Here is a 57,671-nt window from a genome sequence, read left to right on the forward strand (position 1 = left end):
AGGAAGGTTTTCACGCCGACGGAGAAAACCGCCCCATCCGATCGGACGGAGCAGACGGAGCGGACGGAGCAGACGGAGCAGACGGAGCAGACGGAGCAGACGGAGCGGACGGAGCGGACGGAGCAGACGGAGCAGACGGAGCGGTCGGAGCAGACGGGGCAGACGGAGCGGACGGAGCAGACGGAGCAGACGGAGCGGACGGAGCGGACGGAGCAGACGGAGCAGACGGAGCAGTCGGAGCGGACGGAGCAGACGGAGCAGACGGAGCAGACGGAGCGGACGGAGCGGACGGAGCGGTCGGAGCGGACGGAGCGGTCGGAGCGGACGGAGCAGACGGAGCAGACGGAGCAGACGGAGCAGACGGAGCGGACGGAGCGGACGGAGCAGACGGAGCGGACGGAGCGGACGGAGCAGACGGAGCAGACGGAGCAGACGGAGCAGACGGAGCGGACGGAGCGGACGGAGCAGACGGAGCGGACGGAGCGGACGGAGCAGACGGAGCAGACGGAGCAGACGGAGCGGACGGAGCGGACGGAGCAGACGGAGCAGACGGAGCAGACGGAGCGGACGGAGCGGACGGAGCAGACGGAGCAGACGGAGCGGACGGAGCGGTCGGAGCAGACGGAGCAGACGGAGCGGACGGAGCAGACGGAGCGGTCGGAGCGGACGGAGCAGACGGAGCAGACGGAGCAGACGGAGCAGACGGAGCGGTCGGAGCGGACGGAGCAGACGGAGCAGACGGAGCAGACGGAGCAGACGGAGCGGTCGAAGCGGACGGAGCAGACGGAGCAGACGGAGCGGTCGAAGCAGACGGAGCAGACGGAGCGGTCGGAGCGGACGGAGCAGACGGAGCAGACGGAGCAGACGGAGCAGACGGAGCAGACGGAGCAGACGGAGCGGATTCCGCCAAGTTCGGCCCGGAGGGCCGGACTATGCATAACCCCGGGTGAGGCGCCCGGAGGGCGCCGCAACCCGGGGTATGACAGCAACCTAGAATTGCGCCCGGAGGGCGCCACATTGGGGGACACCATCATGAGTTACACGCGACTGATGTACCACATTGTCTTTCGAACGAAAAGGAGCATCCCCGCCCTATCGGTTGAGCACGAAACATCATTTTACTCCTATGTGTGGGGAATAATCAAAAATAAGAAATCCGTCTTGTATCGCATTGGTGGTATGCCAGACCACGTGCATATTCTGATAGATTTGCATCCCTCACTGTCACTGTCAGATTTCATACGAGAGATGAAGACAGCAACCAATGGTTGGCTGAAAGATCACCACCAAGAATTCCCGCTTTTTATCGGGTGGGGAGACGGATACGCAGCTTTTTCCTACAGTTTGTCAGAAAAAGACGCAATAATTAACTACATCATCAACCAAAAAGAGCATCATAAGACCGTAAGTTTTGCTGAGGAATATCGACAATTCATTGTCGCAAATGGGTGTGAAGTCGACGAACGATTTTTTCTCAATGACTGATTCCCGCTTTTTTGCCGAATGTCTACTCCAATGTGGCGCCCTCCGGGCGCTAATTTGAGGGGGGGAGCCTCTACCCCGGGTTGCGGCGCCCTCCGGGCGCCTCACCCGGGGTTATGCATGGTCCGGCCCTCCGGGCCGAACTTGGCCGATCTGTCCGACCCGACCGATCAGTCCGCGAAAAAAGACAGTCGACCCGACCGAGCCACCTGAGAAAATGTGGCGCCCTCCGGGCGCTAATTTGAGGGGGGAGCCTCCACCCCGGGTTGCGGCGCCCTCCGGGCGCCTCACCCGGGGTTATGCATGGTCCGGCCCTCCGGGCCGAACTTGGCCGATCTGTCCGACCCGACCGATCAGTCCGCGAAAAAAGACAGTCGACCCGACCGAGCCACCTGAGAAAATGTGGCGCCCTCCGGGCGCTAATTTGAGGGGGGGAGCCTCTACCCCGGGTTGCGGCGCCCTCCGGGCGCCTCACCCGGGGTTATGCATGGTCCGGCCCTCCGGGCCGAACTTGGCCGATCTGTCCGACCCGACCGATCAGTCCGCGAAAAAAGACAGTCGGCCCGACCGAGCCACCTGAGAAAATGTGGCGCCCTCCGGGCGCTAATTTGAGGGGGGAGCCTCTACCCCGGGTTGCGGCGCCCTCCGGGCGCCTCACCCGGGGTTATGCATGGTCCGGCCCTCCGGGCCGAACTTGGCCGATCTGTCCGTTCTATCCAATCAGGCCGAATGGGCAGGGCGTCCGCAAGCGGCGCCCTACAGGCGCGCCCGTGCCCACCGTGGCAGTAATGAATGATCGGGACATTGCAATTTTCTTGATATGTTGTTATCCTATCTCTGTTCGTCTCCGCATTGTGTGGTGGGGCGTCACTCTTACAGAACGGTGTCAGTTATAGGAAAGGGCCACGACCATGAAATCCCGTCATCTCGCCGCGTTCACTCTCATTGAGTTGTTGGTGGTTATTGCGATCATCGCGATTTTGGCTGCGATGCTGCTGCCGGCATTGTCCAAGGCCCGTGAGAAGGCCCGGACGATTTCCTGCACCAGCAATCTAAAACAGCTTGGGATCGGCGTGGCCATGTACGCCGATGACAATGCCGAGGCGCTGGTGTACTCGCACTACTTCGTGCCTGGCGCCGACACGAGCAATTTCAGCGACTCGACGTCGTGGCGGGCGATGCTCGCCGACGTGATTACCGACCTCAAGATGTTCAACTGTCCCAGCACGACGCTCAATTACGCCAGCTACGCCAAGGCCGGCCAGCGCGTTGCGGGCGAAACCGGTGGCTGCAAAGGCGGCTATGGCGTCAACACCGTTCACTGGAGCAGCGGCAACCCGACACCCTTCGATGGCTGTCGCACCCGCGTGCAGATCACCAATCCGTCGACCTGCATACACCTCGGCGACAACGCCGGCACGGGCGGCGCGACGCAGATCAGCATCAGCTCCAATGACCCGCTCTATACCCGCGCGCAGGCCGGCTCCGGCAACTACGACCGCCATGGCAGTGGCGACAACTACCTGTTCGTCGATGGCCACGTGCAGCTCTTCAAAGCCGTGAACATACCATGCACCACTAACGACTGCTGGTGGTCTATCACCGGCAAGCATTAAGCGGCGTAAAAAACGGGCGTTGGGCACGGCAGACCGTGCCCAACGCCTTTGTCTTTTGCGGCTTAGAGCCGGCGGCATGGATTGCCGCCATCTTCTCTGCCTTTGTCTTCTTTGCGTCTTCGCGTCTTCGCGTGAGAGAAAAAAAGCCCGGCAAGTTATTCGATGATCGTGATGCCGGTGATGGCGCCGAATTCGCGGATGAGTGCCATGGCATCGCCGTAGGCGACGATGTAGTGCTGGCCGGCGACATGTTGCAGGAACTGGTCGCTGGGGTAGGGCAGGACCACTTCGAGGCTCGGCAGCTGCGGTGCGGGGGGTGCCCAGCCGGCTTCTTCCCACGCCTCGGGGGTTTTGGCTTCGGCGAGCGCGGCGTGAATGGCGAGCTTGCCGTCCTGGGCGAAGAGTCGGGCGATGGTGATCTGTCCGGTCTTGAGTTTCGAGACATTGAGCAGGCCTTCGCCGAATGACCCGAAGGCGTTGGGCATGACCGTGATCGGCCCGTCGACGATGCTTCCCGGCACATAATCCGGCACGCCCATGAGCGCCGACTGCTTGGTGAATTCGTAGAATTCGAGGTAGGCGGGATTCTGGCCGGTGAGGGCTTTGATGATCAGCTGCGTCACTGCGCCGTAGGAGTCATTTTCCGGCACGGTGGGAATGGCCATGAGCTCATGGAGGAGCGTCATCGCGCCCGCTGGAGCGAATCTGAGCAGCTTCTTGACGCCATCGACATCGCAGAAACTGAAGGCGTCGTAGGCGCGGTCGCTGATCTTCTGCTGGCATGCCAGCGCGAATTTGACGGAGTTCTCGATGGTGCCCGGCTGCGGTTCGCGCTGGAATTGCCAGGTCGTGCGCACGCGGTCGCTCTGCGCGGCGATGTCGGTGTCGGCGATGCCGGCGATGATCTCCTGCAGTTCCAGCAGATCGAAGTGCTCGATTTCGGCGCCGATGACGCCTTTGAGGAGATTGCCGTCATAGAGCGTGCCGTAGAGATTCATGTCGCGATAGCCGGCCATGCCGATTTTGGCTTTGCGCAGGGCGGCGGCGGCGCTGGCGGCGCGGAGGTACGCGGCGGCCTCGTCATAGCGCGGCGCGCTGTCTTTGAAATTGACCAGGTATTTGAGCTTGTAGCCCATGGCGGCCAGCGGCGCGCGCAGGGCAGTGCTGCCGGCCTGGTCGGCGGTGGTGACGAAGTGGTCTTTTTCGCGCCAGCCGGAGAGGCCCCAGAGCAGCACCGGCTTGTGTTTGAAGGGCTCGATGGCGCGCAGGACTGCCCAGCTGGGTATCCAGCCGGCGATGCACACGACCAGCGCGTCGAAGGGCTCTTTGGCGAGCGCGGCGGCGGCCTGGTCGGCCTGCAGGCCATCGGGGTCGTCGCTGACAATACCGCCGTCCACTAGCGTCACGCCACGGCGGCGCAGTTCATTGGCGGCGGTTTCGCAGCGCGTGGTGATGAATTCGCGGGGCGTGTTGACTTCACCGAAGCCGACGAAGCCGGCGCGGATGGTGCTGAGGTCCATCATGATTTTTCTCCATCTCCGAAGGTTGGCAGCAAGAGCTGGTTGAGGGCCTGGTATTTGTGGAAGATCGCCGGGTAGCGTTCGGCGTCGGGTCCGGGTTGGATGACCTGCGCGGTCCTGACCATCGCGGCAGCGGCTGCGGCGGGGCTGGCGACATCGCCAGCGGCGCCGGCAGCGAGCATGGCCGCGCCGAGTGACGTCGCTTCGGGGCATTGGGTGGTGGTAATGGGCAGATTGAGGACATCGGCCTTGATCTGCAGCCACAGCGGGCTGCGCGCGGCACCGCCGAGGACGCGGAGCTCGCGGATCGGGCAGCCGAGATCGGCCACGGCCAGCACGTTGTCTTTCAGCAGGAAGGCAATGGATTCCATGATGGCTCGCGACCAGTGGCCGCGACTATGCGCGAGAGTCACGCCGTAGGCCACGCCACGCGCGGCCGGATTGCATACGGGCGACACCGCGCCCGCGCAGTGCGGCAGAAGCACTAGGCCATCCGCGCCGGGGGCGATGGGCGCCGCTGCGCGATCGAAGTCGGCGTAGGACCAGTCCCGGCAGAATTCGTCCCGGAAGTGCTTGAGGATCATGCCGGCCGTGGGCGCCCATGGCAGCATCGCGTAGGACTGCGGCGTGAAGCCGTGGTAGGTGCTGATGCGCAGCGCGTCGTCGTAAAGCAGTGCCGGCGTGGGCACGCAGAGCGCCAGGGCGCAGCCCGTGGTGGCCGAGACCACGCCGGGTTCGCAGCAGCCGCTCCCGAGCGCGCCGCAGATGTGGTCCATGGGCGCGGCTGCTACGGGCGTGCCCGCCGGGATGCCCGGGAGCACCGCGCGACAGTGGCCGATGATCTCGCCGGGATCGCGCAGCGCCGGCAGTTGCCGGCGGCTGATGCCGATGGCCGCGAGCATGGCGTCGTCGTAATCGCCCGTACGGATGTCGTAATACAGCGTGGACGGCAGGAGCCCGCGACAGGTGGCGTACTCGCCGGTGAGGCGGTAGGCGATGAAGTCCTCGACCATCAGGTACTTGGCGCAGGCCGCGTAGGTCGTCGGGTCGTGCTTCTGCAGCCAGAGGATTTTTGGCGCCGGCCAGCACGGCAGCATCTCGGTTTGACCGGAGAGGCGGAAGAGATGATCGCTGCCGAAGGTCGCCGTGAGCTCGGCGGCTTCGGCCTTGGCGCGGTTGTCCAGCCAGACGATGGCCTTGCGCAGGGGCCGGCCGGCCTGATCAACGCAGATCAGCGTCTCGCATTGGCCGGTGATCGCCAGTGCGCGGATGGCGCAGCCGGCGGCATTGGCCAGCGCGCCTTGCAGGGCCGTCTGGGTCGCTTGCCAGTACAGCTCGGGATCGAGCTCGACGATATCCGGCGCCGGCGTTTCCAGGCGGTACTCGGCGATGCCGTCGCCGATGACGGCGCCGTCGGCGCTGAACAGTGCGGCTTTGATGGCGGTGGTGCCGATATCGATGCCGAGGTACGCGTTGGTCATGGTGCTCACGCGAAGAATGAGTTGATTTTCTGCACGGCGGTGTCGGCGAGCAGATAGCCGCCGTCGGAACCGACGATGCCGTTGACGATCAGGCCGCCGTAGCCGCCGAAGCGCTCGGCCTCCGGGCTGGGCAGGTAGCTGCCGCTGGCGCCGGAGAGCTGAACGATGAAGGTCTGCTTGGCGAGACTGCGGGCCTTGATGATCTGACCGAAGACCAGGTAGAGCTCAAAGGGCACGTTGACCATGGCGCAATCGCCGATGCGCAGCGTCTGCATGTCGTAGCTGAAGCGCGGCGTGGCGTCCTGGTTTTCGTAGCGCTTCACGACGGCCTTGGCGTTCTGGATGAGCACGAAATGATGCAGCTTGCTGTCGTAGGGACCTGGGCGGCCCGGAATGGCCTCGTTGTCATGCGTTTCTTTGCAAAAGGCCAGGAAGGCGGCGTGCTCGGGCATGATCGCCGTCAAGCGGGCAATGTCGGCCTTGGCCTTGACGTAGTCGCAGTAGCTGGCGCGGCGGATGGGCAGGTCCACCCGTGCGCAGCGGTGCTGGAACAGCGGGTCGGCTTGGATCGCCGAGGCCGGAATCTGCTTGAAGGCGGCCATGGTGGCCGTGAACAGGCGCTGGGCATGGACCGGGACGCCGTCGGCGTGCCAGAAGTCCGGCTCGCTGCGATAGCGGCGGACGAGGTCGCGTGGCGCCTGGCAGCCCGCGGCGCTGATCTGGCACAGGGTGTGGAAGTTGGCGCCGAATTCGCCCTTGAGCAATTCGCGGGTAGCGCCCATGTAGTCGCTGGAGATTTCATAGGTAGCTTCCATGACCTGCGACGGGCAGGCGACATTGATGATGGCGCCGGTGGGACGCCGCTGCGCGTCGTAGGTGAACAGCAGTTCCACGCCGGAGTCTTCGCCGGCTTCCATGCCGACGAAGTCGGCGCGGTTGGTGTCGCCGTACATCTCGGCGGTGCCATTGGCGTAGACGGCACGGCGGCAGTGGCCGATGCGGGCCTGGCCGAAAGCGTTGGCGATGGCGCCGGGCTGGCGCCCCGTCCAGGCCTGTTTGACGGCGTCAAGCACGCGTTTGAGCAGGAATTCGATGTAGTCGGCGGGCTTGAGGGCCTCGTCGTCCAGCGGCAGCCAGTCGCGGAAGAGCCCGGCCGGGCGCACGTAGGGCGCGTTGTGGGTGTGGATGGCGTTGAGGAAAATCGCCTGCAGCGGTATCTCCGGTATAGCCTGGTGGATGATTTCCCGTGCCTGGTTCTGGAGTTCTTCGGGGATCCCGACCACGTCGAGGGCGATCATCACCGCGAGGTCTTGCTCTTTCTGCATGACCAGGGCGACAGTCTTGAGGCGCGAATGGATGCCGCGCGCCACGCGCTGGTAGTACTGGCCGGCCAATTCGACTTTGGGGGCGTCGGGCGTGATGTCGGCTTCGCCCCAGCCAATCATGAAGTTGCTCATAGATTCACCCATGTGCCTTGTTTAGCGGATTGATAGACTTTGTCCATGAGATATTGGATGTACACGCCGCGTTCGAGGGTCGGGCCGCTGGCCTGGCCGCTGTGGACGGCGCTGAGGAAATTGTAGAGGCAGTGCATGTGCCCGCGCATCCAGCCGATAGAAGCCTTGGGCGTGGGGAAGCCGGCGGGTTTGGCGTAGCGCTGGCCACAGTCGACAGCCGTCCAGCCGCGGACGCCGCCGAGGGGCGCGCCGCTGGCGGCGCAGTCGTAGTAGTACAGCTTGTCCCAGTTCATGGGATCAAGGCGCAAAGCGCCCTTGCTGCCGTAGATTTCGAAGCTCACTTCGTCTTCCGTGCCGGTGGCGATTTTTGACGCCACGATGGAGCCGATGGCGCCATTGGGCAACTTAGCGGTGACGATCATGTTGTCTTCGGCGGTGACCGGCACGAGCTTCGTCGGGTCGTTCAGCGATGGCCGCTGCGGGTAGGCGATATGCGTCGCCGCCTGCAGAGCCGCAAAGTCGCCGACGAGGTAGCTGACGAGGTCGAGGATGTGGCTGCCCAGGTCGGCGACGGTGCCCGCCTCGAGTTTCCATTTCAACGGCGCCTTCGGGTCGGCGCTGCCGCTGTGCAGGTAGCGCCCGCGGAACTCCAGGATGTCGCCAATGCGCCCCTCTTCGATCAGCTGCTTGGCGCGCATGGTGGACGGGAAGAAGCGGTTCTGCAAGGTCATCTGCGACACGCCGCGATAGCCGGCGAGGGCCGCCTGCACCCGCTGCGCCTCGGCGTAGGACGCCACCAGCGGTTTGTCGCAGTAGATGTGCTTGTTCTTGGCGATGGCCGCCAATAGCGCCTCGCAATGGCAGTCGTTGGGCGAGCAGATGTCGACGATGTCGATGTCGGGATTGTCAGTGATGTCGCGGCTGTCGGTGCAGGCGTGAGTGGCGCCGATGGCGGCGGCGGCGCGGCGGGCGCTCTCCGGGCGCGACGTGCACACGTGGGTGATGCGCGTCGCGAAATCCTGCTGCTCATAGAACAGCGGGATATTCGCGTAGCCGTAAGCGTGGACTTTGCCGATGAAGCCGAAGCCGATGATGCCGACGTTGTAGGTCTTCATCCTAGGAGTTCCTTCTCGGTTTCGGCGATGGCTTCTTCGATGAAGTCCATGCCGCGCTGGGCGACTTCGTTGGGCATGACAATCGGCGGGCTCATGCGCAGGATGTGGCCGGCGGGGATCCACGCCAGGCCTTTGCGGAAGGCCTTCTGATAGACCAGCTTGCCAGCGGCGTCGAAGGGCTCTTTGGTCGCCTGGTCCTTGACCAGCTCGACGCCCATGAGGCAGCCTTTGACGCGGCAGTCGCCGACGATCTTGTACTTCTGGGTCCAGTCGGCCATGCGTTTGCGGAAGAGCTCTTCGAGTTCCTGCGCGTGTTCGAGCAGGCCTTCTTCCTCAATGACTTCGAAGCAGGCCAGGGCGGCGGCGCAGGCCATGGGATTGCCGCCGTAGCTGGTGGAGGCGCTGATCTTGTCCACCGCGTCCGCAAAGGGCTCGCGGACGGCCATGGCGGTGACGGGGAAGCCATTGCCGAAGCCCTTGCCGAGCGTAACGACGTCCGGCAGCACATTCCAATGCTCGCAGCAGAGGATTTTGCCGGTGCGGCCCATGCTGGTGAGTACTTCGTCCGCAAAGAACAGAATGTCGCGCTCTTCAAGGAATTTTTTGAGTTTGGGGAAGAAGTCGTCGGGGGGCATTATGCTGCCGGCCCAGCCCTGGATGGGCTCGGCGACGAAGGCGGCGATCTGGTTGGTGGTGGATTCGCGGATGAACTGGTCGTAGAACTCCAGGTACTTCTCGGTGTCGAGCGAGCCGTCGGGGCGGTTCCAGAGGGGCCGGTAGGTGTCGGGCCGCGGGACCAGGTAGAAGCCGGGCTCGCGGGTCGGGCCGCTGAATTTGGTCATGCGCGCCAAGCCGATGGAGTGGCCGCTCTTGCCATGGAAGTCCATGAAGCAGCTGATGAATTCGTGCTTGCCGGTGGCAGCCCGGCAGGTGCGCAGGCCGGCCTCGACGGCGGCCGTGCCGCAGTCGTAGAGCTGGAAGCACTTGAGATCGCCGGGCAGCGTCGCCGCCATCTTTTCCAGCAGGCGGGTCTTGATCTCGGTCGTGAAGTCATGCGCGTTCATCAGCTGATGGGCGTACTTGGCAATGCCCTCGGAAATCTTCGGGTGGCAGTGCCCTAGCGTGGTCACATAAATGCCGCTGGAGAAATCGATGAACTGATTGCCGTCAATGTCCTCAAGCATGCAGCCCTCCCCGCGCTCAAAAGCCACCGGGAAGAGCTTGACCTGGCCCGACAGGCCACGGTAGTGCTTCACCGCCCGCGCATGCATGGCGTTGCTCTTGGGCCCCGGGATGCTCTCGGTAATCAGATGCGGAATGCGATTCAGGTCGAGTTGATACGGCGCGGGATTGTACTTGCCCATGACGAAAGCTCCTTCTCATAGGGGGGAATATGACGGATAACAACGAATGGATCACGCAATGAAGTTAGTATAGGCGCTGGCAAGAACGCGACAAGACAATGCGGATGGAAATGAGGCGCATGGGGCGTATTTTGTGTGAAAAAATCACAGAAAGGCGCACGGAAATTGCCGCCCCAAACAGCGCCGCACTGGCAAAATGCACCGCCACGGTGTTAAATTGTAACAGGGATGGGACGTAGGGGACGTATAGGACGTATAGGACGTATGGGCAGGGGACGTATAGGACGAATAGGACGAATAGGACGTATGCTCTTAACATAACGATTTCCTTGGCGTCAGTTGTTTCAACCAAAACAGCCTTTTGTCTTCGCGGTATTTCATCGCCGCGAAGGGGCAGAAGCGCTGAAAGCGCGAAACATACCAGCCCAGGGCAAGCGCGCTGAAAGCGTGCGCCGCCCTGGGTAACACGCCATAGCCGCCTGTGTTCCTCGGCCCCTTCGCGGCCAGTCGGCGAAGCTGACTGGCCGCGAAGGGGCAATGGAACTCACCTTGATTGTTTGTGAAATCGTCATTTGCCCCTACTCAAAACCGAGGATTCCTGCAATGCACCAACGTCAGCAGCAGTTATTAGAGATGATGCGTCACGGCATGGTCGAGATCAAGCGCGCGGCGGCGTCCTTGGGCGTTGCAGAGATGACAGTCCGGCGCGATTTACAGGCGCTTGCCGAGCAGCGGCTGGTGATGATGGTGAAAGGCGGCGCGGTGGTCCATCCGTCGCGCTACGAGCCGGAGCATAGCGAGCGCAATCTCACCGCGGCCAAATACGCGTTGGCCGAGGCCTTGTACAAGCGCATCATGCCGGTGGACAGTCTTTATCTGAGCACGGGCTTTACGGTGCTGGCTTTTGCCAATGTGCTGGCGCGGCGCAGCATTCGGCCGCTGACTGTCATCACCAACTCGCTGTCTGCTGCCGCCGCGCTGTTTCGCACGCCCTGCAAAGTCATGCTCCTCGGGGGCGAATTGCGCGCGAACTCCCTGGACCTGGTCGGGCCCATGGCGGAAAAAGACATTGATCTTTTTCATGTGGACATGGTGGTGTCCGGCTGCGACGGCGTCTGCGGTCAACGCGGGTTTTACAGCTCGGACCTCAATCTGTCCCGCCTTGAACGCAAGACCATGGCTATCGCCGACAAGGTCGCCATCGTCACCGAAAGCAGCAAGTTCGGCAAGAAGAAACTCGCGAACTTCGCCCTGCCGCACGAGGTGGACCTACTGGTCACCGACGACGCCCTACCTGCCGCGGAAAAGGACGCCCTCGAACGCGCCGGCGTCGAGGTGACCACCGTGGCACTGTAGATTCTTTTTTTGCCTCACGCGAAGGCGCGAAGGCGCGAAGAATTACTTTTTTTATCCACAGATTCCGCAGATTAACACAGATTTTTTAAGAAGGCAAAGTGAATGGCGGCAAGCCGCCATTCACTTTGCCGGTGCCTTTGTCTTCTTCGCGGCTTCGCGGCTTCGCGTGAGCAAAAATTACCCGGCGGCGTGGATTGCCGCGCAGCGGCAAGACATGCCGCCAAAATCTGCGTTAATCAGCGTAATCTGCGGATAGAAAAAACTGTGGTCAGGGGTTTTGTTGTTACTTCTTCACAGCACTTGCGGGTGTTGGTGGTCATGCTGGTGGGTGCGGGCCTTGTCGGCGTCATGTCGTGGCCTATACTAAAGAGCGGGTTTTGCCGTCGCTGCCGGCGGCGGGGTGGAGCCGGGGTATAGCGGTCGGCTCACGGGGTTTATATGGCGCACGGGCGAGAACATGGCGTAGCATGGCGATCAGTTGGAAACGCAATTTGTATCTGGTGTGGATTTCGCAGCTTTTGGCCATGGCCGGTTTTAGTGCGATCACGCCGTTCATCCCGGTATTCATCCGCGATCATTTTGGCATATACGACGAAAAAGTGCGTGGTGCGTGGGTATCGGCGCTGACCTTTTTTGGCATGTTCAGCTTTTGCGTGTCGGCGCCCTTATGGGGCATGCTGGCGGATCGTTTTGGGCGCAAGATGATGCTGTTGCGCTCGTATTATGTCACAGCGCTGTTGTTTCCGCTGCTGTATTTTGCGCCGAACATGATCGTTTTGATCATGCTGCGTTTTTGCGTATCGGCCTTTTCGGGCACAGTCACCGCTGCGCAGACCCTGGTGGTGACGACGACGCCAGAGGAGAACCACGGCTTTGCGTTGGGCATGCTGAGCACGGCGGTATGGAGCGGCAACATGTTCGGCTTCATGGCCGGCGCGATGATCGTGAATTACTGCGGCTACTTCTGGGGCTTCGCCATCTGCGGCATCATGTATTTGCTGGGTGGCCTGCTGGTGCAGTTCTTTGTCAAGGAGGACTTTGTCCGCCAGCCCAAGCCGTTGATCACGGCTGGCCCGGTGAAGAAGCCGGGCTTGCGCGGGGTGATCCACGCGTATTCGCTGAGCGTGTGGCTGATGTTGCTGCTCTTTGTGCTGATGGGCCTGTCCCGGCGCTATGACGAGCCCTACCTGGCCATCCTGGTCGAGGCCATCCACGGCACGGTGGACACCTCGTACTACACCGGCATCATCAGCGCCGGCGCGGCGCTGGGCGGGGTGATCTCCGGCGTGGTCCTGGGTCGGCTCTGCGACCGCTACTCGCCGTTGAAGCTGGCCTATCCGCTCATTGGCCTGTCCTTTCTCTTCATGCTGTGGCAGGCCTTTTCGCAGAATCTACTGTCGCTGGGCGTGGCGCGCTTCGGCTGCTTCATGGCTGCCGGCGGCCTCGAACCGGCCTTCCAGGCGCTGTTGGCGCAGATGGCCCCGCCAGAGAAACGCGGCACGCTCTTCGGCATTGCGTCGAGCCTGCGCATGACGGGCATACTACTGGCGGCGCTCAGCGGCGGCTTCGTCATCTACTTCCTGGGCACCCGCGCCATCTTCGTGGCTGCGGCGTTGCTCATGTTGACCCTGCTGCCCTTGTTGTACTGGTCCACCAAATACCGCCGGCAAACGCCGGCGAAAGCCAGCTGAACCCAGAGGAGAGTGACCATGACGAACGTCCGTGATTTTGGCGCCGTCGGCGACGGCATCAGCAAAGACACCGCGGCCATCCAGCAGGCCATCGACGCCGGCGGCATCGTCTATTTTCCGCCCGGCACCTACCTGGCCGGCACCCTCTATCTGCGCAGCCACGGCGGGCTGGATCTCGCGCCCGGCGCGGTGCTCAAGGCCAGCCCCGACCCGGCCGACTACAACGCGGCGGAGTTCTGCCCGCAAAACCGTGCGTCGACCATGGAGCGCGCCAGCGGTGGCCATTTCATCGTCGCCGTGGAGCAGCACCACCTTGTCATCCGCGGTGGCGGCCGCATTGACGGCAATCGCGCCGCGTGGCTGCACGAGGCCGATCCGAAGAATCCCGTGTGGTATCAGTGGACTTGGCGGCCCTCGCAGATGCTGTTCTTCTGCGAATGTCAGGACCTGTGGATCAGCGATGTCGAGCTGGTCGACGCACCATACTGGACCTGCTTCCTTCACGGCTGCCAGCAGGCGACATTGCGCGGTCTGCATATCTACGGCGATCGCATGGTGCCCAACAACGACGGCATTGACATCGACTGCTGCCAGCAGGTCACCATCAGCGACTGCGTCATCAATTCCGCCGACGACTGCATCACTCTGCGCGGCAATCCCGACCCGCTGCAGACTGCCCGGCCTTGCGAGTACGTCGCCGTCAGCAACTGCGTTTTGGCCAGCGGCTACGCCAATGCCATCCGCATCGGCGTGGGCGACGGCGTCATCCGTCACTGCACCTTCAACAACATGATTATCCACGACACGCGCACCGCCATCTGCGTGGTCTGCAAGTACAACCCCAAACGCGGCGTCGGTACCGACATCAGCGATATCAGCTGCGCCAATTTCCAGCTCGACGTGCAACGGCCGTTCAATATCAAACTCGATAACGCCGCCGGCTTCGCCGAGCCGTCGCCACGCAGTATCCGCAGGATGTATTTCTCACAGATGCGCGGCCAGGCCGAACTCAGCAACTACATCCACGGTAATGGCGTCGGCTGCGTGGACGATATCCGCTTCCACGACCTCGCCTTCACCTACCGCGGCGAAGGGCCGCGACCCGACCGCGACAACAAGGGCAACTGGGGACGCAGCTCGACCCACGCTGTCTTCGATGTCGCCCACGCCAAGAACATCGCCTTCGAGCAGGTGCGCGTCGCCTGGGACGGCGAGCGACCTGGCTGGCGTTACGACCTCGAATGCAACCACGCCGATGGTATCACCCACAATGCCTGCGCCTTCAGCAAAGGCGTGCACCGGCAGTGATTGTTTTTTCGCGGGAAAATCCGACGGATCGGACCGATCAGACGGATCCGACCGATCAGTCTGATTGATCAGTCCGATCAGTCCGATCGGTCGGATCAGCGGACCGATTCGACGGATCGGACCGATCCGTCTGATTGATCAGTCCGATCAGTCCGATCAGTCGGGTCAGCGGACAGAGTGGCCAAGTTCGGCCCGAAGGGCCGCACCACGCATAGCCCCGGGTGAGGCGCCCGGAGGGCACCGCAACCCGGGGTAGGACAACAACATAGAATTGCGCCCGGAGGGCGCCACATTGAAAGGCCAGGAGTGTGTCCATGACCGTAGAACACCGCTTCAAAGTCGCCATGATCGCCCGCGAACGCCAGGACGTGCCCGAGTGGGTGCGTGAGCGCCTGGACGCCATCCCCGGCCTGGAGATAGCCTACGGCCATTGTCGCACGGAAGCCGAGTTGCTGGCCATTGCCGCCGCCGCCGATATGATTTGGACCATGGGCTCCAACGAGGTGCTAACGCCGGCCGTGCTGCCCAAGCTCGGGCGTTGCCGGGCGATCTTCCGTAGCGGCAGCGGCATGGACGGCTATCCCGTCGCCGAGGCCAGCGCGTTGGGCATCGCCATGTGCAACTCGCCGGAGTCAATCAGCGAAGCGGTGGCTGAACACGCGGTGTCACTGCTCTTCGCGCTGGTGCGGCAGATACCCTTCAGCGACCGGCGCATGCGCGGCGACCAAGGCTGCCGGGTGAGCCTGCGCTGGCACATCAGCGGCAGCACGCTCGGCCTGGTGGGCTTCGGGCGCATCGGCAGCCGCGTCTGCGAGATGATGGTCGGCTTCCGCATGACCTTGCTGGTGTACGACCCTTTCACGCCGCCGGAACAGGTCCGCCGCTATGGCGCCCTGCCCGTTGGCCTCGACGAGTTGCTGGCCCGCGCCGACTTCCTGTCACTGCATTGCCCCTTGACCGACCAGACCCGGCACCTCATCGGCGCCAAAGAACTCGCGGCCATGAAAAAAGGCGCGCTGCTGGTCAATACGTCCCGCGGCGCGGTCGTTGACGAAATAGCGCTGATCGACGCCCTGCGCAATGGCCAGCTCGGCGGCGCCGCACTGGATGTCACCGACCCCGAGCCGCCCAGCGCCGACAGCCCGCTCTTTGCACTGCCAAATGTCATTCTCACGCCCCACAACGCGGCGCTTTCCGGGCAATTCGAACGCAATTTCTGGGAAGCGTCCATACAGGTCGTCAACGAATGCCGACACGGCGACGTCGATACGCACTGCATGAACCGCCGCGAACGCGCCACGCGACCAACAACAACATAAATGCATCCACAGATTACGCAGATTACGCAGATTTTGGCGGCATGTCTTGCCGCTGCGCGGCAATCCACGCCGCCGGGTAATTTTTGCTCACGCGAAGCCGCGAAGCCGCGAAAAATTACTTTTTCTATCCACAGATTACGCAGATTACGCAGATTTTGGCGGCGTGCTGGCCGCTGGGCGGCAAGACACGCCGCCGGCTATTTTTGCTCACGCGAAGCCGCGAAGCCGCGAAGAAGACAAAGGCACCGGCAAAGTGAATGGCGGCAAGCCGCCATTCACTTTGCCTTCTTAATAATCTGCGTTAATCTGCGTAATCTGTGGATAAAAAAGAACCAAAACCCTTGAAAGGACCACCGCCATGCGTTTCCGAACACTCTGCCTGATGCTTTGCTCGTTGCCGGCCATGTTTTCCTGCCGGCACATCACCACCGCCGATGCGGCACCGGGGGTGATCTTCACGCCTGAGAAGACCGACCAGTTGCATCTCAACAACGCGGAGGTCAGCGTCGAGCAGCACCAGGGCGAAGCCCGCGCCGTGGTGAACGCCCTGGGCACGACCTCGCAATGGCCGGGTATGCGCTTGGAAGGCATGTGGACCTTCGGGAATGACGAAGAGCTGCTCGTGGACATCGAAAACCTCGAGGACACGCCGTTGTCCATCACCTGCCGCCTGGACCGCATGGTCGATGGCAAGAACAAAATGATTTTCTTCCACCAGCATTTCGCGCCCAAAGAGCGCCGGCAGTGGAAGATATACGCCAAGCCGTCCCTGAAACCCGACGTCCGCGCCAAGCTCTTCGGCATGCGCTATTTCCCGGGGAACATCCTGGAAGCCGAGGCCGACAGCATCGCCGACGGTCTTAAGGACATCGGCTTCATCCGCCTCTACGTGAACAACATCAGCCAGCCGGTGCGCTTCGCGGTGTACAAGGTCGCCAAGCAGCCGCGGTCCGAGCAGGTGCCGCCCCGCAAGGACGTCAATGAGGCCGCCTCCGGCAAGAACTGGCGCGACATGAGCGCCGACGAGTTCTTCCCGATGATCGACCAATACGGCCAGTTCAAGCACGAAGACTGGCCCGGTAAGGTCCACTCCGACGACGATATGCGCGCGGCCATTGCCACGGAGGACGCCGACCTGGCGGCGAAGCCGCGGCCGACGACCTGGAATCAGTATGGCGGCTGGGCCGACGGCCCGCAGCATGAAGCCACGGGGCACTTCTATCCGAAGAAGATCAACGGCAAGTGGTGGCTGGTGGACCCGGAGGGCCGGCTCTTCTGGTCGCATGGGCCGACTTGCGTGCGCGTCTTCGAAGGCCGCACGCCCATCACTGACCGCGAGCATCTCTACGAGTGGCTGCCCGAACGCGACGGCGAGTACAAGTTCGCCTACGGCAAGGGCAAGAGCGCGCCATTCGCGTACTACAAAGACAAGGAGTACAGCACCTTCTGCTTCCCAGCCGCCAATCTCTACCGCAAGTACGGCGAGAACTGGGATGAAATCTTCTCCGACCGCATTCACCGCCGCCTGAGCAGCTGGGGCATGAACACCATCGCCAACTGGTCGTCCATGGACATCGCCCGCCTGCGGCGCACGCCGTACGTGGCGTCCGTCGGCGCCAGAGGCATTAACATCGAAGGCTCAAAAGGCCATTGGGGAAAATTTCCCGATCCCTTCGCGCCGGAATTTGCCGAGTCGTTGCGCCGCAGTCTCGCCAACAACGCGTTTGCTTACGACGACCCGTGGTGCATCGGCTTCTTCGTCAACAACGAAATGTCGTGGGGCAGTGACGGCGTGAGCCTCGCGCAGGCCACGGTCGCGTCGCCCGCCACCCAGCCCGCGAAAATTGCCATGCTGGCCTGGCTGCAGGAAAAGTACCCGGACGTCGCCGCCCTCAATCAGGCCTGGCAAAGCGACTACGCCAGCTGGGACGACTGGCTCGCCAAAACTGACCAGCCCGACAAGGCCGCCAGCGCCGCCGACATGAGCGCGTTCTACACCCGCATCGCCGACCAGTACTTCAGCACGGTCCACGCCATCATCAAGGACATCGCGCCGAACAAGCTCGATCTCGGCTGCCGTTTCTCGCCCTGGAATGACAACGCCAGCCGCGCCGCCGCCCGCCATTGCGACGTGGTCAGCTACAATCTCTACCGCTACACGCTGGATGACTTCGCACTCCCCGAGGGCGTTGACATGCCGGTCATGGTCGGCGAATTCCACTTCGGCACGCTCGTGCGCGGCTATTTCTACCCGAGCCTCAAGCCCGTGCCCGACCAGGAGGCGCGACGCGATGCCTACGTCACCTACATCCGTAGCGCGCTCAAGAGCCCGCTCTTCGTCGGCGCCCACTGGTTCCAACTCGGCGACTGCTCAACCACCGGCCGCAGCGACGGCGCCAACGCCGAAATCGGGCTCCTTACCGGCACCGACCTGCCCTATCACGAGCTCCTCGACGGCGTCCGCCAAGTCGGCTGGAAACTCTACGAAATCCGCTACCAAGACGAATAAAAAACGCTACGACGTGCCGGGCTAATGTGGCGCCCTCCGGGCGCAATTCTATGTTGTTGTCCTACCCCGGGTTGCGGCGCCCTCCGGGCGCCTCACCCGGGGCTATGCATGGTGCGGCCCTCCGGGCCGAACTTGGCCGATCTGTCTGACGTCCTTCCGGGCCGAATTTGGCCGATCTGTCTGGCGTCCTTCCGGGCCGAACTTGGCCGATCTGTCTGGCGCTCTGCGCCTGCGGCCAGCGCGAAGCGATGGCCGCAGGCGCAGAGCCGACATGGGATAGGTGGGGGAGCGCGAGGGGGAGGGACGGGACGAGTCCCTTCCCTCCCCCTCGCAAAACCCTCCCCTCGCAAAACCTACATAAACCTATGCGAAGATATCGCGGGAGGACTTCAGGGCGCTGCGGCCGCCGCCGGCAATGGCGCCGCAGTCGCCGCTCATGGCCATCCACTGGATGCCGCGATCACGCCAGCGCTGGCTTGGGCCGGCGGCCGTGCCGAGGATGATGCCGGCCTTGCGCACGCGTGCGGCGACGTCGTCAATCACGGCGACGACTTCCGGGTCGTCGTGCTGATTGAGCTTGCCCATGGACCCCGACAGGTCGGTCGGGCCGATGCAGATACTGTCGATGCCCTCCACCTGCAGAATGGCATCGAGGTTCTTGACGGCCTCGACGTGCTCGATCTGCAAAATTACCAGCGGCTCGCGATCGGCGTGGTCGACGTACTCCGCCCAAGGCATCATGCCGTAGCGGTTGCCGCGACGGACGCCGCAGCCGCGATTGCCCCGCGGCGGATACTTGCACGCCGCCACCGCCGTCCGCGCCGCCTCGGCCGTGTTGATCATCGGGATGATCACGCCGGCGGGCGCCAAGTCCAAGATCGGCTTGATGATGCCGTGTTCGTTCCACGGCACGCGCACCAGCGGCGCGCAGTCCGTGCCGCGAACCGCCATGATGTGCTGCTTGATGCCGTCGATCGTGTGCGGCGCGTGCTCGGCGTCAATCCACGTGAAATCATAGCCGATGTCGCCAGCCACTTCGCTCACCGTCGGATCCGACAACGTGATCACCATGCCAAAACACACGCCGCCAGTATGGATCTTGCCGAGAAACTTCTCAACGTTGTTGATGCTCATGAACACAAGTCCCCTTGTTACACACCAATACACGCCAATACACACGACTACACACGACAATAAACAAGCGCCCGTAATGTAGCGTTTTTTATCCACAGATTCCGCAGATTAACGCAGATTTTGGCGGTATGTCTTGCCGCTGCGCGGCAAGCCTCGCCGCCGGCTATTTTTTGCTCACGCGAAGCCGCGAAGCCGCGAAGAAGACAAAGGCACCGGCAAAGTGAATGGCGGCATGCCGCCATTCGCTTTGCCTTCTTAATAATCTGCGTTAATCTGCGTAATCTGTGGATAGAAAAAAACTCTGTGGATAGAAAAAAACTCTGTGGATAGAAAAAAACTCTGTGGATAGAATAAAAACTTATTCGCTGTAGCTGCCGAGGAAGACGAAGAGGTCTGGTCCGGCGGCCATATCGGCGAGCAGCCGGACGATGTCCTGGTCGTACACCGACCCTTCGAAATCGAAATAGAACATGAATTCGAAGTCGCGGCCGGCGATAGGCCGGCTTTCGAGTTTGAGGAGATTGACGCCGAGGACGGAGAATTTGGCCATGAGTCGGTAGAGCGCGCCGGGCTTATGGGGCACGGTCACCATGATGCTGATGCGGTCGGCGCCGGGATAGATGGCCATTTGCTTGGAGATGACGATGAAGCGCGTGTAGTTGTGGTCGCTGTTCTGGATATTGTCCGACAGCACCTCGAGGCCATAGAGCTCGGCGCAGGGGCGCGACGAGATGGCGGCGATGTCGCGCCGTTCGGAGTCGGCGACCATCTGCGCGGCGACGGCGGTATTTTCGCAGAGGGTGACTTTGATCTGCTTGTTCTGCTTGAAGAAGGCGCTGCATTGACCGATGGCCTGGTCGTGCGAGAAGACCTCGGTGATGCCCTTGAGGCTGCTGCCGTGCTTGCCGAGCAGCACGTGGTTCACCTGCAGCTTGACGCTGCGCACGATATAGAAATGATGGTTGCGCATGAGGTCGTACACGGCATTGACCGTGCCGTAGGAGCTGTTCTCGATGGGCAGGATGCCGTATTGGCAGAGGCCCTGTTCCACGGCCTGGAAGACGCCGTCGAAAGTGCGGACGTAGGTGATGTCGCCCTGCGGGAAGATCTTGTCGCAGGCGAGTTGTGAGTAGGCGCCTTCAATGCCCTGGCAGGCCACCGAGCCATTGCGGGGGAAGATCTTCGGGGTCTTTTCGAGCGCATCGCTGATGGCGTGTGCGAGCTGGCTGTCGCCGTCGAGGAGTCGCTGCTGGTAGGAGCGGCTGAGATCGAAGAGCATGCCGAAGAGGATGCGCGCGTGGCTGCTGAGGTCCTCGCCGGCGTCATTGCCGACGCGCTGCAGGATTTCGCGCTCGCGGGCGTGGTTGAGGATGGGCAGATTATGCTCGGCCTTGTAACGGCCAATTTCCGCGGCGGTCTGCATGCGCTCCTTGAAGAGCCTGAGGATATCGTGGTCAATGGCGTCAATGCGTTCGCGATAGGTGGCCAGGTCCATGATCGGGTCCTTTCCAGAAATAAGTTAAAGTGCGACGTTTTGTGATGAAACTTGTTGTTGCCAATCGGCAATTCCTTGTGCCAATGTGACCGAAATTCGTCTCGCAAAAAAAACGATTGCCCTCCGCGCCTGGCGGCAAACGCGAAGCGATTGCCACCAGGCGCCGAAATGGGATAGGTAGGGGAGCGCGAGGGGGAGGGAAGGGCCAACGGCCCTTCCCTCCCCCTCGCAAAACCCAACTATACCTTTGGGACGAGTTCCAGGCTATTGACGAGGTCCTTGCGTTCGCGGCCGTCCTTGAGGAGCTGCCGGAGCGTGTCGGCGTCGCCGGCGGCGATGGCATCGCGGTACTGCTGCAGCCGTTGGATGAAGCTGTCGATTTCAGCGACGAGGTACTTCTGATTATGGATGAACAGCTCGGTCCACATGCCTTCGTGGAGGGTGGCGACGCGGGTCATGTCCTTGAAACTGCCGGCGGAGAAGCCCGGGTGGGACAGCGCGGTGTCGCTCTTGATGTAGGTGCTCGAGACGATGTGCGCCAGCTGGGACGTGTAGGCGATGATGCGGTCGTGTTCCGCCGGCGTGCTGATCTTCACCTGCGCGAAACCGATGGCCAGGAAGATCTTTTTGACCTCGTCCATCACCGTGATGTTCAGGAGGGGGTCGGGTACCAAAATCATCGACGCGTTGCAGAATAGCGCGTTGTTCGAGTAGGCGAAACCCGACCGTTCGATGCCGGCCATGGGATGGCCGCCGATGAAGACGAAGCCCTTCTCCCGCGCCAGCGGAAAGGCCATGTCGCAGACGCTCTTCTTGATGCCGCAGCAGTCCACCACGGTGGCGCCGGGCTTGATGGCGTCCGCGTGCGTGCGCAGGAAGTCGATGGTGGCATCGGGGTAGAGCGCCAGAATAATCAGGTCGCAGGCGCCGATGTTCTCCTGCGTGAGCTCGTCGTCAATGGCCTCCATGACTTTGGCCTTGAGGACGACCGACTGCTGGATGTCACTGCCGAAGATGCGGTGAGTGGTGTTTTTGCGGATGGTCTTGGCGATGGAGCCGCCAATCAGTCCGAGGCCGACAATGCCGATGTTCATGTGCTGTTCTCCGATATGCCGTCGCGCGCGGCGGTGAGGGGTTGCTGCTGTGCCGTCGCGCCTGGCTCAGGCCAGGGCCTGGCGAACGCGGTTGATTTTTTCGACGAGGAGCGCGAAGGCGCTGGGGGTGAGCGACTGCGGGCCGTCCGACAAGGCGTGTTCGGGGTCGTTGTGGACTTCGATGATGAGCCCGTCGGCGCCGGCGGCGGTCGCGGCCAGGGCCATGGGCGGCACGAGTTTGGCCATGCCGGTCGCGTGGCTGGGATCAATGATCACCGGTAGGTGCGACAGGATCTTGAGCACGGGTATGGCCGACAAATCCAGCGTGTTGCGCGTGTAGGTCTCGAAGGTGCGGATGCCGCGCTCGCAGAGGATCACTTGCTCATTGCCGCCAGCCATGATGTACTCCGTGCTCATCAGCAATTCCTGGAAGGTGTTCGACAGACCGCGCTTGAGCAGTATCGGCCGGTTGATCTTGCCCAGCGCCTTCAGCAACTCGAAGTTCTGCATGTTGCGTGCGCCGACCTGGATGATGTCCACATCGCTGAAGAGCTCGAGCTGGGAGATGTCCATGATCTCGGTGACAATGGGCAGGCCCGTGGCCTCGCGCGCCTTGATCAGCAGTTTGATGCCGTCGCCACGCAGGCCCTGGAACGCATAGGGCGATGTGCGCGGCTTGAAGGCGCCGCCGCGCAGGATCGTCCCGCCCGCCAGCTTCACCGCCTCGGCAACCATCAAGATCTGCTCTTCGGATTCCACCGAACAGGGCCCCGCAATGATCTGGAAATGCCCGCCGCCTATCTTCAAATCGCCCACTTGGATGACGGTGTCTTTCGGGTGGAATTTGCGATTGGCGCTCTTGTAGGGCTCCTGGATGCGCTTGACGTCCTCAACGATGTCCAGCGCGCGGATGAGATCAATGTCAATCTGCGACGTGTCACCAACCAGCCCCAAAATGGTCTGCTGCTGGCCCTCAGTAATGTGCACGGTGACGCCCATGCTCCGCAACCACTCGACTAAATTCTTCAACTGGCTCGGATTGGGATTTTCTTTGAGAATGACAACCATGGCATGCGCTCCTTATTGCTCCTGAAATGACAAAGGGCCCCGCAGTGACGAGTTTCACTGCGGGGCCCTCAAATTCTTTGCTCAGCACGACTGAAAATCAGCTGGCAGGGGTGGTCTGAGGCGGGTCAAAGCACAGCGAAGCCCGGTCCGATTTGCGGTAATAATAGTACACCGCAAACCGGCTGCTAAACGAGAACTCGCTGTAATAATACTGGCGGGACATCGTGATGTGAGCTTCTTTGTTCAATAATGACAATTCTTAAGAGGCAAGCGTAAGTATACACCAATTTTGTCTCTGCGCAAGAACAACCCAATAGATAAATTTGCAGGGCAGGGGGCCCTGGGACCACCGCCGCCCCGGCGGCAGGGATCTTTTTATCCACAGATTACGCAGATTAACGCAGATTATTTTTCGAGATTGGCCACTTGGTGTAGTCAGGTCGTAGATATAAGGGTATTATTATTGCGTCCCAGGCGCTGGCCAACCGGACGGATCGGACGGATCAAACGGCCTGATCATCGGACAGATCGGACAGATCGGACGGATCGGACGGATCAAACGGCCTGACCATCGGACGGATCGGACAGATCGGACGGATCAAACGGCCTGATCATCGGACAGATCGGACAGATCGGACGGATCAAACGGCCTGATCATCGGACGGATCGGACGGATCAAACGACCTGATCATCGGACGGATCGGACGGATCGGACGGATCAAACGACCTGATCATCGGACGGATCGGACGGATCAAACGGCCTGATCATCGGACGGATCGGACGGATCGGACGGATCAAACGGCCTGATCATCGGACAGATCGGACAGATCGGACGGATCAAACGGCCTGATCATCGGACGGATCAAACGGCCTGATCATCGGACGGATCGGACGGATCGGACGGATCGGACGGATCAAACGACCTGATCGGTCCGATCGGCCTGATCGGACGGATCGGACGGATCGGACGGATCAAACGACCTGATCGGTCCGATCGGCCTGATCATCGGACAGATCGGCCAAGTTCGGCCCAGAGGGCCGGACCATGCATAGCCCCGGGTGAGGCGCCCGGAGGGCGCCGCAACCCGGGGTATGACAGCAATTTAGAATTGCGCCCGGAGGGCGCCACATTGGCCTTCCCCCACGCCCGTCTCCCGTCCTGCCCCGCGCGCTCCTATCCCGTCCGTGGTGCGGGCGTCCTGCCCCCGCCGTCGCGCGCCACGGCATGCCGTGGCGCTACTGAGTTTGGCGCTCTGCGCCCTGCGCCCCTCTCCCGGCCGTGGTGCGGGCGCGCCCGTCTCCCGTCCTGCCGTCCTGCCGCGGCGCCCCTCTCCCGGCCGTGGAGTGGGCGTCTCGCCCACTCCGACAAGACGGCTCATTTCCCGCACTCGTCATCCACGCCGACCGTACCTGGCCCGTTTCCCGGCCGTGGTGCGGGCGTCCTGCCCGCACCGTCGCGCGCCACGGCATGCCGTGGCGCTACTGAGTTTGGCGCGTTGCCCCGCACGCCCATCTCCCGTCCTGCCGCGGCGCCGCCTCCGTCCGTCATTTCGGCTTGACTTTACTTATTCCCGCCATTTATTAACGAGAAACCCACATTTAACCTGGGGAAGTCTTAAATAATGCCAGCGCCAATCGATCATCAGGCTTTGACGGCGGCCCTCCATCAGCTCAATGAGCAGCTGTATCTGCAGGATGCTCCCGTAGTTGAGTTGGTTGTCTGTGGCGGCTCGGCGCTGATTGCCACCGGATTGGTTTTGCGGACAACCCATGACGTCGATATTTTGGCTTTCATGGACTCCCGGGTCTTGAAGGATTCCGAGCCCTTGCCGGATTATCTCGTGCTGGCGGCCCGCAATGTCGCGCGCAATTTGGGTTTGGCGGCCGATTGGCTGAACAACGGCCCGGCATCACAATTTCGCCTGGGCTTGCCCGAGGGCATTCAAGAAAGACTCCATCGGGTTGTGTATGGCGAGAGGCTGGTGGTCCATTTTATCAGCCGCTACGACCAGATATTTTTCAAGACCTTTGCGGCTGTTGACCGCGCCGGCTACCATGTCAGCGATTTACTGGCGCTGAAGCCCACGGCGGCCGAGCTGCTGGCCGCGGCCCAATGGTGTTTGACGCAGGACGTCTCAGAAGAATTTCATGCCATGATCAAAATCATGTTTACACAACTGGGGTGGCCCGATGTCAGTCAGCGACTTTAAACGCCGCGTTCATGCGGCCCTGCTCAATCTGCTCTGGCGGCAATGGACGCGGCTCGGTGTGCCTGGTCATGGCGCCGGTGGACAAGGCGCGTACGTGCTTGATCCCGAGGCCCTGTTGGCATTTTCGTCACGCCTGGCCCGCTATGACCAGCGGCTCTTTGATTTGCTGATCGATTGGCTGCGCATCAATGGCGACTACATCAATATCCAGCGTCTGAAAGCCAGCGCCCTGAAATCGCCGAGTGTAGACGCAGCGGCACTCGGCGCCATCGCCGCGCACCTGAGCGCCACTTGTGGTCGCAAGTGGCAGAAACTGGCCAATGACTTGCTGCCGGCCAAAAACGCGCCGCCGACGCCGCTGTTCCTCCACTTGGATTCACCGGCGGGGGATTTTGTCCGCGACCAGGACCCCCTGGCGCTGCGATACGGCTTTGTCCGCAATCTGTACCGCCCGCCGGGCAAAACCACGCCATTCCCGCTCAATGACGGCGCGTCCCTGCTTCTGCAGCTACGCGGCATGTTCGGTCTCTCCGCCCGCGCGGAAACCGTTCTGATTCTGCTCAACCACGACAGCTGCAAGATACAAGACATCGCCGACCTCAGCGGCTTTGCCTGGAAGTCCATCCAGGACGCCCTGACGGAACTGTCTGCGTCGCCCCTGGTGGTCAGCCACAGCGGCGCAAAACGCGGCAGCCGCTTTGCGCTGAAAAACCCGGGCAAATTCCGCGCGCTACTGGATGCCCAAAGCGTCCTGTTCCCCGACTGGCGCCGGGTTTTCGACGCCCTCGCGGTTCTTTGGACGACTATTGCCAATCCGCGCCTGACGTCTCTCTCCGAACAGACCTTCAACAGCGAAATCAAACGCGTTTTCGCCGACGCCATTGGCGAGACCTTCCTCCACGCCGGCGTCAGCGAACTCAAATACCTCAGCCCAGCGTCCATCGCGGAACTGCCCGCAGCACTCGACCGTATCGACTAATGAGAATGACTTCCTGCGACCGCCGGCCACCCTGGGACCGCCGCCATCCCGGCGGCAGGGATCTTTTTATCCACAGATTACGCAGATTAACGCAGATTATTTTTTGAGATTGGCCACTTGGTGTAGTCAGGTCGTAGATATAAGGGTATTATTATTGCGTCCCAGGCGCTGGCCAACCGGACGGATCGGACGGATCAAACGGCCTGATCATCGGACAGATCGGACAGATCGGACGGATCGGACGGATCGGACGGATCGGACGGATCAAACGGCCTGATCGGTCCGATCGGCCTGATCATCGGACAGATCGGCCAAGTTCGGCCCAGAGGGCCGGACCATGCATAGCCCCGGGTGAGGCGCCCGGAGGGCGCCGCAACCCGGGGTATGACAGCAATTTAGAATTGCGCCCGGAGGGCGCCACATTGGCCTTCCCCCATGCCCGTCTCCCGTCCTGCCGCGCGCGCCCCTATCCCGGCCGTGGAGTGGGCGTCTCGCCCACTCCGACAAGACGGCTCATTTCCCGCACTCGTCATCCACGCCGACCGTACCTGGCCCGTCTCCCGGCCGTGGAGTGGGCGTCCTGCCCCCGCCGTCGCGCGCCACGGCATGCCGTGGCGCTACTGAGTTTGGCGCGTTACGCCCCGCGCCCGTCTCCCGGCCGTGGTGCGGGCGCGCCCGTCTCCCGTCCTGTTGCGCCGTCTTTTTCCCGTCTATGCATTCGCATTATTTTTCTGCAACCATTGCAGAGTTACATTTATGTTGTAACTTTATATCAGTTACAAAATAGGACTGCGTTATGAACTTCAGTTACGACAAACTGAAAAAGTACCTCCGTACCCTTGGCGACGTCGCTAGTGAGGGCGAGAGCGAGGTTTTGGGCGACAAGGTCCCCTTGCTGGTCAGTGCCTGTTATTCGGCATGCCGCGCTCGGATATTTGGCAGTGAGCGCCTGGTTCTGCTGTGTCAGCATGAGCGGGGCTTGTCGCCGGAGCAGGTCCAGCTTCACGCGGCGCTGATCTCCGCGCATTACAGCTTGCCCCTCCTCTTTGTTTTTCAGCATGGCACCAGGGAGTTTTGTGCGGCGCTGATCGTCGCGAATATCCCTTTCGTTATTGTCGGTCGGCAGATTTTTGTGCCTGGCGCGGCGATGGCCATCACGGAAGCCAAATTCAACAAAGGCACTCCGGCGCCCATCCGTCGCTTTACGCCATTGGGGCAGGTCATCTTGCTCTATCACCTGCAGCGCCGCGAGCATGGCGACCAGCTGTCTTTTCAGCAGCTGTTGAGTGATCTGAAGATCCACAAGGTCTATGTTTCGCGTTCTGCCCGCGATCTCGAGCACGCCGGCTTGGCGCAGATCATGTCTACTGGCCGGCATAGGCAGCTGGTGTTTCCCTACGACCGCAGAAAAACCTGGGAGATGGCCCAGCCCTTCCTGATTTCACCGGTGAAACGGTCTATTCGCCTCGAACAGCTCCCCCCGGGGCTTCCTCTGGCGGGACCTTCCGCGCTTGCCGCCCTGACCAATCTCAACGACGATCCCGTCACCACCTACGCAGGCTATGCCCTGGCGCTGGCGCCCGGCGCGGCACGGCAATACAGCGGCAGCCGCGTCGAACTGTGGAGGTACAACCCGACTCTGCTGTGCGAACAATCGGGCGTCGTCGATAAACTGTCGTTATTCCTGTCCCTGAAAGACAACCAGGACCCGCGAATACAGTCGGAACTGGCCGCGATGATGGAGGCGCTGCCATGGTAAGAGGCATGGAGCTCTTTCGAGGTTTTTTTCAGGACTTTCACGACCATTTTACCCTGATTGGTGGTACAGCCTGCGATTTGCACCTCAAAGACCTCGGAGGCTTTCGGGCTACCAAAGACATCGACATCCTGGTGCTGCTAGAACGCATGAACCGTGAATTTGCTACCCGCTTCCACCAATTCCTCCGCCGTCCCGGCGGCATTCATCCTGGGACCGCCGCCGTCCCGGCGGCATTTCAGCGCCGAAGGCGCGACCTAAGATAGCCCAGGGCAAGCGACGCCGAAGGCGGCGCGTCGCCCTGGGTAAGCCCCCCGTCAGAAGCAAGCCCTGTAGGGGCGACCTAAAAGGGCGACCTAAAAGACCATCGACGATGCCTCGCAGCGCGCAATACTGCAGCAGTCAATGAGTTCCATTGCCTCTTTGGCCCCAGTCAGCTGCGCCGACTGGGGCCAAAGAGGCCGAGGAACACGGCCATAATGGGCGCGCTACCCAGGGCGGCGCGCGCTTTCAGCGCTGCTTGCCCTGGGCTATCATATTTCGCGCTTTCAGCGCTTCTGCCGCTTCGCGGCGAGGGACATGGTGGCCGGTAGCGAGGTCCGAAAGAACGTTTTTCCGGCCATCGTAGTTGGCAGAAACGCGGCCATTTATTGTGGCAGGCAACACGATCGGTCTGATCATCGGACAGAATGGTGGCCGGTAGCGAGGTCCGAAAGAACGTTTTTCCGGCCATCGTAGTTGGCAGAAACGCGGCCATTTATTGTGGCAGGCAACACGATCGGTCTGATCAACGGACAGATCGGCCAAGTTCGGCCCGGAGGGCCGGACCATGCATAACCCCGGGTGAGGCGCCCGGAGGGCGCCGCAACCCGGGGTATGACAGCAATTTAGAATTGCGCCCGGAGGGCGCCACATTGCCCCTGGCCCCGCGCCCGTCTCCCGCCCCGCGCCCGTCTCCCGTCCTCCCGCCGCGGCGCACATATCGCGGCCGTGGTGCGGGCGTCCCGCCCGCACCGTCGCATGGGGCCAGCTCCTTACACGACATTCGAGCGGCAACCCGCAAACGTTCCCCGGTTCCGCCCCACGCCCGTCTCCCGTCCTGCCTAGCACGCCCGTCTCCCGTCCTGCCTTGCGCGGTGTCGCCTGCCACATCAAGTGGCCACATTATCCCCTCCCGGCGTAACCTGCGGGTGACACAACGGGTAGCAAGTCCGTGGCGAAATGGCCCATGTCGCGCGTCACCAGGACATCGGCCTTGCCTAGAACGGCCGAGTACAGCTGCAGAGCATCTTCGAAGTCTTTATGCGGCAGATCGACAGCCAGCCGCAGCACCTTTTCATCCAGTGGTACCACCGTGAAAATGCCCAGCATAATGCGCACGGCCTGCAATGCCTTCTCTTTGCCCAGGCGTTTCGCAACGATGTAATGGATGTTATTCAGCGATACCGCCGCGATCATGCCCCGCGCTTTGCCAGTCTCACAGTCGGCCCACACAACCGACGCCGCGTCTCGGAATGCCTCGCGGTTGAGAATGACATCCAGCAAAACATTCGTGTCAACAAAGATTTTTTTCATGGCGTGTCGTATTTGTCGCTGATGACATCTGCTAGTTCGCTGCGGTAGTCCCAATCATCGGGCAGGGCCGCCGACCCCTCGGCGAGCTTTCTCGCCCGCTGTGTCAAGGGCGGCAGTACGGCTCGCGCCGCAGGACTCTCGTCCAGCAGGGCAATGTAATCCGCAAACATGGCGGATATGCTTGTGTTGCGCTGTCGCGAAACCCGCCGGGCTTTGCTAATCGTGCTTGGTTCTATGCTCAATGTCAGTTTTTTGGTCGTCATGGCGCAACTCCTCTATACGTGCCTGTTTCGAAATTACTATACGTGCGGTCAGCGTCTTTGCCAAGCCCAGCCAGGACCTGCGATGCACCGCCGCAATTCACGCCGGCGGTCGTGCTGCGGGACGCTTTTTTTATCCACAGATTCCACAGATTACCGCAGATTTTTTTGAGACTGGTTGTCTGGCAGTCCAAGGCCTCTCCCGTCCTGCTGCGGCGCCCGTCTCCCGGCCGTGGAGTGGGCGTCCCGCCCACTCCGACAAGACGGCTCATTTCCCGCACTCGCCATCCACGCCGACCGTACCTGTCCCGTCTCCCGCCCGTGGTGCGGGGAGCTTTTTTATCCACAGATTCCACAGATTATCACAGATTTTTTTTGAGATTGGTTGTCTGGTAGTCCAAGGCCGTGCTGCGGGGAGCTTTTTTTATCCACAGATTCCACAGATTACCACAGATTTTTTTGAGATTGGTTGTCTGGCAGTCCAAGGCCTCTCCCGTCCTGCTGCGGCGCTCCTCTCCCGGCCGTGGAGTGGGCGTCCCGCCCACTCCGACAAGACGGCTCATTAAACCGCACTCGCCATCCACGCCGACCGTACCTGGCCCGTCTCCCGCCCGTGCTGCGGGGAGCTTTTTTATCCACAGATTCCACAGATTTTTTTGAGATTGGTTGTCTGGCAGTCCAAGGCCGTGCTGCGGGGAGCTTTTTTTATCCACAGATTCCACAGATTACCACAGATTTTTTTTGAGATTGGTTGTGTGGTAGTCCAAGGCCTCTCCCGTCCTGCTGCGGCGCTCCTCTCCCGGCCGTGGAGTGGGCGTCCCGCCCACTCCGACAAGACGGCTCATTTCCCGCACTCGCCATCCACGCCGACCGTACCTGGCCCGTCTCCCGCCCGTGCTGCGGGGAGCTTTTTTTATCCACAGATTCCACAGATTACCACAGATTTTTTTTGAGATTGGTGGTTTGGCAGTCCAAGGCCTCTCCCGTCCAGCTGCGGCGCTCCTCTCCCGGCCGTGGAGTGGGCGTCCCGCCCACTCCGACAAGACGGCTCATTAAACCGCACTCGCCATCCACGCCGACCGTACCTGTCCCGTTTCCCGGCCGTGGTGCGGGCGTCCCGCCCGCACCGTCGCGTCGCTCGCCCCCAGTGTTACGTCGCTTACTTCCAGTTATTAGCCGCTTGCCAACCTGGATTCCCGGGAAATATAACAAGGCGCGCCTCGCGCCTTTCATTTTGAGCTGAAAAAAACGTCTGCCGGGCTCTCGCCCGGCTTGTTTTTTGCTTTTCATTGTTATATTATATAACTAGTTCCATCTTGTTGTTGTCTATCACTGGTTCACGGAGGCAAGACCATGGCAGATTCTGAAGGCGCAGCGCCGAAACGGCGGGTTCAGGTGATCAATGGCGTTCCGCGGGTCTACGAGGACTACCCTTACTGGGACACGGAAAAAAAGCAATGCCGTCATCGGCGCACCTACATCGGCCGTCTGGACGAGCAAGGCGCCTTCATTCCCAGCAAGTCCTACTTGGCCGGCCAGGCCTTGTCGGCTGTAGATGTGGTCAAATCGGCGGACCGTCGTTTTTACGGTGCCGGCTATTTGTTGGATCATATCGGCAAAGTGACTGGCGTTGAGGCGGATATCGCCCAGAGCTTCCCGTCCATGAAAGATCAGATCATCTCTTTGGCCTACTTTCTGGTACAGGAGGGAGAAAGCGCCGTCTATCGTTTTCCGCGCTGGATGCTTTCCCACTGGCATCGCCTCACCCACGCATTGGGGTCACAGGGCATCAGTCGCCTGTTCGGCAGCATCACCGAGGAAGCCAAGCTGGACTTTTTCCGCCTGCAGGCCAAGCGCCGCCTGGAACGGGAATACCTTGCCTATGACACGACCAGCATCTCGTCGTACTCCGAACTGATCAAGCAGGTCAAGTACGGTCACAACAAGGATCGCGAGCGCCTGCCGCAGATCAATCTGGCCATGGTGTTTGGGGAGGAGTCGGGACTCCCCGTGTACTACCGCTTGCTGCCGGGTAACATCAGTGACATCAGCACCATGGAAAACATGATTGCCGACGCGGCGTTCCTTGAGTTCGCCAAGGTGAAACTGGTCTGGGATATGGGCTTCTTCAGCGCGAAGAATGTCAACGCCCTGTATCACGCGCACTATAAATTCATCGGCGGCCTGCATCCGGACACGACCCTGGCCTGCAGCAGCGTGAAAGCGGTTAGGGACGGGCTGGTTCACTACGCCAACTATATTGAGGCTGACGATGTCTATTGCATCAGCACCATGATCAATTGGGACTATGCCTGGAGCATGCGCAATGGCGGTGAAGAACGGGGGAAGCGCCGCATGTACGTCCACGTGTACTATCCTAAAAGTCGGCTAATTGCTACACGATTCAGTTACTCCCAGCAACTTCAGGAACAGGCGATCCCTCGCCACTGATTCAGTAGTCCAGCGGCGCGTCCCGGCATCGGTCTTGACCGACGTGGTTTCGACGCAATCAAACCAGTCGAATATCTGGGCCAGCGAGCGCTGCTCCAGCCAGTTTTTCAGACCTTTCTCCAGCTTCAGCTGCTCCTTGGTCTTGTTCTCCCCGTCGGTGCCAAGCTGTTCCTCAACCGCCTTTATCTTCTTGGTGATATAGCACCTGTAGCACAGGGCCACAAACTGGACAAATTGCCGGCCTCGCAGGGCATCCGGATACCACAGTCGTGGTCTGCGCCCGTCGACGCTTTCCTTTTCGTTCTTGAAAAGCTCCTCGATCTTTTCCCGCAGCCGGTAGTTCTCAAGGGCTTCGAAAACATCCATGGCACTATTGCTGACCAGGACGAAGTAGCCAAAGTATTTCCTGGCTCCAGCGCATTCCTCCTCATTGAAGGTCACGTGCAAGTTGCCACCACGGCCCACGCGTGACTGCACGAGATACCGGTCGATCCGTTTCTGCGCGGCCTCCGTGAACTCCGCCACGCCTTCCTCAACCTGCCTTTTGAGTTCCATCAGTCGCTGACGGAAGCTGACCTCGTGCTTGCTGACTAGATCATTGGATTTGAATACATGAAAGTACAGCCTGCGCTGCATAACCTCCTCGTCTCCAGCCTGTTTCTCCGCCCGCCGCCTCTGGCGCTGCCACGTGAAGGTATGCATGACTGACAAGGATGCGCCGGAAACGGCGTAGTCAAAGGGGCATACCGCGCTCATCGACTCCAGTTTGTCGCGCAAGGTCTCCACGGTATCCCTTGCCATGATCACATCCGTGTCGATCAGGGTGAGGAATTTCATATTGCGACGGCACATGTCTCGGATGTTGTCATGGCTGTAGTAGCCGGTGTCCGTCGTCACCAGCGGCTTTTCAATGTCAAAGCAGTTGAGCTGTTCGATGGCATTGTCCAGGGCGATGACATCCGGAATATTTCCCGGCTGTTTGGCGAAGGCTATCGGTTCCCTGTCCTTGACAGAATACAGGGTCAACAACTTGATGGTGTCCAGGCCGTCACGATCCTTGTTGAAGCCCCGCCGCGCTTCCTTCTGATTCTGAGAGTACGTGGAAATGGTGGTCGAATCATAGGCGATGACGGGCTTCCTCGACAGGCGAGAGGCCCGTGCCAGAAAGTAACGCTGAATACCATCCTCGTTGCAGCCAAGTGACTTGAAGAGCTCGCCGTATACATCTTCGCTGATGCCATACGAGTAGGGCAGATCATGCATGACCTGCCAGCTCTCGAGTCTCGGCAAGGTGTTGCCGTCCGTGCCGAGCCAGTAGCGAGCGATGGACAGAATCTTGTCGGCATCGCCATGGCTGAAACTGGAGCGAACATCCTGGTCGATCAGGGAACCGCGACCGGCCCATTCCAGAATGTCCGTCAGACCCACGTGCCGACGGATGGCTACGGCCTGCGCAGCTCCGAGCCCATTGGACTTCCGCGGCCGAGTCGGTACGACGTCGGCGCTTCCTGGAAGGATTTTGCCAATCAGTTTGCTTGCGCTGGTCACGGTTTTCCTGGTCTTCTGGTCGTAGTGAGTGGTGCGCTCGTAAACGTAGGTAATCCCGCTTTTGCGCTTGATGCGAGACTGACTGACGTGGACTTTTCCTGAATACGGCCTTGGCATCGTGTTCTCCTTTGCTTAACGTGTAGCAATAATTACTTTGATTGCTACATGTTAAAATGCAAGTAAAAAGCCCAACTTTTCCCGTGGAAAAATTGGGCTGCGCGCGTTTTCAGCGATTTCGTGCGACAACTAGCCGACTTTTAGGGTACTATAATGAGCAGCGCGCGGCGGCGGAAAGGGCCCAGTTCAACCACGACCTGAAGGAACTCAAGACCGCCGTGCAAAGTGGCAAAGCCACGGACGCGCAGCTGAAGAGGGCGCAACGGCTGCTGACCATCAAAACCACACCGGTCAAGGGAACTCGAGTCGAGTACAATGATGAGGCTATCAAGCAGCACACGAACGATTTTGGCTACTTCGTGCTGTTGTCCAATGACGTGAAAGAAGGAGACAAGGCTCTGGAGTGCTACCGGAACAAGGACCTGGTGGAAAAAACCTTCAACAATCTGAAGAACCGCCTGGATTTCAACCGCACGCTGGTCAGTTCGGTTGAAAACCTCGAAGGCAAGCTGTTCGTGGAATTTGTCGCTCTGATCTACATCTCCTACATGCACAAGGTCATGAAAAGCAAGAATCTGTACCGCAACTATTCCATCCAGAGCCTGCTGGATGAACTCGACGTCATTGAGCGTTTCGACTATCAGGGGCAACGCGCACGATACAGCGAAATCACTGAAAAACAACGGCAAATCTACGAGGCCTTCGGTATTCTGGCCCCCGATGGCAAGCCGTCCAAGACCTACAAGCCGGAGGCGGCGGCCGCCGCCACCCTCGCCCCGGAGGCATAGTTATATTTCCCGGGAATCCAGGTTAATAAGTGATGAATACTCTTGGGCGCGTTCAGTAAAAAAACTTTCCGACGAGCTGATTTCTGCGAAACAGGAATCCGATGCGCGGCATTCGGCAAAGTCGCTTACAGGGCGTTCTGCGCAGTCCTGACAGTCTATGAACATACTTCATTATCTCATCGGTCCACGGCGTGGCGGGGGGCTAAACCGCTACGCTCGTGACCTCGCAGTGGCGCAGATGCAGGGTGGTCATGACGTCACGATGCTCTATCCCGTCGGGGGAATTTTCCCGGCACGTACAGCCTCTATACAAACTGCCCGTGACTACAAGGGTGTTCGCTGTTTTCGTCTCAAGGGCGGAAAGCCCGTACCCCTGCTTGAAGGGCTCGGCTCTCCGGAAATGATATTGGGAGACGCACACCGCTTGAGTGATACACAGGTGCAGGCCTTCTACGCGGTGGTACGACCGGATGTCCTTCACATCCATACATGGATGGGCTTCCCAGAGGAACTACTACCCTTTTTCAAAAAACATGGCTGTAAGCTGGTTTATACGACACACGATTATTTTGGTCTTTGCCCAAAGGTCAATTTCATTGATTCAGAAGGACGACTCTGCGAGCAATACGATAATGTTAAATGCAGCCGGTGTAATGCGCATGCTCCCAGTGAGCATTTTCTTGCCCTAAGAAACTGTGAGTTTCTGATGCGCTTCAAAGAGTTGCTTAAGCCGGTACTTAACCTCCGTAAGGAGAACCGGCCCAGTGGTAGCTCGATTGAATGCAACACGCAAGATTACGATGCACTGCGGGAACACTACCTGTCATTGTTAAGACAGTGCAATGTCATTCATTGTAACAGCCAAGTGTCAAAGCGTATCTACGAAAGATACCTGCCTAATGCAGCTTTCAGGGTGTTACCTATAACGCACGGTGGGATTCACTGGCAGCCACAGGAAGAGACTCTTGATGCTTCGCGTGTGCGGATTGGTTTTAGCGGCCCAACTGCGTCCTTCAAGGGACTTCCGTTGCTGTTGGATGTTCTCAAGCGATTGCCACAGACAAACTGGCAGCTGGATGTCTGGGGCACGGGAATTACTAAGACAGAGGGGCCTGTACGCTACCGTGGAAATTACTCGGATCCACGGGAGGCTTTTTGTGAACTTGATTTGCTGGTTGTTCCCTCAATCTGTTTTGAAACATTCGGCTTCATTGTTGCAGAGGCGCTATCGTCTGGTGTGCCTGTGCTGTGTGCGGATACTGTCGGCGCACAATGCTTGGTGGATTCCTCCATGGTCTATCACGGCGAAGCGGGGTTGCGAGATCGTTTGGCCGACCTACTAAGGCACCCGGAACAACTGAAAGCCTTGCGCAAGAAACTTATTGATGGCCAACAGATAACTGGTTCAATGGATAATCATGCTTCTGACATGATAAATCTGTATTGCATCTGCCAATGAAAAAAATAGCGATTATCGGCATAGTAGGTTTACCGGGCAATTACGGCGGGTTTGAGAGTTTTGCAGATCAGCTGGTGCAGCGCCTGTGGGATGACTTTGACATCACCGTATTTTGCCAGAAATCGGCATATACTGAGCATCCCTCGGAATATGGCAAGGCTCACCTGCGGTATTTACCCTTACGGGCAAACGGCATTCCAAGCATTTTTTATGACATGCTGGCAATACTCCAGGCATTACGTTTTGCCGATACGCTTTTGGTTCTGGGGGTAAGTGGTTGCACCCTGTTGCCATGGCTGCGCTGGCTGGGCTGCAGAAAGCGTGTCGTGGTTAATATTGATGGCATTGAATGGCGGCGGGCCAAGTGGTCAAAGGCTGCGCGGTGGTTCCTGCGTTTTTCGGAAAAGTGCGCAGTCCTCTATGCTGACGAAGTGATTGGCGACAACCAAGTTATCGTCGATTATGTAGAGGAAACCTACGGTAAGTCATGCACCCTTATTGAGTACGGGGCTGATAATATTTAATGTAAAGTTGTATTGATTATGGAAAAAACATTCAATATTGATGATCCATTTGCTTTCACTGTTTGTCGGATAGAGCCTGAGAACAACGTGCACTTGCTTTTACAAGCTTTTTCTGAGTCACCCAAAATGCTATTGGTGATTGTTGGTAATTGGGCGTATAGCACCTATGGGAAATTTCTCAAAGAAAAATATGTGAACAGTTCAAGTGTTATTTTACACGATCCTATATATGATCAGCAAAAACTTAATGCGCTACGCTCACGGTGTACTCTTTATCTTCATGGTCATTCGTGTGGTGGTACCAATCCTTCCTTAGTCGAAGCAATGTATTTAGGGCTGCCAATAGCTGCATACGACTGCAATTTCAACCGTGAAACCACCGAGAATCACGCATTATACTTCAAAAGTGCCGAAGAACTGAACGAACTCATTCATTTACTAAATCCTGAGAAACTTCAGTTTGTTGCTCAATCGATGAAGACGGTTGCAGATCGCCGATATACTTGGAAGCGCATTGCCAAATGTTATGCTTGTATTTTATAGTGTGATTGATCGAAAAGAGAAGGATTATAATGAAAGGCATTGTTTTAGCGGGTGGCGCCGGTACGCGTTTGCATCCGATTACTTGTGGGGTGTCAAAACAACTTCTGGCCGTCTATGACAAGCCAATGATTTACTATCCAATATCGGTCCTGATGCTGGCTGGTATCAGAGAAATATTGATTATTACGACACCAGAAGATCAGGCGAGTTTCAAACGACTACTTGGCGATGGTTCACGTTTTGGAGTCGTGTTTACGTATGCCGTTCAACCACGACCAGAGGGCCTGGCGCAGGCGTTCATTATCGGCGAGGAGTTCATTGGTGCGGATTCCGTGGCCTTAGTGCTGGGCGACAATATTTTTTATGGTGCGAACCTGGGTGATATTTGCACGCAAGCGGCTGCCCAGCCGAATGGCGCGACGGTTTTTGGATACTATGTATCTGATCCAGAACGTTTTGGCGTAGTAGAGTTCGATGAGAACCACATGGCCATCTCCATTGAAGAGAAGCCTGTTCGTCCCAAATCGCACTACGCTGTAACGGGATTGTATTTTTATGACAATGATGTGGTGGGCATTGCCAAACAGATCAAACCGTCCGCACGTGGTGAATTAGAAATCACATCGGTCAATAATGAATACCTGAAACGCGGTGATCTCCGAGTGGAGCGTCTTGGCCGCGGTTATGCGTGGTTGGACACCGGCACACATGACGCCATGCTGGACGCCGCAAACTTTATTCGTACCATTGAAACTCGCCAGGGGCAGCAAGTGGCCTGCTTGCAGGAAATTGCCTATGAGAATGGGTGGATGTCCAAGGAACAAGTACGTGAAAGCATTAAGGACCTGCTAAAGACAGAATACGGTCAATATCTCATGCGCTTGATAGGAGAGTAACCCGCTTTTATGAATATCATTAAGACAAAAGTTGACGGCGTTGTAATCATTGTGCCGAAAGTGTTTGGCGACACTCGCGGGTATTTCTTTGAATCGTGGAAGGCGACGGCTTGCCGCGAAGCGGGGATTGGTAGTACGTTCATCCAGGACAACGAGTCCAAATCGTGTTTTGGGGTGTTGCGGGGGCTGCATTATCAGGCCGCGCCCTACACGCAGTCGAAGCTGGTGCGGGTGGTGGTCGGCGCGGTGTTGGATGTGGCGGTGGATATTCGTCGGGGGTCGCCGACCTTTGGGCAGCATGTCGCGGTGGAGCTCAGCGGAGAGAATAAACGGCAGATGTTTATCCCCCGGGGCTTTGCACATGGCTTTGTGGTTTTGAGCGACGAGGCGATTTTCGCCTATAAATGCGACAATGACTACATGCCCAGCGCGGAACGCGGTATTTGCGCCGACGATCCGGCATTGGGCATTGACTGGCGGATCGACCGGGAGAAGTGGGTCATGTCGCCGAAGGATCAGGCCTTGCCGATGCTGGCCAACGCCGAGTTCCTGGAGATTGGCAAATGAAAATAGTCATTACTGGCGGCAAGGGCATGCTGGGGCGGACATTGCAACGGGTGCTATCTGACCAGCAGGTGTATGTTGCGGATCTCCCCGAGGTGGACATTTGCGATGCGGCGGGCTTAGACCATTTCCTAGCTGAAGTCGCCCCGGATGTTGTGCTGCACTGTGCGGCTATGACGGCGGTGGATAAGTGTGAAAGCGACGCCGATCTCGCGTATAAACTAAACGCGGTCGGCTCTGGTAATGTGGCGGCGGCTTGTCATCGGCGTGGGGTGCGGCTGGTCGCGATATCGACTGACTATGTCTTTGACGGCGAACTCGACCGGCCCTATCACGAATTTGATGCAGCTGGTGGCGCGCGGTCGGTATATGGCCAGAGCAAGTATGCCGGCGAGGAGATGGTGCGCCGGCATTGTCCGAACCACGTGATCTGCCGAATATCGTGGCTCTATGGGGCCGGCGGGCCAAGTTTTGTGCATAGCATGATGGCACTCGCGGACGGTAATAGACCCGTTCTGAAGGTCGTGAATGATCAGCGGGGCAATCCGACGTCGGCTCTCGCCGTGTCGCGACGGCTGGCGGATATCCTCGCGCGCCCGGAGTTGGTCGGGACTTTTCACCTGACCTGCGAAGGCGAAGCAAGTTGGTATGAGTTTGCCCAGGAGATATTCCGGCTTGCGGGCGTCAGGCAGGATGTCGTGCCCTGTACAACGGCGGAATTCCCACGGCCGGCGCCACGGCCGGCAAACTCGCGCCTGGAAAAACGGATGCTGCGGCTCTGCGGTATGGCGCCGATGCCCGACTGGCATGACGCTCTTGCGGAATTTATGCGGGAGGAGAGCTTGGGTAAGTGATTGATGGCGATGGGGAGGAAGGTTGTTTTGCGAGGGAGGGAAAAGGTCATTGACCCTTTCCCTCCCTCGCGCTCCCTCTCTATCCCATGTCGGGCGGTGTGTCTTGCCGCTGGCGCGGCAAGTCACACCGCCGGGTGGGGAGGAAGAGGGAAAGCTTTGGCTCACGCGAAGGCGCGAAGGCGCGAAGAAAGGCAGGGGTGGGGATGTTTTTGTGGGGGGAGGGGAAGGGGGAAAGTTTTGCCTTACGCGAAGGCGCGAAGAAGCCAAGCTCGGGGCTGCGCCCCGAGCTTGAGAAGAAGGAAAGAGTGTGGCGCCCTCCGGGCGCAATTTTGAGTGAGGGCTTTACCCCGGGTTGCGTCGCCCTCCGGGCGCCTCACCCGGGGTTATGCATGGTCCGGCCCTCTGGGCCGAACTTGGCCAATCTGGCGGTTGGCTTTGGCCGCTCTGGGCGAACTTGGCCAATCTGGCGGTTGGCTTTGGCCGCTCTGGGCCGAACTTGGCCAATCTGGCGGTTAGCTTTGGCCCTCCGGGCCGAACTTGGCCAATCTGGCGGTTGGCTTTGGCCGCTCTGGGCGAACTTGGCCAATCTGGCGGTTGGCTTTGGCCGTTCTGGGCGAACTTGTCCGGCCTGGTGGTTGGCTAAGGAATTATGTCGGGAGTAAGCAGGTTATGTTAACAGGCATATCGCCATTGCTGTCGCCTGAGTTATTGAAGGTCCTTTGTGAGATGGGCCATGGCGATGAGATTGTGCTGGCGGACAGCAATTTTCCGGCGGCGAGTCATGCGCGGCGGCTGGTCCGGGCGGATGGCATTGGGATGCTGGCGTTGTTGTCGGGGATACTACCGTTGTTTCCTTTGGACAGCTACGACGCGTCGTCTTTTGTGGTGATGGCGGTGGTGCCGGGTGATCCGGTTGAACCGGTGATATGGCCGGAGTACCAGGCGCTGCTGAAAAAGCATTCGCCGCAGACGGCGCTGGTGCAGCTTGAGCGCTTTGCCTACTACGAGCGGGCCCGGCAGGCATACGCCATTGTGGCCACGGGCGAGACCGCGCGCTATGCTAATGTCATTCTGAAAAAGGGCTGCGTGCTGTAGGGCAGAGATGAGCAGGCAGCGAGGTCGGGTAGGCATGACGCGGGGGGGAGCGTAAAAAAGGGGGGCGTGTTGGGATGATGGTGGGGAAAACGTGAATAGTGTCGAGGGGAAGGCCGGGCGGTGGTTCGGGCTTCCCCCGTTTTGTTTTCTGGCGGGCAAGCGGCATTGTTGTGTGGTGACGGTGGGTCTTTCATATTTCAGGAGTGGCCATGACGCGGGTAATAGTTACGGGTGGTGCGGGTTTTATTGGTTCGGCGTTGGTGCGGTATTTGTTGCGGGAGACGGCGTGTGAGGTGATGGTGTTGGACAAGCTGACCTACGCCGGGAATCTAGAGAGCCTGCGGGAAGTGTCGGGCCTGCCGCGTTATCATTTTGCGCAGATGGACATCGGTGATGCCGCGGTGGCGGGGCTGTTCGAGGAATTTCAGCCGGACACGATCATGCATTTGGCGGCGGAGTCGCATGTGGACCGGTCCATAGATAGTCCGCTGGAGTTTGTGCAGACGAATGTGATGGGGACGGCGAATCTGCTGAATGTCGCGACGGCGTATTGGCAGCGTCGCGGGGGGGACTTTCGGTTTCAGCATATATCGACGGACGAGGTGTACGGGTCGCTGGGCGCGGAGGGGTATTTTACGGAGCGGACGCCGTACGATCCGCGGTCGCCATATTCGGCCAGCAAGGCCGCGAGCGATCACTTGGTGCGGGCGTGGGGGCATACCTACGGGCTGCCGGTGCTGATCAGCAACTGCTCCAATAACTACGGGCCGTACCATTTTCCGGAAAAGCTGATACCGCTGGTGATACTGAATGCGCTGGATGGCAAGCCGCTGCCAATATACGGGAAGGGGGATAATGTCAGGGACTGGCTGTATGTCGATGACCACGCGCGGGCACTGTGGGTGATTAATCAGAAGGGGGAGAAGGGCGAGACGTATAATGTCGGGGGACATAATGAACGGACGAACCTGGAGGTGGTGAGGGACATATGCGAGATTCTCGATGAGCTGCGGCCGAAGAACGCCGGGTCATACGCGGACCAGATTGTGTTCGTAAAGGACCGGCCAGGCCATGACCAGAGATATGCGATCGACGCGGAGAAGCTCCGCCGGGAACTGGGGTGGGTGCCGAAGGAAAATTTTGCCACGGGGCTGCGCAAGACGGTGCGGTGGTATCTGGACAATGACTGGTGGTGGCGGCCTATCCGCGAGGGGAAGTACGCCGGCGAACGGCTCGGGAAGGGGTAAAGATGACGGTTTTGTGGGGGGAGGAGAAGGGTCGAGGGCCGCAGACCTGCACCGCAGGTGCAGGGATAGTCGGATAGCCGCGAAGCGGCGGCCCGAGCGAAGCGAAGGGCCCTTCCCCTCCCCCCACGCCCCCCTCTCTATCCCATCTCAAGGCGGCGTGTCTTGCCGCTGCGCGGCAAGTCACGCCGCCGGTGGGAGGAAGGGGGGAAATTTTTGGGCCTCACGCGAAGGCGCGAAGGCGCGAAGAAGACAGGGGAAGAGGGCGGCCTGTCTTGCCGCTGCGCGGCAAGTCACGCCGCCGGGTGGGGATGGTTTTGTGGGGGGAGGGGAAGGGCCGTGGGCCCTTCCCCTCCCCCCACGCCCCCCTCTCTATCCCATCTCAAGGCGGCCTGTCTTGCCGCTGCGCGGCAAGTCACGCCGCCGGGTGGGAGGAATGGGTAAAATTTTTTGCCTCACGCGAAGGCGCGAAGGCGCGAAGAAGACAGGGGAAGGGGGCGGCCTGTCTTGCCGCTGCGCGGCAAGTCACGCCGCCGGGTGGGAGGAATGGGGGGAAATTTTTTGCCTCACGCGAAGGCGCGAAGGCGCGAAGAAGACAAGCTCGGGGCTGCGCCCCGAGCTTGGGAAGAAGGGAAGAGTGTGGCGCCCTCCGGGCGCAATTTTAACTTGTTATCATACCCCGGGTTGCGGCGCCCTCCGGGCGCCTCACCCGGGGTTATGTATGGTGCGGCCCTCCGGGCCGAACTTGGCCAATCTGGCGACGTAATCCGTCCGGCCCGGGGCGAAACCCAGGGACGGCGACGCTCCCAGGAGTCGCGGGAGTCGGCCAATCAGTCCATGGGGTCGGGCGTCATTCCCTGGCGTCCAGGAGTCCCCGGAGTCCAATCCATGGGATCATGCCTCATGAGTCCGTGAGTCCTCGCTCCAGCGCCGGCGCTAATTGGTCCAAGCGGTCCAAGGCGTCGGCAAGTGGTCCAGGGCGTCAAGGCGTCGTCAAGGAGTCCAATGCGTCGGGCGTCATTCCCTGGCGTCCAGGAGTCCCCGGAGTCCAATCCATGGGATCATGCCTCATGAGTCCGTGAGTCCTCGCCCCAGCGTAAGCGCTCGCCCAGCCCATTAAGCAGGAAATTCTGATGCGTTTAGGTTAATTGGCAGTCCTGAAACCAAGCAAGGAGACTGCCCAATGACCGACCGTGAAACTGCCTGGCGTGACGCCTTGTCCGCCCATTCGTCGTCCGGAATGCCTTTGAGTCGCTATTGTCGCGACAAGGGGCTCAACTATCATCAGGCGGTGTACTGGCGTCGCCGCCTGGCCACGATTGACGGCGCCGCCGGCTTGTCCGTCCCGGATGCGCCTGCCCCGACTTTTTCGCTCGTGGAGCTATCCGAGCCGCCGCGGCAGGTCGCGGACAGCGGCGTGGCCATTGAGTGCGGACGTTGTCGGATCAGTCTGAAAGCCGGCTTCGATCCGTCGGTGCTGTCCCGGGCGCTGGCCGTCCTGTCGGGTCTGGAGGCGGACTGATGTTGTCCCTGCCGCCATCCGCACGCATCTATATTTGCCACCAGGCCGTGGACATGCGCAAGTCGTTTGACGGCCTGGCGGCGGCCTCCAGCCAGCTGCTCGCCCAGAGTCCGGATTCCGGGCACTTCTTCGTTTTTCTCAACGCCCGGCGCACGCTGATCAAAATCCTCAACTGGGACGGCGACGGCTACACCATCTGGAGCAAGCGCCTTGAGCAGGGGCAATTCAACCTGCCCAAAGCCGTCGGCGACCGTCTGCTGCTTGATTTGCGCGATCTTCACGCCATGCTTGATGGCGTGAAGCCGGGCGCGTACTACAAAAGATTCTCACAGCCGTCCCATAGTCACTGAAATTACCTGTTTTTTGGGCACATGCGAGCACGAGGCCGCCTGATTTTTCAAGACACCTTCTTTGTGTGTGGAAAAGTTTAGCCAGGAGACTACCTCAACTTTTCATCTCTTGGAAGTAACTACATTATTTTGCCATCGTCTGGCGGTGGCAGTAGCGCTTCCCGGGTCGACGGCGAGTGCCGTGAGCATCCCCGGGGCCACGACCTCGAAGATTTCCCTCGCCTTGAGCGGCACTTCGGCCACGATTCTGGAACCATCGGGGTAGGCTACGGCCCTGAGCTTCCGTGCCTGGTCAAGGGCCTTGTTGACCGAAACGTGCCCTAGCAGATCAGCCTTGCGGAGCGCGTTCTCAAGCAACTTGAACAAGGTCACGGCGATGAAGGCGAGGAAGAGCCGTCCCTCCACGCTGTCATCGCCGGCGGAACGCAGGCGATCATTGCCCGTTGAGTTTTTCAGGATGTCGAAAACCTTTTCCTGGCAGTCCCGGCTGCGGTTGTCCCGTAGCGTCTCTTCGGCGTTGGCTTCGCGATCGCTGTTGAGCACCATGAACATACCGAGGTTTTTCATCGTTGCCGCGTAGGTCTTTTCAGCAACGCAGACCTGGAAATCGCCATCTTTCGAGATGGCCGCGCAATCGCCTTCCTCGCGCGGGCCGCGGGTGGCCTTCCTGACCGAGAAGAGGTCTGCCTTGCTCTTGCCCGCTGTCGCTGTCAGCCACGCCTGGGCGTCCTCAAGCGTGGAGAAGGATGTGCGCGAAAAGTCCGTCATGATACCGTGAAGCAGTTCTGCCAGTTCGCGTTCCTGCCTGGCTCGTTCGCATTTGTTCAGAAAGAGATGGGCCGTGGCGGCGAACCAGCTGTCTTTTTCGCCTTTTCGCCCGCGTTTGGTCACAACGTAGGTATCCGCCGCGTGGTGCAGCGTCGTGTCATCAAAGGTGACTATGCTTTTGAAGGAACGGAACTTCAGCCGGTTTTTATCCAGCAGCCGCTGCGCCTCGCGGTTGTTGCTCACAGGCACCCCGATGGTGAAGCCCAGCTTTTCGTTGTGAAGGTAATGCAGGTTTTCGGCGCTAAAAAAACCTCTGTCCAAGGAGAAGGTATAGGCCGACAGTCCGAGCTTGGAGATGGCTTGCGAGGTGTTTATCAAGGTAGTGACATCAGCGATGCTTCCATGTATAAGCCTGTAGAACAACGGCAGATGCGTCTCTCGCGAATAGACCATATTCAGGTTGACCTGCGGCAAGTGTTCGCCATCACGATTGTGTCCCCATTCGGCCAGGCAGAGCTTTTCCGCGTAACTGGAGATGGACGTGGTGTCACTGATCAGAGCTTTCGGGTTGCCGCTGGCCTTGAACCAGGCACGGAAAAAGTCGTTACGCAGGTCCGAATGCTCGCCGAGGTGCTGAAGCAGCCGAGTCATCGACGACGGCGACAACGACAGGTCTGCGTCGCGCAAAGACGTGTCGTCAGCCCAGTCTTCAAGACGGCAAAGCGCGCCCCCTTCGCAGCACTCAAAAATGGCCGCGGCCAAAATGCGTTGAGCGTCCTGTTCGCCAAAGGCGCGTATCAGGGAGCCATGCAGGCCGCTGTCGCCGGCAAGTCGCGCAAGCAGAGAGACGCGGCCCAGTTCAACGTCGTGACAGGATGTCAGGGTCTTGAGCACAATCTCCCTTTCGCGAAGCAGGCGCTTGCGCCCGGCATGGACGACCTTGCGCCCGCTGTAGCTGATCCCCTTGGCCTGCAGCAGGGCGACAAGCTCCGCCGTGGGCTCGGGGCAGCTCCTGCCCAGTAGCAGGTCCGATGCATCCTGGTCGAGGACGCCAAGATAAACCCGTTTTTGCACGGGATAGGTCCGGCCCTCCACCCGATGGCTGTCAACCAAATAGACATGAACGCGGTCTTTGCCGAAACGTTGCTGGACAATATATGACATGCGCGCCTCCTTGACAGGAGCTGGTGTAGTTACTCCTGTTAACAAGACAAAGTAACTACAGAAAACAAAAAAACAAGCTCAAAAAGCTTGTAGTTACTTTATTTTTTCAAAAATTATGAAAAGTTTAGGAGACTATACCATCCCTTCAAAATACAGCTGATATGCTTTTTCCGGACTTCCCCGGATAATATGGCGCCGCTCCCGCTTCGTGTCGCAGCACTCGATGATACTGGGCAAACTGAAGTAATTCCAGAGCACGGCACGCAACAAGGTAAAGAGCCGACTGAACTGGCGCTTCCACTTGTTGTACCAAGCGACGAACCGTAGCAGGAGATAGGCAAGCAGCGCTGTCCAGACTTGCCAGCGGACGGCATTTTCGTTATATCCAAGGAAATCGGCCAGCTGCAGCGTCTGTTTGATTTCCTTGAAAAACACCTCCACACCCCAACGGCATTGATAGAGCTGGCACACGGAAAACGGCGACCACTCGAAGTTGTTGGTAATAAACGTCATCACCACCATCTTCCCCTTCACCTCGACCTCTGCCGTGACCAGCCGCAGGTCATCGGGGTAATTGTCCTTGGTCTGCACCCCTATCAGCCTGATGCGCTCATCTGACAACACCTTGCATTTCTTGCGGACATAGCGGCGCTTGCCGGGCGCTTGCTGTCCCATAACTTCAGCCGTATCTGTCTCGGGTTCTGAGGAGGCGGACGCATGTTTGACGGGATCAGACGCCTCCGGTTTCCCAGTCGCATGCTGTCCCATAACTTCATAGAGCATGTTTTCCTTGGCCCGCGTCACCCAGGAGACGCCGCGCGTGTCAAGGACCTTAAGATGCTTAAAATCAACATAGGCCTTGTCGAATACCACGACCTCTCCGGCCTTCATGTCGGCGCACAGTTCCCAGGCGCTTTTCGGGTCAGAATCCTTTGCACTTTTGACGAGGACGAAGTTCGGCAGGAACGAGCGCATGTTCAGCGCCGTGTGCATCTTGGCGGCCGCTTTCTGGCGTCGGTGCTGGGCCCAGCCCATATTAAATGCCGTCAGTTTGATGGTGGTTGAATCAACGGCGCGAATGGTTCTTGTCCGGAAGCGGTAGGGCAAACCGGGATAATTGCGGCTGGAGGTCAGGAACTCGGGGTAACGGGTTGACAGTGACTCATATACCTTCCAGAACAGTTCTTCGGCCATATCCGCATTGCGGGTCTTGTTGGCGTGAGAGAGACCGTTCCTGCTCGGAGGCGTGCAGTTGCGTATCTGAGCAAGGGGGCCGGCATGGTTGTGGAGGCTGTCACAGATGTCGTTCAGACTTAATGAATGCGCCAGATGCGCGTAAAGCATAGCCATTACATGGCTGGTGGCGCTGAAGGCCCGTGTCTGGATTTTGTACTTTTTGGCGAGGTTGTCGATAATCCGGTCAGGTATCCAGCTTGCAATCTGCGCGAGGACTGACACAGTACTTTTTAGTGGATTCATGGTACCTCCTATGGTTGCTTACTAGGCTACCATTAAGATGCCGTGAATCCTTTTTTTTACGAAGCCACCATCAAGTTACCCACATTTCTCACACAAAACCGTGAAAAAAACGTCTATTTTCTCGCGGTTTTTTTATTTGCCCACTTGCATGTCGCATATTATATACGACATTATAGGCATGTCAAACGCCACTCACCAACAACTGCTTGCTGAACGCTCCGCCCTATTGGCGGAACTTGCCCGCCTTCCACACGTGGTCCATGGTTCCATCGTCGAGCGGTACACCGTCTGTTCACGGGCGAACTGCAAATGCCACCAGGGGCATAAGCATGGTCCGGTCATGTGCGTCGTGGTCAATGAGAACGGGAAGCAGCGGCAGAAGTACATCCCCAAGGAGATGCGGGAGCTGGCCGTGCAGTATGTGGATGAATACAAACGCGCGCTGACGCTTTTGGACCGCATCAGCGCCATCAACGTGCAACTTCTTCAGGAGAAAAACAATGGCTGACACCACGTTGTCCCCGGAGCTTCTTGCCGCCATTCGCAGCATGGAGGTGCGTGGCGTTGACCATCTTCCGGTTGTGGCGGCATTCTGCAACGCGATTCATCTGCAGGACATCGTCAATGGCTTCGTGGACACCAGGATGGACGTAAAGCCCGGGGCCATTGTCCAGGCGATGGTGCTGGATACCCTCAGCGGTCGCTCCCCTCTCTACCACTTGGAGTCATTCATGGAGGAGCAGGATAGTGAACTGCTGCTTGGTGAAAAGCACGCCGCCCACAATTTTTCCGATACCAACATTGGGCGCGCTCTTGACGCCATCTTCGCGGCGGGGTCCTCGAATATGTTGACGGAGATAGCCATCTCGGCCTGCAAGACCTTCCACATCAACTGTTCCCATCTGAGCTTCGACACGACGTCCATAAGCGTGTGGGGCGAATACGCCAACTATGACAAGAGCGACGATGCGCCTGCCGACGACGGAACGCCCAGAGCTCCCTGTGTCACCTACGGTCACAGCAAGGACCACAACCCCGACTTGAAGCAGGTGATGGCTGAACTTCTCTGCGTCGAGCGTGGCGTGCCGATTTTCGGCAGGTGCATAGACGGCAACGCCTCCGACAAGACGAACAACAACAAGATGCTGACGAAAATCTCCTCGCTGATGGCCAAACATGGACTTGGCCAGGGCGCCTTCACCTATGTGGCCGACTCCGCGCTGGTCACCGAGCCCAATCTGGAGCTTCTTTCGTCGACGCCCTTTGTCACTCGTCTTCCAGGCGTATACCGGGAATGCGACCGAGTCGTCGGCGAGGCTGTCGACGCAGGGAAATGGGTTGAGCTTGGCACCTTGTCCGAGCTGCCGTCACCCGTAAGCAGGCCTTGTTCCGACTATCGCGTGGCCGAAAGCCACGTCACTCTTTACGGGATGAAATACCGCGCCGTCATCGTCCATTCCGACTCGCATGATCGCAGAATGCAGAAGCGCCTGGAGAAAGCGGTCAATGCCTCGCGGCAGAATCTGGAGAAACAGCTCAAGAAGCAGGAATGTGAGTTCTTCTGCCAGGCCGACGCTGAGAAAGCGGCCGAGGCGTTGCGCAAAAGATCGGACCACATGCATGCCTTGGATGTTGAAGTCATACAGACTGAGGCGAATAAACGCGGGCGCCCACCGAAGAACGGAAACATCCAGACTCGGCCCAAATACACGCTCAAGACGACTATCCGAAAAAAAGAGGAGGGAGTGAAACGCGAGGAAGAACGTGCCGGCTGCTTCGTCCTGCTGACGAACATTCCGTTGGCAGGAGATGGAGCGATGGACGCAAAAAGCCTGTTCCTTGCCTACAAGGGACAATATGGCGTGGAAAACAACTTTGCCTTCCTGAAAGACCCGCTTATCGTCAACGACATGTTCCTGAAGAAGGCCGAGCGCATCGACGTGCTCGGAATCATCCTCATTCTATCACTGCTGATCTGGCGCTTGATTGAGCGTTCCATGCGCAATCACTTGGCAAATACCGGTGGCACCCTCGTGGGACTCAACCAGCAACTAACCAAAAGGCCAACGGCCTACGCAATGTCAACCAAGTTCAGAGGGCTACAGATCATGCTCGTGCAAGGAACGCGAATGCTGGCGCGGGACTTGAGCGATGACGTCACCGCCTACCTGGAAGCATTGGGCCTTACGATGGAAGTGTTTACGACGCCAGGCTATGCGTGCAAACCAGTTCTGAAAGAGCGATCGTGAGAAGGGAAAAATGCGTGGTTTCGGTGCATGAAAAAGTGAGAAATGTGGGAAGTTATGGGACGGCTGTGAAAGATTCTCAAAAAAAATGTGATTTTCGCCATCTTTTTTTGCGTGCCTGCTTGCATGTATTTGTTTTTGATGTAAGTTATTGGCATGCAAAATGATACGTTTCATTTTAGCAACTTTTCTGGCGGCGGCGCCGCGCGACTTGCCGCCGAGAACGACCGCCTGCGTGAACAGCTTCTGCAGGCCACTGCCGAGAACGTCCAGCTGGGTGAAACGCTGCAGAAAATCCAGCAGATCGCCACTGCCGAGACGGGCGAGTTGCGCGATGCGCTGAAAAAATCCCTCCAGCGCCTGGCTGAACTGGAACTGCAGTTGGCCTGGCTGAACAAGCGGCTCTTCGGCAGGAGTTCCGAGCGCGTGGTCGACGAGAAGACCCCGCTGCTGCCGGGCCTGGTATTGTCGGAAACGGCCCCCAAGCCGGAACCGGCCACGATCAAAGTCCAGGGCCATGATCGCTCGCAAAAGGCCGCCGACAAGGATGCCAAGAGCGTTCCTTTTTCCGATAAACTCGAGAGCGAGGAACTCGTTCTTGATATCCCCGAAGCCGATAAACTCGGGAAGGAGTTCATTGGCTTTGACATCTCGAAAATGCTCAAGTACCGTCCTCCCTTCTACGTCCTGGTCATCAAGCGCGCCAAGTATGTGGTGCCGGGCCAGCCTGAGCTGGGCGTCGTGATGGCGCCGCCGCTGCCGAACGTCCTGTCCGAAGACTCCGACCGCAGCCACTTCGACATCAGCGTGCCCGTTCACGTCCTCCACGAGAAATTCGTCAACCACATGCCCTTCTACCGCCAGAGTGAAGACCTCAAACGCGAGGGCATCATTCTGAGCCGCGGCACCATGTGCGACTGGGCGGACAAGATCGCCTTTCTGGTGCAACCCATCATAGATCGCATGTCCGACCTGCTGCTGAAAAGCGACGTCATTCACGCCGATGAAACCTCCGCGCGAATGTTGGCGAAAGGAAAATGTCAGAAGTGTTACCTCTGGGTGCGCAAGACCGGCGTCGGCCCGCCGATCACCCTCTTTCATTTTTCGCCCGGGCGAGGTCAGGGCGAAGCGCAAAAAATCCTCGGAAATTACGCCGGTATATTCATCAGTGATGCCTATACGGGCTACGACAAGCTGCCCGGAACCCGCGCCGCCTGCTGGGCGCACGTGCGCCGCAAGTTCTACGAGGTGCCCGAACTGGACAACGAGCAGCGTCTGACGGCCCTGAAGCTGATCCGGATCATGTATGACAACGAGGCGCGGGCCGCTGACGAGGTCAAGGACGCCGAGGCCGCGCGGGCCGGCGGCGAGATCGCCATCGTCGTCCCGGCCCTGGTCGAGACGCGCCGGAAGCAGCGGGCCAATTCGGCGGAGCTGGTCGAGCAGTTCTTCGCGCTGTGCGACGACATCGTCCGCCGGCGTCTGCCACCGACCTCCATGCTCGTCCGGGCCGCCGTCTACGCGCTCAAGCAACGCCAGGAGCTCTCCGTGTTCCTGAATGACCCACGCGTGAACATCGACAACAATCCGGCCGAGAACGCGATCCGCCCCTGGGCACTGGGACGAAAAAATTGGCTCTTTGTTGGCAACGAACGCGGCGGCGAAAAATCCGCCATCATCGCCAGCCTCGTGGCCACCTGCAAAGACAACAAGGTCGACTTCAAGGCTTGGCTCGAAGACGTCCTCACTCGCCTCGGCACTACCCGGCATGACGACATTGACTCCTTGCTGCCACACAACTGGACTCCCGCACGCAACTGACACCACCCGCACACTATCGCGCCACCGCCCCGATCCGCTTCACGCGGAACGGGGCTTTTCGCGTTCAGGTGCTAATGTAATCACGCGAAACACATGCGGGGATATGGGCTGGGCGAACGCTTACGCCCCAGCGCCGGCGCCAAAGAAAGCCGCCGGGACGGCGGCGGTCCCAGGATTAGCGCCGCCGCCAATGAAAGCCGCCGGGACGGCGGTGGGGCCAGGAGCGGTCCAAGACGTCCAAGGCGAATAAGTCGAATTGAAAGGAAGGAATGGGTATGAAAGGCATAGTGTTGGCTGGGGGAGCGGGTACGCGGTTGCATCCGGTTACGCTCGGGGTGTCGAAGCAGCTGCTGGCAGTGTATGACAAGCCGATGGTGTATTATCCGCTTAGCGTGCTGATGCTGGCGGGTATCCGGGACATACTGGTGATTACGACGCCGGAAGACCAGGCGAGTTTTCAGCGGCTGCTAGGCGACGGCGCGGGCTTCGGCGTGCGGCTGAGCTACGCGGTGCAGCCAGAACCGAAGGGGCTGGCGCAGGCGTTCATTATCGGCGCCGAGTTCATTGGCCGGGACCGCGTGGCGATGGTGCTCGGCGATAATATCTTCTACGGCGCGAATCTGCCGGCGATGCTCAGCGCCGCCGCCGCGCGCGAACAGGGCGCGACGGTATTCGGGTATTATGTGCGGGACCCGGAGCGCTTCGGCGTGGTGGAGTTCGACGACGCGGGGCGCGCGGTGTCGATTGAGGAAAAGCCGGCAGAACCGAAGTCGCACTACGCGGTGACGGGGCTGTACTTCTATGACAATGATGTGGTGGCAATCGCGCGGGACGTGAAGCCGTCGGCGCGCGGCGAGCTGGAAATCACGGCGGTGAATAACGCCTATCTGCAACGCGGGGCGCTGCAGGTGGAACGGCTGGGGCGCGGATACGCGTGGCTGGATACGGGGACGCACGAGAGTATGCTCGACGCGGCGAATTTTATCCGGACGATTGAGACGCGGCAGGGGCTGCAGGTGGCATGTCTGCAGGAAATTGCGTGGCAGAAGGGGTGGATGTCGCGCGAGGAGGTGATGGTGGCTATCAAGGATATGCTTAAGACCGACTACGGGCAATATCTGCTGCGGCTGGTGAAATAATCCGGGATGGGCTTTTTTTTATCCACAGATTACGCAGATTGACGCAGATTATGGCGGCATGTCTTGCCGCTGCGCGGCAAGTCACGCCGCCGGGTGGGGAGAATTTTTTGCCTCACGCGAAGGCGCGAAGGCGCGAAGAAAGGCAAGGGGAAGGGATGGGTTTTGTGGGGGGAGGGGAAGGGGCTCGCCCCTTCCCCTCCCCCCGCGCCCCCCTCTCTATCCCATGTTGGGCGGCATGTCTTGCCGCTGCGCGGCAAGTCACGCCGCCGGGTGGATATTTTTATCCACAGATTACGCAGATTGACGCAGATTATGGCGGCCTGTCTTGCCGCTGCGCGGCAAGTCACGCCGCCGGGTGGGGGATGTTTTTGTGGTCTCACGCGAAGGCGCGAAGGCGCGAAGAAAGGCAGGGGGAAGGGATGGGTTTTGTGGGGGGAGGGGAAGGGGCTCGCCCCTTCCCCTCCCCCCACGCCCCCCTCTCTATCCCATGTCAGGCGGCGTGTCTTGCCGCTGACGCGGCAAGTCACGCCGCCGGGTGGGGGATGTTTTTGTGGCCTCACACGAAGGCGCGAAGGCGCGAAGAAAGGCAGGAGAGGGTGGGGAAAGAAACAGGGACGGACGAGAGCGGGTGCTCTTTTCCGTCCCTGGGTGTTTTTTTGGGGGATGGCTGCGCGCGGTTATTTGGGGGAGTTGCCGGGGAGGGCGCCCTGTTGCTGCATGAGGGCTTCGGTCAGCTGGGCGATGAGGCGGTCTTTGCGGGCCACTTCGTTCCTAAGACTGGCCAGTTCGGCTTTCATGTCATCGGCGTCGGCGCTGGTGATGGGGCGGGTCATGTTGACGGAGGGAGTAGCAGCGGCAGTGGCAGTGGCAGCATCAGCAGTAGCTTGGGTCTGCGCGGCTTGCGCCTCGGCCATCTTGCGGAGTTTCGTGCTGACTTCTTCGGCGGAGAGGCGGCCGGTGTCGTCGCTGGTGAGATGTCGGCCGACCTGGCGCGAGCGGTCTTTGCGGCGTTGTTGGCGGCTGCGGTAGTCTTCGATTTTCGCGGGGAGGTCCGCAATGAAAGCGATGAGGGCAATGCCGCCGAAGACCACGATGCACCAGATGGCAAAGCCCTTTTCGGATTGCGCGCGGCCGGTGCGGTCGAACCACTGGAGGAGCACGGAGAAGCCCAGGTAGGCCCAGGCGGCGGTGGCAATCACGACGCAGGCGATGCTCTTCCACAACGAGTACAGCAGGCGGCTCAGGGGAACGAAGATAATGAGCAATAGTACGGCGATGAGCTGATACTGGTGGGGAGTCATATAGGTCGCAATCTGGGTGAATGAATGACGCTTAAGCGACTTTTCAGAGTAGCTGATGAATATAAAGTTGCTGAGGCAGAAATCAAGGTGAAAAAATGTGGGACGGAGGACGGGGGGAGGTAAGCGGTCAGTTATTGATATTGGATGCACGGCATGCCTCACTCTACCGCGGTGAGACGAGACGTATCTGACCAATGTGGCGCCCTCCGGGCGCAATTTTAAATTGTTGTCATACCCCTGGTTGCGGCGCCCTCCGGGCGCCTCACCAGGGGTTATGCATGGTCCGGCCCTCCGGGCCGAACTTGGCCGATCAGGCGACGTGCTTTGTCCGATTCGGGCCGAAAACCACCATCATTCAATGTCCATGTTTTTGCGCCGTAGGCGCATAACCATGCTTAACCCCAGGCTTTAGCCTGGGGACGCTGCCTGCCAACAGGCAGTGCCTCGTAGAGGCACCACAGTGTTGGTTATCAATCACTGACCAATTACCGGAGGACTGGGGGGGTGCCCGGGAATGCATTCATTACTTGAAATCACTGCTGGCTGATATAAGGTAAGGCTTCTTTTTTTGCAGTTTAAGTAGGGTCGGCGTCGGCTGTTGGCGAAGAATTGGCCAGGTGGGCCAGTCTTCGGATATGACGACGGGGCGCGGGGGCGCAGGAATGCGTAGACGAGACGACAAGGGCAAGAGAGGGACGGCGGCCGCCGCGGCGCTTCGGCGGTGCCGGCGGGCCGTGGGCGCGCCGGTAGCACGAGCTATTTGTTGACGACAATGACTGCGCAGATGGCATCACAGATTTGCGTGTTTTTTTATTTATAGATTATGATAAACTGCCGGCGCATGCCGGCGGGCGCCCCGGCGGTTTTTCCGGCGGGGTGCCTTTGGCTGCTTGGATTCGCTGAGAAGGTCACGACGCCCGGGAGTAGCACAGGTAGCAACAGAGGCATGAAAAACAGTCGTGGCACAAGTGAACAAAGAAAGACTGGTATGCTGAAGCAGAAAATTAACGACGGCAGTGTGCGTATCGCGGTAGTCGGCCTGGGCTACGTGGGGCTGCCGCTGGCGGTGGAATTCGGCAAGAAATTCGACACGGTCGGCTTCGACATCAAGAAGGACCGGCTGGAACAGCTGCGCAAGGGCGTGGACCTCACGCTGGAGACATCGGGCGACGATCTCGCCGCCGCGACGAAGCTGCGCTACAGCGCCACGCTGGACGACCTGCGTGACCGCGATGTGTTCATTGTCACGGTGCCGACGCCGGTGGACAAGTACAACAACCCCGATCTGACGCCGCTCTATAAGTCCAGTGAAACCGTCGGCAAGGTGATGAAAAAAGGCGCCGTGGTGATCTACGAAAGCACGGTGTTCCCCGGCTGCACGGAGGAAGAATGCGTGCCCGTGCTGGAAAAAAGCAGCGGCATGGTCTTCAACCAGGACTTCTTCTGCGGCTACAGCCCCGAGCGCATCAATCCCGGCGATAAGGAACACACGCTGCTGAAGATTACGAAGATCACGGCGGGGTCCACGCCGGACATCGCCGAGGCGGTGGACGCGCTGTACAACGCGATTCTGCTCAATGGCACGCACCGCGCCAGCTGCATTAAGGTCGCGGAAGCCGCGAAGGTCATTGAGAACTCCCAGCGCGATCTCAATATCGCGTTCGTCAATGAGCTGGCGAAGATCTTCCACCTGATCGGCATCGACACCAACGAGGTGCTGGCCGCCGCCGGCACGAAGTGGAACTTCTTGCCCTTTAAGCCGGGGCTGGTCGGCGGGCACTGCATCGGGGTCGATCCGTATTATCTGACCCATAAGGCGCAGTCGCTGGGATATATGCCGGAGGTGATTCTCGCCGGTCGACGCATCAATGACGGCATGGGCAAGTACGTCGCCGCCGAGGTGGTGAAGCTGATGATCAAAAAGGGCCAGCGCGTCGCAAACGCCCGCGTGCTGCAGCTGGGCATTACGTTCAAGGAGAATTGCCCGGATATCCGTAATTCGCATGCCGTCGATGTGGTGCGGGGGCTGGAGGAATTCGGCTGTATGGTGGATGTGTTCGATCCGTGGGCGGAGCCGAAGGAGGTCGAACACGAATACGGCATGGCAACCATGAAGGATATGGTCGTCGCCGGGAAGTACGACGCAATTGTCCTGGCCGTCGCCCATAAGGAATTCGCCGCCATGGACCTGGAGCCACTCAAACGGACCGACACCGTCGTGTTCGATCTCAAAGGCGTGCTCCCCAAAGACGCCGTCGACGCCCGCCTGTGAAATACATTCTATCCACAGATTACGCAGATTAACGCAGATTATTTTGTAAAGATTGCCTGTCTGATGTAGTCAGACCAGTGATATGCAAAATCCTCTTCCGTAGGTTGATTTCCCGCTTCCCCCCCGGCGTCATGTCTTGCCGCGCAGCGGCAAGACATGACGCCATAATCTGTGTTAATCTGCGGAATCTGTGGATAAAAAAGAAAAAGAAAGATCTACTTTCATGGCACGCACGATACAAAACAGCAGGGTATTAGTCACTGGCGGCGCGGGCTTTATTGGCTCGAATCTGGTCGAGGCGCTGTTGGCGCAAGAGAATGACGTGGTCGTCTTGGACAACTTCGCGACGGGCAAAATGGAGAATCTGCTGCCCTTTGTGAAGAACAAGGCCTTTCGGCTGCTTGTCGGCGACATTCGCGACCGCGACGCCTGTCGGCGCGCGACCGACGGCGTGGACTACGTGCTGCACCAGGCCGCGCTGGGCTCCGTCCCGCGCTCGATTCAGGACCCCATGACCTCCACCGACGTGAATATCTCGGGTTTTGTGAACATGCTTTGGGCGGCGAAAGAGGCCGGTGTCAAGCGCTTTGTCTATGCGGCGAGCAGCTCCACCTACGGCGACAGCGCCACGCTGCCTAAGGTGGAGGACGTCATTGGCAAGCCGCTGTCGCCCTATGCGATCACCAAGTACGTCAATGAACTCTACGCGGCGAACTTCGGCGCGCTCTATGGCACGGAGGCCATCGGCCTGCGCTACTTCAATGTCTTCGGCCGTCGCCAGGACCCCTACGGCGCTTACGCGGCGGTGATACCGCTGTTTGTGATGAAGCTCATGAAGCACGAAAGCCCCGTGATCAATGGCGACGGCAGCTTCTCGCGCGATTATACGTACATCGCCAATGTCGTCCAGGCCAACCAACTCGCGGCCCTGGCCGACAAGCCCGGCGCCGTCAACACGGTCTACAACGTGGCCTTTGGCGAGCGCACCGATCTCAATGAGCTCTTTGCGACGCTCCGCGAGAACCTCGCCGCCTTCGATCCGGCCATCGCCAAAATCCAGGCCACCTACGGCCCCGAACGCGTCGGCGACGTCCCCCATTCGCTCGCCTGTATCGACAAAGCCCGCACCCTCCTCGGCTACGACCCCCAATTCAGCACCAAACAAGGCCTCAAAGCCGCCACCGAGTGGTACTGGCAGAACCTGCGGTGAAATGCTGCGTATAAATCAACATAAAACAAATGCTGATAACGCCAGTAGATACGCATGAATACCATCCAACAATATGTTGAATCAAAAGAGTGCACTGGATGTTTTGCATGTGCTGACATCTGTCCAAGTAATGCAATTCAGGGGCAATATATTGATGATGCGTTATACCCCATAATTGATAATGCTAGTTGCACACAATGCGGGTTATGTACAAAAGTGTGCCCAGCAAAAAAAGATTATGTTTACGAAAGAGAAAACGCCGAGGTTCAAACTTTTGCCGCATGGTCAACAGATGTAGCTTTGCGAAAGGCTGGGGCGTCAGGAGGAGTTTTTGGAGCAATTGCAAAGACATTTATTCAAAACGGCGGAGAAGTATACGGCGCAACAATTGACCAATTGAGAATAAAACATACGTCAATTAATCAAATTGAAGATATACCTCTTCTGCAAAATAGTAAATATCAACAGGGTGACTTGACAGGAATCTATAAAGAAATTTGTAAAAAATTAGAAAATAAAAAATCAG

46 protein-coding genes (1 of these 46 only partly in view) are annotated in these 57,671 nt (G+C 59.4%); 31 read left to right on the plus strand and 15 right to left on the minus strand.

From position 1 onward, the window contains the following. Positions 1-1,032 precede the first annotated feature (1,032 nt). Together tnpA (J3R75_RS09330) and J3R75_RS09335 are read left to right on the plus strand one after the other, a co-directional pair. Positions 1,033-1,485: an IS200/IS605 family transposase gene (tnpA, locus tag J3R75_RS09330; RefSeq protein WP_307261260.1), complete on the plus strand. Its 453-nt coding sequence runs from the start codon at positions 1,033-1,035 to the stop codon at positions 1,483-1,485. Positions 1,486-2,393: 908 nt separating this feature from the next. Further along, the gene (locus tag J3R75_RS09335; protein ID WP_307261261.1) at positions 2,394-3,098 is read left to right on the plus strand and encodes a DUF1559 family PulG-like putative transporter; all 705 of its coding nucleotides are present in this window, start codon (positions 2,394-2,396) and stop codon (positions 3,096-3,098) included. Between the two features lie 155 nt (positions 3,099-3,253). Here J3R75_RS09335 and J3R75_RS09340 read toward each other — a convergent pair whose 3' ends face one another. From J3R75_RS09340 to J3R75_RS09360, 5 genes are read right to left on the minus strand one after another with little or no spacing between them, the layout of a single operon-like run. Next, the gene (locus J3R75_RS09340) at positions 3,254-4,621 is read right to left on the minus strand and encodes a hypothetical protein (RefSeq protein ID WP_307261262.1); all 1,368 of its coding nucleotides are present in this window, start codon (positions 4,619-4,621) and stop codon (positions 3,254-3,256) included. Continuing rightward, positions 4,618-6,099, minus strand: a complete 1,482-nt coding sequence (locus J3R75_RS09345; RefSeq protein WP_307261263.1) for a xylulokinase — start codon at positions 6,097-6,099, stop codon at positions 4,618-4,620. Before J3R75_RS09345 ends, J3R75_RS09340 begins: the two co-directional genes overlap by 4 nt. Before the next feature lie 5 nt (positions 6,100-6,104). Next, positions 6,105-7,556, minus strand: coding sequence for a neutral/alkaline non-lysosomal ceramidase N-terminal domain-containing protein (locus tag J3R75_RS09350; RefSeq protein ID WP_307261264.1), 1,452 nt, complete (start codon positions 7,554-7,556; stop codon positions 6,105-6,107). Continuing rightward, positions 7,553-8,671 carry a Gfo/Idh/MocA family protein gene (locus J3R75_RS09355; protein WP_307261265.1) on the minus strand — a complete coding sequence of 373 codons (1,119 nt, stop codon included), beginning with the start codon at positions 8,669-8,671 and terminating at the stop codon, positions 7,553-7,555. Before J3R75_RS09355 ends, J3R75_RS09350 begins: the two co-directional genes overlap by 4 nt. Beyond that, complete coding sequence (locus J3R75_RS09360; RefSeq protein WP_307261266.1) at positions 8,668-10,035, minus strand: aspartate aminotransferase family protein; 1,368 nt, start codon at positions 10,033-10,035, stop codon at positions 8,668-8,670. Before J3R75_RS09360 ends, J3R75_RS09355 begins: the two co-directional genes overlap by 4 nt. Positions 10,036-10,638: 603 nt before the next feature. Between J3R75_RS09360 and J3R75_RS09365 the strand changes: the two genes are divergently transcribed. From J3R75_RS09365 to J3R75_RS09390, 6 genes are all read left to right on the plus strand, one after another. After that, a complete protein-coding gene (locus tag J3R75_RS09365; RefSeq protein ID WP_307261267.1) occupies positions 10,639-11,391 on the plus strand; it encodes a DeoR/GlpR family DNA-binding transcription regulator in 753 nt (250 codons plus the stop codon). Positions 11,392-11,858: 467 nt separating this feature from the next. Next, complete coding sequence (locus J3R75_RS09370; RefSeq protein ID WP_307261268.1) at positions 11,859-13,082, plus strand: MFS transporter; 1,224 nt, start codon at positions 11,859-11,861, stop codon at positions 13,080-13,082. An 18-nt stretch (positions 13,083-13,100) separates the two neighbouring features. Continuing rightward, positions 13,101-14,390 (plus strand): glycoside hydrolase family 28 protein, encoded by a 1,290-nt coding sequence (locus J3R75_RS09375; RefSeq protein WP_307261269.1) that lies wholly within the window; start codon positions 13,101-13,103, stop codon positions 14,388-14,390. Positions 14,391-14,704: 314 nt separating this feature from the next. Next, a complete protein-coding gene (locus tag J3R75_RS09380) occupies positions 14,705-15,709 on the plus strand; it encodes an NAD(P)-dependent oxidoreductase (RefSeq protein ID WP_307261271.1) in 1,005 nt (334 codons plus the stop codon). Positions 15,710-15,755: 46 nt separating this feature from the next. Further along, the gene (locus tag J3R75_RS09385; RefSeq protein ID WP_307261272.1) at positions 15,756-16,001 is read left to right on the plus strand and encodes a hypothetical protein; all 246 of its coding nucleotides are present in this window, start codon (positions 15,756-15,758) and stop codon (positions 15,999-16,001) included. A 66-nt stretch (positions 16,002-16,067) separates the two neighbouring features. Continuing rightward, on the plus strand, positions 16,068-18,218 hold the full coding sequence (locus J3R75_RS09390; protein WP_307261273.1) for a hypothetical protein: 2,151 nt from the start codon (positions 16,068-16,070) through the stop codon (positions 18,216-18,218). A gap of 363 nt (positions 18,219-18,581) precedes the next feature. Here the strand turns inward: J3R75_RS09390 and J3R75_RS09395 are convergent, their stop codons facing one another. From J3R75_RS09395 to aroF, 4 genes are all read right to left on the minus strand, one after another. After that, positions 18,582-19,352, minus strand: a complete 771-nt coding sequence (locus tag J3R75_RS09395) for an HpcH/HpaI aldolase family protein (RefSeq protein WP_307261274.1) — start codon at positions 19,350-19,352, stop codon at positions 18,582-18,584. A gap of 358 nt (positions 19,353-19,710) precedes the next feature. After that, positions 19,711-20,847: a bifunctional chorismate mutase/prephenate dehydratase gene (locus J3R75_RS09400; RefSeq protein ID WP_307261275.1), complete on the minus strand. Its 1,137-nt coding sequence runs from the start codon at positions 20,845-20,847 to the stop codon at positions 19,711-19,713. Positions 20,848-21,086: 239 nt separating this feature from the next. Next, positions 21,087-21,941, minus strand: coding sequence for a prephenate dehydrogenase (locus tag J3R75_RS09405; RefSeq protein WP_307261276.1), 855 nt, complete (start codon positions 21,939-21,941; stop codon positions 21,087-21,089). 66 nt (positions 21,942-22,007) lie between these two features. Next, on the minus strand, positions 22,008-23,009 hold the full coding sequence (gene aroF / locus J3R75_RS09410; RefSeq protein WP_307261277.1) for a 3-deoxy-7-phosphoheptulonate synthase: 1,002 nt from the start codon (positions 23,007-23,009) through the stop codon (positions 22,008-22,010). Between the two features lie 1,623 nt (positions 23,010-24,632). Here aroF and J3R75_RS09415 point away from each other — a divergent pair. The 4 genes from J3R75_RS09415 (at position 24,633) to J3R75_RS09430 (ending at position 28,221) form a co-directional block, all read left to right on the plus strand. Beyond that, the gene (locus J3R75_RS09415) at positions 24,633-25,220 is read left to right on the plus strand and encodes a DUF6036 family nucleotidyltransferase (RefSeq protein WP_307261278.1); all 588 of its coding nucleotides are present in this window, start codon (positions 24,633-24,635) and stop codon (positions 25,218-25,220) included. Then, on the plus strand, positions 25,201-26,199 hold the full coding sequence (locus tag J3R75_RS09420) for a hypothetical protein (protein WP_307261279.1): 999 nt from the start codon (positions 25,201-25,203) through the stop codon (positions 26,197-26,199). Before J3R75_RS09415 ends, J3R75_RS09420 begins: the two co-directional genes overlap by 20 nt. Positions 26,200-26,995: 796 nt before the next feature. Further along, entirely contained in the window at positions 26,996-27,958 is a 963-nt protein-coding gene (locus tag J3R75_RS09425; protein ID WP_307261280.1) for a hypothetical protein, read from the plus strand. After that, positions 27,952-28,221: a hypothetical protein gene (locus tag J3R75_RS09430; RefSeq protein WP_307261281.1), complete on the plus strand. Its 270-nt coding sequence runs from the start codon at positions 27,952-27,954 to the stop codon at positions 28,219-28,221. The genes J3R75_RS09425 and J3R75_RS09430 overlap by 7 nt, the downstream gene beginning before the upstream one ends. Positions 28,222-29,119: 898 nt before the next feature. Here J3R75_RS09430 and J3R75_RS09435 read toward each other — a convergent pair. Then, complete coding sequence (locus tag J3R75_RS09435; RefSeq protein ID WP_307261282.1) at positions 29,120-29,530, minus strand: PIN domain-containing protein; 411 nt, start codon at positions 29,528-29,530, stop codon at positions 29,120-29,122. Continuing rightward, positions 29,527-29,793, minus strand: coding sequence for a DUF6364 family protein (locus J3R75_RS09440; protein WP_307261283.1), 267 nt, complete (start codon positions 29,791-29,793; stop codon positions 29,527-29,529). The genes J3R75_RS09435 and J3R75_RS09440 overlap by 4 nt, the downstream gene beginning before the upstream one ends. 1,350 nt (positions 29,794-31,143) lie before the next feature. On the opposite strand from J3R75_RS09440, the gene J3R75_RS09445 reads away from it, so the two are divergent. Continuing rightward, complete coding sequence (locus tag J3R75_RS09445) at positions 31,144-32,241, plus strand: IS1634 family transposase (RefSeq protein WP_307261284.1); 1,098 nt, start codon at positions 31,144-31,146, stop codon at positions 32,239-32,241. Here J3R75_RS09445 and J3R75_RS09450 read toward each other — a convergent pair. Further along, the gene (locus J3R75_RS09450; protein WP_307259869.1) at positions 32,179-33,906 is read right to left on the minus strand and encodes an IS1634 family transposase; all 1,728 of its coding nucleotides are present in this window, start codon (positions 33,904-33,906) and stop codon (positions 32,179-32,181) included. The two genes, J3R75_RS09445 and J3R75_RS09450, sit on opposite strands and share 63 nt — an antisense overlap. A gap of 56 nt (positions 33,907-33,962) precedes the next feature. Here J3R75_RS09450 and J3R75_RS09455 point away from each other — a divergent pair, with 56 nt between their 5' ends. From J3R75_RS09455 to tnpB, 11 genes are all read left to right on the plus strand, one after another. Further along, a complete protein-coding gene (locus tag J3R75_RS09455) occupies positions 33,963-34,694 on the plus strand; it encodes an IS1634 family transposase (protein ID WP_442418873.1) in 732 nt (243 codons plus the stop codon). Between the two features lie 157 nt (positions 34,695-34,851). Beyond that, positions 34,852-36,153, plus strand: a complete 1,302-nt coding sequence (locus tag J3R75_RS09460; RefSeq protein WP_307261286.1) for a glycosyltransferase — start codon at positions 34,852-34,854, stop codon at positions 36,151-36,153. Next, positions 36,150-36,677: a DUF1972 domain-containing protein gene (locus J3R75_RS09465; RefSeq protein WP_307261287.1), complete on the plus strand. Its 528-nt coding sequence runs from the start codon at positions 36,150-36,152 to the stop codon at positions 36,675-36,677. The genes J3R75_RS09460 and J3R75_RS09465 overlap by 4 nt, the downstream gene beginning before the upstream one ends. An 18-nt stretch (positions 36,678-36,695) precedes the next feature. Next, positions 36,696-37,220, plus strand: a complete 525-nt coding sequence (locus J3R75_RS09470; protein ID WP_307261288.1) for a glycosyltransferase — start codon at positions 36,696-36,698, stop codon at positions 37,218-37,220. 29 nt (positions 37,221-37,249) lie between these two features. Then, positions 37,250-38,116, plus strand: a complete 867-nt coding sequence (gene rfbA, locus J3R75_RS09475) for a glucose-1-phosphate thymidylyltransferase RfbA (protein ID WP_307261289.1) — start codon at positions 37,250-37,252, stop codon at positions 38,114-38,116. A gap of 9 nt (positions 38,117-38,125) precedes the next feature. Beyond that, the gene (rfbC, locus tag J3R75_RS09480) at positions 38,126-38,683 is read left to right on the plus strand and encodes a dTDP-4-dehydrorhamnose 3,5-epimerase (protein ID WP_307261290.1); all 558 of its coding nucleotides are present in this window, start codon (positions 38,126-38,128) and stop codon (positions 38,681-38,683) included. Beyond that, positions 38,680-39,534: a dTDP-4-dehydrorhamnose reductase gene (gene rfbD, locus J3R75_RS09485; RefSeq protein WP_307261291.1), complete on the plus strand. Its 855-nt coding sequence runs from the start codon at positions 38,680-38,682 to the stop codon at positions 39,532-39,534. The genes rfbC and rfbD overlap by 4 nt, the downstream gene beginning before the upstream one ends. A 669-nt stretch (positions 39,535-40,203) precedes the next feature. Next, positions 40,204-40,629 (plus strand): L-fucose mutarotase, encoded by a 426-nt coding sequence (gene fucU / locus J3R75_RS09490; protein WP_307261292.1) that lies wholly within the window; start codon positions 40,204-40,206, stop codon positions 40,627-40,629. A 209-nt stretch (positions 40,630-40,838) separates the two neighbouring features. Continuing rightward, positions 40,839-41,876, plus strand: coding sequence for a dTDP-glucose 4,6-dehydratase (gene rfbB / locus J3R75_RS09495; RefSeq protein WP_307261293.1), 1,038 nt, complete (start codon positions 40,839-40,841; stop codon positions 41,874-41,876). A 1,180-nt stretch (positions 41,877-43,056) separates the two neighbouring features. Continuing rightward, the gene (gene tnpA, locus J3R75_RS09500; protein WP_307261294.1) at positions 43,057-43,395 is read left to right on the plus strand and encodes an IS66 family insertion sequence element accessory protein TnpA; all 339 of its coding nucleotides are present in this window, start codon (positions 43,057-43,059) and stop codon (positions 43,393-43,395) included. Beyond that, positions 43,395-43,745, plus strand: coding sequence for an IS66 family insertion sequence element accessory protein TnpB (gene tnpB, locus J3R75_RS09505; protein WP_307261295.1), 351 nt, complete (start codon positions 43,395-43,397; stop codon positions 43,743-43,745). The genes tnpA (J3R75_RS09500) and tnpB overlap by 1 nt, the downstream gene beginning before the upstream one ends. Before the next feature lie 102 nt (positions 43,746-43,847). On the opposite strand, the gene J3R75_RS09510 is transcribed toward tnpB, so the two are convergent. Then, positions 43,848-45,677: an IS1634 family transposase gene (locus J3R75_RS09510; RefSeq protein ID WP_307259221.1), complete on the minus strand. Its 1,830-nt coding sequence runs from the start codon at positions 45,675-45,677 to the stop codon at positions 43,848-43,850. A gap of 132 nt (positions 45,678-45,809) precedes the next feature. Then, positions 45,810-47,156 (minus strand): IS4 family transposase, encoded by a 1,347-nt coding sequence (locus J3R75_RS09515; protein WP_307260932.1) that lies wholly within the window; start codon positions 47,154-47,156, stop codon positions 45,810-45,812. A gap of 178 nt (positions 47,157-47,334) precedes the next feature. Between J3R75_RS09515 and J3R75_RS09520 the strand changes: the two genes are divergently transcribed. The 4 genes from J3R75_RS09520 to rfbA (J3R75_RS09535) all read left to right on the plus strand — a co-directional run bounded on the left by J3R75_RS09520 (position 47,335) and on the right by rfbA (J3R75_RS09535) (position 52,362). Next, positions 47,335-47,664, plus strand: coding sequence for a DUF6788 family protein (locus tag J3R75_RS09520; protein ID WP_307261296.1), 330 nt, complete (start codon positions 47,335-47,337; stop codon positions 47,662-47,664). Next, positions 47,657-49,405, plus strand: coding sequence for an IS1634 family transposase (locus J3R75_RS09525; RefSeq protein WP_307261297.1), 1,749 nt, complete (start codon positions 47,657-47,659; stop codon positions 49,403-49,405). Before J3R75_RS09520 ends, J3R75_RS09525 begins: the two co-directional genes overlap by 8 nt. Before the next feature lie 153 nt (positions 49,406-49,558). Then, positions 49,559-51,223 carry an IS66 family transposase gene (gene tnpC, locus J3R75_RS09530; RefSeq protein WP_307261298.1) on the plus strand — a complete coding sequence of 555 codons (1,665 nt, stop codon included), beginning with the start codon at positions 49,559-49,561 and terminating at the stop codon, positions 51,221-51,223. Between the two features lie 275 nt (positions 51,224-51,498). Continuing rightward, positions 51,499-52,362 carry a glucose-1-phosphate thymidylyltransferase RfbA gene (rfbA, locus tag J3R75_RS09535; RefSeq protein ID WP_307261299.1) on the plus strand — a complete coding sequence of 288 codons (864 nt, stop codon included), beginning with the start codon at positions 51,499-51,501 and terminating at the stop codon, positions 52,360-52,362. A gap of 677 nt (positions 52,363-53,039) precedes the next feature. On the opposite strand, the gene J3R75_RS09540 is transcribed toward rfbA (J3R75_RS09535), so the two are convergent. Continuing rightward, positions 53,040-53,663, minus strand: coding sequence for a hypothetical protein (locus tag J3R75_RS09540; RefSeq protein ID WP_307261300.1), 624 nt, complete (start codon positions 53,661-53,663; stop codon positions 53,040-53,042). 988 nt (positions 53,664-54,651) lie between these two features. Between J3R75_RS09540 and J3R75_RS09545 the strand changes: the two genes are divergently transcribed. The 3 genes from J3R75_RS09545 to J3R75_RS09555 all read left to right on the plus strand — a co-directional run. Next, positions 54,652-55,935, plus strand: coding sequence for a nucleotide sugar dehydrogenase (locus tag J3R75_RS09545; protein ID WP_307261301.1), 1,284 nt, complete (start codon positions 54,652-54,654; stop codon positions 55,933-55,935). A 223-nt stretch (positions 55,936-56,158) separates the two neighbouring features. Continuing rightward, entirely contained in the window at positions 56,159-57,145 is a 987-nt protein-coding gene (locus J3R75_RS09550) for an SDR family oxidoreductase (protein ID WP_307261302.1), read from the plus strand. A 54-nt stretch (positions 57,146-57,199) separates the two neighbouring features. Next, on the plus strand, positions 57,200-57,671 hold the 5' portion of the coding sequence (locus tag J3R75_RS09555; RefSeq protein ID WP_307261303.1) for a 4Fe-4S dicluster domain-containing protein. It continues 338 nt past the right edge of the window; 472 of the gene's 810 nt are visible here — the first part of the coding sequence; the start codon lies at positions 57,200-57,202; its stop codon lies beyond the right edge, outside the window.

The organism is Oligosphaera ethanolica (assembly GCF_030814695.1).
Taxonomy (GTDB): domain Bacteria; phylum Verrucomicrobiota; class Lentisphaeria; order Oligosphaerales; family Oligosphaeraceae; genus Oligosphaera; species Oligosphaera ethanolica.

What these genes read in the sequence shown, in the direction of transcription:
- J3R75_RS09350 (WP_307261264.1), bottom strand. Translation starts at nt 7,556, where the DNA reads ATGAGCAACTTCATGATTGGCTGGGGCGAAGCCGACATCACGCCCGAC.
- J3R75_RS09550 (WP_307261302.1), top strand. Translation starts at nt 56,159, where the DNA reads ATGGCACGCACGATACAAAACAGCAGGGTATTAGTCACTGGCGGCGCG.
- J3R75_RS09390 (WP_307261273.1), top strand. Translation starts at nt 16,068, where the DNA reads ATGCGTTTCCGAACACTCTGCCTGATGCTTTGCTCGTTGCCGGCCATG.
- J3R75_RS09435 (WP_307261282.1), bottom strand. Translation starts at nt 29,530, where the DNA reads ATGAAAAAAATCTTTGTTGACACGAATGTTTTGCTGGATGTCATTCTC.
- J3R75_RS09445 (WP_307261284.1), top strand. Translation starts at nt 31,144, where the DNA reads ATGGCAGATTCTGAAGGCGCAGCGCCGAAACGGCGGGTTCAGGTGATC.
- J3R75_RS09520 (WP_307261296.1), top strand. Translation starts at nt 47,335, where the DNA reads ATGTCAAACGCCACTCACCAACAACTGCTTGCTGAACGCTCCGCCCTA.
- J3R75_RS09460 (WP_307261286.1), top strand. Translation starts at nt 34,852, where the DNA reads ATGAACATACTTCATTATCTCATCGGTCCACGGCGTGGCGGGGGGCTA.
- J3R75_RS09425 (WP_307261280.1), top strand. Translation starts at nt 26,996, where the DNA reads ATGAACTTCAGTTACGACAAACTGAAAAAGTACCTCCGTACCCTTGGC.
- J3R75_RS09515 (WP_307260932.1), bottom strand. Translation starts at nt 47,156, where the DNA reads ATGAATCCACTAAAAAGTACTGTGTCAGTCCTCGCGCAGATTGCAAGC.
- tnpA (WP_307261294.1), top strand. Translation starts at nt 43,057, where the DNA reads ATGACCGACCGTGAAACTGCCTGGCGTGACGCCTTGTCCGCCCATTCG.
- J3R75_RS09470 (WP_307261288.1), top strand. Translation starts at nt 36,696, where the DNA reads ATGGAAAAAACATTCAATATTGATGATCCATTTGCTTTCACTGTTTGT.
- J3R75_RS09455 (WP_442418873.1), top strand. Translation starts at nt 33,963, where the DNA reads ATGCAAGTAAAAAGCCCAACTTTTCCCGTGGAAAAATTGGGCTGCGCG.
- J3R75_RS09395 (WP_307261274.1), bottom strand. Translation starts at nt 19,352, where the DNA reads ATGAGCATCAACAACGTTGAGAAGTTTCTCGGCAAGATCCATACTGGC.
- J3R75_RS09345 (WP_307261263.1), bottom strand. Translation starts at nt 6,099, where the DNA reads ATGACCAACGCGTACCTCGGCATCGATATCGGCACCACCGCCATCAAA.
- J3R75_RS09380 (WP_307261271.1), top strand. Translation starts at nt 14,705, where the DNA reads ATGACCGTAGAACACCGCTTCAAAGTCGCCATGATCGCCCGCGAACGC.
- J3R75_RS09450 (WP_307259869.1), bottom strand. Translation starts at nt 33,906, where the DNA reads ATGCCAAGGCCGTATTCAGGAAAAGTCCACGTCAGTCAGTCTCGCATC.
- J3R75_RS09365 (WP_307261267.1), top strand. Translation starts at nt 10,639, where the DNA reads ATGCACCAACGTCAGCAGCAGTTATTAGAGATGATGCGTCACGGCATG.
- J3R75_RS09440 (WP_307261283.1), bottom strand. Translation starts at nt 29,793, where the DNA reads ATGACGACCAAAAAACTGACATTGAGCATAGAACCAAGCACGATTAGC.
- J3R75_RS09415 (WP_307261278.1), top strand. Translation starts at nt 24,633, where the DNA reads ATGCCAGCGCCAATCGATCATCAGGCTTTGACGGCGGCCCTCCATCAG.
- rfbA (WP_307261289.1), top strand. Translation starts at nt 37,250, where the DNA reads ATGAAAGGCATTGTTTTAGCGGGTGGCGCCGGTACGCGTTTGCATCCG.
- J3R75_RS09335 (WP_307261261.1), top strand. Translation starts at nt 2,394, where the DNA reads ATGAAATCCCGTCATCTCGCCGCGTTCACTCTCATTGAGTTGTTGGTG.
- rfbB (WP_307261293.1), top strand. Translation starts at nt 40,839, where the DNA reads ATGACGCGGGTAATAGTTACGGGTGGTGCGGGTTTTATTGGTTCGGCG.
- J3R75_RS09420 (WP_307261279.1), top strand. Translation starts at nt 25,201, where the DNA reads ATGTCAGTCAGCGACTTTAAACGCCGCGTTCATGCGGCCCTGCTCAAT.
- J3R75_RS09510 (WP_307259221.1), bottom strand. Translation starts at nt 45,677, where the DNA reads ATGTCATATATTGTCCAGCAACGTTTCGGCAAAGACCGCGTTCATGTC.
- J3R75_RS09370 (WP_307261268.1), top strand. Translation starts at nt 11,859, where the DNA reads ATGGCGATCAGTTGGAAACGCAATTTGTATCTGGTGTGGATTTCGCAG.
- rfbC (WP_307261290.1), top strand. Translation starts at nt 38,126, where the DNA reads ATGAATATCATTAAGACAAAAGTTGACGGCGTTGTAATCATTGTGCCG.
- J3R75_RS09545 (WP_307261301.1), top strand. Translation starts at nt 54,652, where the DNA reads ATGCTGAAGCAGAAAATTAACGACGGCAGTGTGCGTATCGCGGTAGTC.
- tnpB (WP_307261295.1), top strand. Translation starts at nt 43,395, where the DNA reads ATGTTGTCCCTGCCGCCATCCGCACGCATCTATATTTGCCACCAGGCC.
- J3R75_RS09405 (WP_307261276.1), bottom strand. Translation starts at nt 21,941, where the DNA reads ATGAACATCGGCATTGTCGGCCTCGGACTGATTGGCGGCTCCATCGCC.
- J3R75_RS09430 (WP_307261281.1), top strand. Translation starts at nt 27,952, where the DNA reads ATGGTAAGAGGCATGGAGCTCTTTCGAGGTTTTTTTCAGGACTTTCAC.
- rfbA (WP_307261299.1), top strand. Translation starts at nt 51,499, where the DNA reads ATGAAAGGCATAGTGTTGGCTGGGGGAGCGGGTACGCGGTTGCATCCG.
- J3R75_RS09525 (WP_307261297.1), top strand. Translation starts at nt 47,657, where the DNA reads ATGGCTGACACCACGTTGTCCCCGGAGCTTCTTGCCGCCATTCGCAGC.
- tnpA (WP_307261260.1), top strand. Translation starts at nt 1,033, where the DNA reads ATGAGTTACACGCGACTGATGTACCACATTGTCTTTCGAACGAAAAGG.
- fucU (WP_307261292.1), top strand. Translation starts at nt 40,204, where the DNA reads ATGTTAACAGGCATATCGCCATTGCTGTCGCCTGAGTTATTGAAGGTC.
- J3R75_RS09540 (WP_307261300.1), bottom strand. Translation starts at nt 53,663, where the DNA reads ATGACTCCCCACCAGTATCAGCTCATCGCCGTACTATTGCTCATTATC.
- J3R75_RS09375 (WP_307261269.1), top strand. Translation starts at nt 13,101, where the DNA reads ATGACGAACGTCCGTGATTTTGGCGCCGTCGGCGACGGCATCAGCAAA.
- J3R75_RS09400 (WP_307261275.1), bottom strand. Translation starts at nt 20,847, where the DNA reads ATGGACCTGGCCACCTATCGCGAACGCATTGACGCCATTGACCACGAT.
- J3R75_RS09465 (WP_307261287.1), top strand. Translation starts at nt 36,150, where the DNA reads ATGAAAAAAATAGCGATTATCGGCATAGTAGGTTTACCGGGCAATTAC.
- J3R75_RS09355 (WP_307261265.1), bottom strand. Translation starts at nt 8,671, where the DNA reads ATGAAGACCTACAACGTCGGCATCATCGGCTTCGGCTTCATCGGCAAA.
- rfbD (WP_307261291.1), top strand. Translation starts at nt 38,680, where the DNA reads ATGAAAATAGTCATTACTGGCGGCAAGGGCATGCTGGGGCGGACATTG.
- tnpC (WP_307261298.1), top strand. Translation starts at nt 49,559, where the DNA reads ATGCAAAATGATACGTTTCATTTTAGCAACTTTTCTGGCGGCGGCGCC.
- J3R75_RS09340 (WP_307261262.1), bottom strand. Translation starts at nt 4,621, where the DNA reads ATGATGGACCTCAGCACCATCCGCGCCGGCTTCGTCGGCTTCGGTGAA.
- aroF (WP_307261277.1), bottom strand. Translation starts at nt 23,009, where the DNA reads ATGGTTGTCATTCTCAAAGAAAATCCCAATCCGAGCCAGTTGAAGAAT.
- J3R75_RS09360 (WP_307261266.1), bottom strand. Translation starts at nt 10,035, where the DNA reads ATGGGCAAGTACAATCCCGCGCCGTATCAACTCGACCTGAATCGCATT.